This is a genomic window from Streptomyces sp. NPDC037421 (assembly GCF_055602105.1).
Genome location: NZ_JBVJWV010000022.1, coordinates 59,087 through 116,757, shown reverse-complemented (window position 1 = coordinate 116,757; position 57,671 = coordinate 59,087). Strand labels below are relative to the sequence as shown.

Below are 57,671 nucleotides of genomic sequence, written 5' to 3'. Positions count from 1 at the left end.
GTACGACATGAACATCAGCCTCCCCACCGCGCGAGCCGTCACCCAGCGATGCCACGCCCTGATGACGGAGTTCCCGGACCGCGACCGTTCCGACCTGCTCGCCGAGGAGGTCCAGCAGGCGGTGGCACGTCGCGAACCCTGGGCCGTCGAGTACATGATGGCCGGGGTCCAGCGGCACATCATCGGCCTGGAAGAAACCGCGACCCTCGCCATGCAGGTCGGCGGCGATCCCTACCTCGCCGTGAACTCCACCCCCGAATACGCCGGTGACCCCCTCGCCGCCCCGGTCGTGGACGCCCTCGTACGCGATCGTGGGGACAGTCGCTGACGCCCGGATCCCTCCCGGCGGACGAGTCCGTACCCTGACGACGTGACCACCGCCCTCGACGCCATCACCGCGTTCCTCGACCACCTCGAAGAGCGCCGCTTCGCGTACTCCACCCGCCGCCTGCGCGGCGGATTCCTCACCGAGTACCTGGAGCACGCGGTCAACACCCCTGGAGCCCCGGCCAACCTGACCGCCGCCGAGCTGATGGAACTCCCCCGGGCCGAGGCGTGGCTCGAAGACGCCGCCGCCGGCCTCACCCGCCAGCGCAACACCCTGCGCGGCCCGGACGCACCCGGCGCCAACAACTCCAGCCGCGTCCGGATCATCACCTACAACATGTTCGCCGAGTACCTGCGCTCCCCCTGGCGCCTGGAGGTCCCGCCCAACACCACCGGCGAACACCTCGACCCCGACGAGGCGCAGAAGGTCATCCACACCCTCGCCGTGAAGCGCCCCACCGGCGCGAACGCCGCCACCAGCATCCGCACCGCGGCGTTGGCCGCCCTCGTGGCCGCGACCAGCTGCACCGTCAGCGAGCTGTGGCGCCTGGACGTGGCCGACCTCCAGCTCGACCGCACGGCCCCGCGGGTCCTTCTCGAAGCCGGGCCCGTCGAGCTCGACGCCGACACGGTACGCATCGTCCGCCGGTGGCTGCGCCAGCGCGCCGGCATCACCGCGGCCCTCGAAGGCAGCGACCCCGGCTACCTGTGGGTGCCGACCAAGTCCGGCCGACCCCGCAGCGGCCAGGACACTCCTCCGCCCGGTGCCCGCCGCGCCGCGATGCGCACCCTCCACGCGGCCCACCGCCGACTCGTCCTCGACATCCTCGGCACCCCCCTACGCCCCGGCGCCCTGCGCACGGCCGGGTAGCCGCCCCGTTCCCCTGCGAACGCGCTGCCGCCTCCGCCATACTGGTCACGTCTCACCCTGCCCGCGTGCGCGGGAATGCCTGGCCGCCCTCCGCGGCCCCCTAGCCGCGCCCACCCGCGGCGCGCTTCCCGCATGCAGAGGAGACCCCGTGACGAGCGAAGACGCCTACACGCCCGAACACCCCGAGTGGGACACCGTCCCTCCCCAGCGCACCGGTACAGCCGTCAAGGCGCGATACCCGGCGCTGAAGCAAACGTCCCCCTCGACCGAGCCCAACATGCCCTTTGGGGTCCGGCGCAAGATCCAACGCGTACTGCTCTACGACCTCCGGGAAGCCGAGTTCCGGTGGGGCAAGCTCCTCATCCGCGTACGCGTCGACCCGCCCGACTATCTGGAGGGCACGGAGGACGACGACACCCTTCGCCGGCGGGTGTCCGCCTTCGGAGAGTGGGACGTCTCCGGCTACTCCCCGGAACCCCCTGAAGTACCCGGCGGCTGGGCCTTGCTGGCGGTGCCGGCCAAGGTTCGATTCGGCCCCCACCAGGTCGTCACCGTCCAGGACACCAAGTCACCCGACTTCTCCGACGCCGTGTGGACCGTCGTAGGCGCCGTCGTGGACACCGTGCAGCACGCCATCCCGGGGATCGTGAGCGAGCTGAGCGACGGCGAGTCCACGAAGCAGTAAGCGGCCACGAGCGCGGCCGCCGCCGCGCCTCGGTGTCCTGCCGGGGCCCGGCTGACATCGTGGACACCGGAGCCCGCCCGGCCGCCCTTCGCACGTCGCGCCGGGCGGGCCGCCCGTACGCCGTCAGCCCGGTATCGACGGGGGATGCGATACCGGGCCTACACACACCGTAGTCGTGGAAGACTGGGCGCACCTCAAGTTCCGGGTGAAGGGCGCCAGATGAACAACCGACTCTCCGATTTTCTCGGCGCCGACGGAGCGCGAGTTGCTAAGGCTCGCGAGGCGCTGGAGGAGGCAGTTGCCGGGGTCGTTGAGATGGCGGAGGGCGTCGAGGACTTCGCCCCGCTCGGCACTGATGAGCTGGGCGCCGCCGTCGCCGCTCTGGCCTCATCCGAGTACGTGGATGAGGACGAGGCCGGGGCCCGCTGGGTGGCGCGTTCGTTCACTGCCGGCCCGATGGACCTGCTTCCGCTCGGGGAAGCCGCGCTGGCATTCGGCGGGGCCGTGCTGATGATGCGGGGCGCCCTGCACGAACTCGACCAGGCGCTGAACGCGATGAACCGACCCGGGCCGACCGCGCCCGGGGGGACGTTCTCTCGCTGATCAACCTCGTAGCTTCCGACGGCCAGCAGGCAAGGCTGCACGGGCTGGCCTTGGCCGCGCAGCGTCATCACGTTCCAGGGTCGTCTCGTGGTCCACCGGCCGACTGCGTTGTTCGAGCAGCAGTACCTCCAGGTAGACGCGGGCGCCGGCTCCCCGCCGATTCGGCACCGGCTCGGACATGTTCGTCGCCACGACTTCCCCGGACGCCTCCAGGGCCCGCATGAGGGCTTCCGCTGTCCTCCGGGCCCGGTCCGGGTCGGAGTCCATGAGCCGGATCTGCGACATCAGTTCCTCCCTCCCGCCAGCACCGCGCGGCCCCGGGCCGGCTCCGGCTCTCCGACCCCGTAACCGTCCAGCGTCCATGCCGCCCGCTCCCACACCGGCTCGGTGCCGTCCGCGATCCGGTGCAGAAGGCCAGCCATCGACTGGCCGTCGGCCGCCACGTTCAGCGACCGCGACCAGGGCACCGTCTCGCCGTGTCCGGGCAGACAGGGAACGGTGCTGTACGGGTAGTCGGTGTGCGCGTACCAAGGCGCCCAGATCCGCGCGACGGACGAGTTGTGCGCGGCCCACGGGTGCAGCGGGTCACGGCCGGAGAGCCCCGGGCCGCGAGAGCCGGGCGGGCGCAGCAGGAACTGCGGGCAGCGGCGGATCGGTCCCATATGGTCGGGCTCCTCGACCACCCGCCGGTCGGCGAGCAGCGCGTCGAGCTGGTCGAGGACCGCGCCGCGCTCGGGGCTGCTGTGCTCCCCGGCGGGGGCGGTGTAGAGGACCTGGCCGTCGTGTACGGCGACCACGGCGACGCCCTGCGTCTCCGGCAGCGAGTCCGGCTCGACGTCCACGACCAACAGCACGGCGGCCGGGTCCGCGACGAGCTCGCGCGCCAGGGCCTGCGCCTGCTTGTGCTGCTCCCACATCGTCATCGCGTACCGGCACGGGTCGCAGAACCGGCCCTTTCCGAGCGGGTGCCGCTCGCGGGCGCCGCAACGCCGGCACTCGTACTGGAGCTCGCGGGCCCGGTTGAGAGCGGCGCGCTGTGCCGGGGTTGCCCGCCGCTTCGGCACGGCCTCGCCGAGCGGGTACAGCGGGGCGTAGCTGTTGCCGTGGTAGAGCACTTGGCCGACAGGCTGGCCGCCGGGCTTGAGCGGCGGGTCCTGCTGCGCAAGCTGCGTCTTGGTGAACAGCCCGTCGGGCACGGCGCCCCACCACGTGTAGCGCGGGAGCCCATCAATAGCTGGCACGGAACCAGGCACAGCGTCCTCCTTCTGTAGCGACCTTCTTTCTCCTAATTCATAGCGCACAGCCAGACGGAAATTCAAAGCGCCTGAAAAATTCACCGAAACGGTCTATCGGGGATGATTTCCCTGCCGATTATTTCTATCAAGGTTGATAGAAATGCCGTCGTGTGGCTGCGGAGCGGACGGCGGAATCTCCTCCCTCGGCCAGGGCCCGTAGCGCTCCAGCCCCTGCCGGATGATGCGCGGCACGGAGTACACGTGCGCGAGCAGTTCGTCACGCTTCTGGTGTTCCTCCGGTGTGTAATCGGGGCTGTGATAGGTCAGCCCCAGCTCCTCCAGCTTGGCCAGAGGATCCGTACTCACGCGAACCGCTGCCGTTCTCAACGCCGTGACCAGGGAAGATCGGAGCTCGTAGGTGCGCGTGATGAGCGTTCCCGGATAGTGCCGACCGACACCTCGCCCGGAGAGAGTCGCCAACTCCTCCTCGTCCTGGTCGAGAGGAGCCCAGGGGCCGGCAAGGTCGTCTTCCGCGAGCCGCCGTTCGATCGCGCTCTGGATGATCAAGTTCAGCGTCGGCCAAAGCTCGGCGCTGCGCATCCTTCGAACGGTGAGGCGTGCAGCGTTAGCAGTGAGGCCTTCCTCCTGAAGCTCGATTGCCCGATCCACCATCTCAAGACGGTGCTTTCTGCGGATGGCCTTCAAGCGTCCAGCGTGAATTACATCAATAGCAGCCGTGATTTTCACGAGCTGGTCTTCGGATTCCATCCATTTTCCTTTCTCTTCTATCAAGGTTGATAGAAATAGGCGGGCGGCTCGCGGTGTCCAACGAGCGGCCTCGGCCGGAGCTACTGGGTGGGGTGTTGCGACAGCCAGTCGTTCAGCTCATGGGCCGGGCCCAGGATCAGCGCCCGGTTCCACCGGGCGTCTCCCTGTACCTTGGCGCGGCCTTCCTCGATCCGGTCGATCAACCGGTACGCCGGAGACCAGAACGTGGCTCCGGCCGGGTCGGCGTTCATCGCCTTCCGCAGGGCCCGCGCGTTGGCGACGATCTCGTTCAGGTCTTTGTCGCAGTCGTCCGGGCACCCACCCCACGCCAGCGCGTTGAGGTCGTCCGTGTAGACCTTGCCCGCCGCGGTCACCGACGGCGGCTTGTCGCTGGGGCTCGCCGCCGGCGGCTTCGCCGCCGCGTTCGCTCCGCCGCATCCCGTCATGCCGAACACCGCTGCGCCGAGCACCAGGCTCGCGGCGGCCCCCCACCCCTTGTTCATGCCGAAGATCATGTCACGGGGATCCGGCCGGGCTCAGCCCTTCGGCCGGATCCCCGCGCAGCTCATACGGTCACCGCGGCGGTCGTCTCCACGTCTACCGGCGGTACCGAAGCGGGAAGACGGCGGGGGGCGATCCTGAAGGCCATCGCCCGGCCCTGCTTGCCGGCCTCCTCCACCCAGCCCTTCCGGCGCCACTGCCCCAGCGGCCCGTTCACGGAGGACCGGGCGGCGAACTGCGGCAGGTCCAGCGCCACCAGGTCGTCCACCGTGATGCCCTTGGCACCCGCCTTCTCGACCGCCTGCCACAGCGCCAGTTGCCGCTCGTCGGCGATTTCGGTCCCGTCAGGAAACGTGGGAACGGATCGCAGCATCGGACGGCCGCCGCCGGGGCCGGAAGGCGGCGTGGGGGGCACCGGCGGGGTCGGGTCGTCTTCCGGGTCAGGCGAGGGCTCCGGATGCCCCAGAGCCCCGCTTTCGTCCTCTGCGCGGGCGTAACGGTGGTTCGTGGCCGCGACGTTCTCGTCCGTCATCCAGTATCCGCGCGCTTCGACGGGGACCTGGTGCTCCCGGTCCCAGCGCAGCAGCTTGCCGGGGGCGTCCAGCTCATCCAGGCACCAGCCGTTCCCGTACGCGCCGGGCCCGAAGATGAGGTTGGAGGTAGTGGACTCCTTGGCTCCAAGGCCGATGCGTACCTGGTACTGCTGACGGCCGTCCGTGGAGCCGCCGAAAACCCTGTTCGAGGGGGACTGGGTGGCGCACACCAGGGTGACGCCCGTGAACCGGGCGACCTGGAGCAGGGACTCGATCAGCTTCGCCGCCTCGGGCACGCGGCGCATCAGCTCGCCCAGCTCATCGATGAAGACGAACCAGGCCGGGCCGTGCTTGCCCGGCACCCACTTCTTCTCGCCGAGCTCCGCGAGGATGGCGCCGCGGCGCTCGACCTCCTTCCACACCGTCCGCAGCAGCCCCATGGCGCGGGCGGGGGTGTCGGCGAGGCCGAGGGCGCAGCCGCGCCACGGGCCGAACTCGACGGCGCCCGGCTTCATGTCGATGAGGAGCAGCTCGGCGTCCTCGCAGGCCGCCGCGTACGCGATGAGGACGCTCTGGACACCGGACTTCCCGTTGTCGGTGGCCCCGCCGATCAGGACGTGGTTGTAGAGCAGGGGGATCAGCACCGGCTGTCCGAAGGCGTCGATTCCGAGGACGGCCGGCTCGGTGCAGGTGGTGGTCGACGGGCCCGGCCAGGGGATCGGCGTGGCGAGCGGGTCGGTCTCGTACAGGGAGACGACGAGCTCGTTGTCCCTCTCGCCCTTGGCCAGGCGCAGTTTCCCGGGCAGGCCGAGGTTCGAGGCGAGTTGTTCCTTGCGGGCGATGACTTTCTGGGGGGCAGTGTTGCGGCCCGGGGGCAGGACGACGACCGCCCGCCAGCCGAAGGGCGTGTAGTCGAGCGCGGTCACGTCCACCGCGGGGACGGACAGCATCGCGACCAGGGCGCGCAGCAGCGCGGTCTCCTCCGCCGTCGAGCCGGTGATGCCCGGCGCCAGCGTGTGGTCGCCAAGGCCGTGCGGGGTGAGCCCGGCCTTGGCCGCCTTCACCTGGAGGGCCATGCGCTCTTGACGCGACTTCACGAGCCAGGGCACGTACGCGGCGTAGGCCCCGCCGGTCGCCACGGCGCCGGCAATCAGCGACGGAACCGACGGGCCGAGCCCGGCGCCGATCCACGCGTCGGCCATCACGACCAGGCCGCCGGTGCCGGCCGCCGCGATCGTCTTGTTCTTGTGCTTGAGGCCACCAGCGGCGAGGGCTCCGGTGGCGGCCAGGGCGAGCCCGTACACGCCGTGCTCGGGCAGGCTGACGCCGTCCAGGTGGTGGAGCCAGGACAGTCCGGTCAGGCCGCCTGTCGCGGCGCCCGGGGCGAGTTCGTAGCGGCGGCGAGAACACCAACGGCAGGCCGCGCCGAACGCGCTCGCGGCACCCAGCGCCGCGCGGGCGAGTATCGAGTCGTGCGAGGGATGCGGGGGCACAGCAGTCTCCTGGGAAATGACGTGACGTGGTTGCGGGAAGAAACCCCAGGTCAGGGGTTCGTCACGTCACATCAGGACGGAGATGCTGGTACCGGAGAAGGCGAGGAGCCGAGGCATGGGTATGCCCTCCTGGTGGATTCGGAGCGTTGAAGCCGGGGCGCTTGCTCGTGCGCCACAGCTGGGTCCGGGCCGAAACCCGGTGTGCAGTTGTGAGGCCAGACTACCGGCGCTGATCAGCAGACGCCGGGAAATGATCTTCGGTGAGTGGTGTCTCGCGCTTCCCGTCCCACGTGAAGACCCGGACATCCGACTCCTGCACGGAGCCGAGACGCGACCGGAGATGGTGCATCACGTAGTCGACCTTCATGCGGCGGAGATCCGGAAAGGCCTCCCAGTGGATAGGGTCCATCCCCGCCTGGCTGCGCCACATCCGACCGTTGACCTCGACTTCGGCAACGACCAGCAGATCGGAGAACGAGTCGCGGCCGCTCATCCGCGAAGCTCCACCAGCAGGGTCGTGGCCTTGTCCCAGCAAGTTCCGCAGGGCTGGCCGGCGGATCCGCAGATGATGTCTGCGAGGCGCGGCGCCAGGTCGCTGCTTTGCTCGGCGCTGCGGGTGAGACGCACGGCCGCGTCGGCCTTCCGCAGGCACGAGTTGCAGGCCTTCGTCTTGCCTTCGCGGCGCCCACAGATAGTGAGGGATGCCTCGCGAAGCAGGTCGACGCGACTCGGAATGGTGGCTGTGCTCATGTCTCTCCCCCCAGGGCACGGCCCCCTGCCTGAAGATCGAGGCCGGCGGACGCCGACGCAGGGGGCCGTGCACGGGATAGACGGAGTGGTCCCCGGATTCGTTACACCGCGGCGTACGCGTCCGGCAGCGGGACCGCTCGCACCCAGCCGTCCGGACCCTCGTACTCCATCCCGGAGGTGGCGTGGACCGTCACCGGTACGGTCTCGTCGTCCAGGCGCACGACGAGGTACTGGCCCGCGGTGTCGATGACGGTGCCGGGCCGCCCGTGATGCCTCACGCGGAAGCCCAGCGCGACGGTGATACCGATGCGCGCGGCCAGCCCGTAGTAGGTCCGGATGTGGTCCAGGTCGGAGTTCTGCCGATCCGCCACGGCGTACAGGCTTCGGCAGGCCGGGCGCCGGCACCGGGCGCCCGGGGCGATCTCGTGCGCTCCGACTGCTGCGCTGACGTCCATCAGGATGTGGACGGGGTCGCACGCGGCGCCGACCCCGTGCATGCCGCCACCCACGAGGTACCGCTCGGTGAACACCGCGACGTGACTCGACTTGTCGCCGTGCACGTTCGGAGACGACAGATACGTCGCATCCCGCGAGCTCGCGGCGAGCTGCCCCCTGAAAAGCGCGGGGGCTCCGTGCTCGACGGGCTCCCCATCCGCGCTGATGCTCTGCGGCGCCGGCCGCCGTTCCATCGCCTTCACAAGCCTTCCCCTCTCCACTGGTCCACGATGACCAGCGACATCCTGATGCGGGCGCCGTTCTGGCGCTCGCCTGCTCTCGGGTCGACGCCGGTGACGATGCTCGCGTTGTCGTCCTCGAACACCCCCGCGTCGGCCAAACCGTCCACGGCAGCCTTCGCCGACAGCGCCCAGTTCGAAGGGTCGAAGACGCGAGTGCGCACCTTCGGGCGCACGACGTACAGCACGCGGGCCCGGGTCAGCCGCGGGATCGCGGCAGTACGCGCGAGCACCGCAGTGGCCTCCCGGATCGCGGCCGCGGTCTTCCGCTCCCTCGACCAGTGCCAGCGACGTACCTCGTTGGCGTTGATCAAGTCCATGTCCGGCAGCTCCAGAACCCAGTGGGGCGCCCCGCCGACCTCGGCGTCCATGTCCCACTCGACGTAGGCTGCCGGGTTGCGCGCGGCCAACGCCGAGCGACCCCCGGCCGCGGTGCTGCGCCCGGCGTCGAGCCGCGCGCGGAGGCCGGGATAGCGGGCGGAACCCGACGTCACGCGGGCCATCCCTCCGGGTTGGAGCGCGTCTCGACGCAGTAGCGGGTCTTCATGTCCCACTCACGTCCCGTGACGTGCAGGTACGCCTGGCTGGCCACGTAGAGCAGGCTCTCACCCTCCATCGCCGTCGCCGTGTAGGGAGCGAACCCTGCGGACGTGTTGAGGACGCCCTCGTACACCTCACGTCCGGCCGCGACCACAGCACAGCGGGCATAGAGGAAGTGGTCATCCGTCTGAAAACGCAGTCTGTCGGGGTCGGTGACCGGTATGGCCTTGAACTGCTCCTGATCCAGTCGGTACAGGGCTTCGGCGAGGCGCTCCCCGAACTCGGTGATCTCGCCTGCCGGCCTCTGCGCGAGGATCGCGGTCAGCTGCACGCACTGGAGCTCGTCGGCGCGCCCGTCGAGGTAGCCGATCAGCTTCCAGAACTCATCCCAGGTCATCACATGGGCAGCCTCGCACAGGCCGCTGACAGCCGACGGGCTTGAAGCCGCCTCGTGTACCTCCTGCTGGACGGCCTGCATGTGCAGGTCAAAGCCCTCGAAGTGGCCGTCGCGGGCGTACCGGCTCGGATCAATCCAGTCCCCGGCTGCGCATGCCGCAGCAAACAGGGGCGCCTCAGCACCGAACAAGGACCTCGTCGCGCCAACCGGCTCCAGCAAGAGACGGTGTTCGCGGCGAGGGCCGTTCATCAAGGGGTCCTCGGTGTAGTGCTGCAAGGTGGTGCAGTCCTTTCGGAGCGTTGAAGGCCCGGGTCTTGCTCGTGACGCCGGGGCTGTTGCTACTCGTGCGGAGGTCTCGGTTCCGATGCTCAGACCTCGAAGGCTGAGGGTGTGCTCAGCCCCTCTCACCTCGGCAACCACCGTCGGGCACAAGCTCTCGGTTCCCCGGAGCGTCAGCGCCGACCAGCGCCGCGGCCCATTCGCGGACCTTCTCCTCACCGACAAGCTGGTGCAGACTCCGTGTGTCCTCGGGCCATTCAGCCGGGTCATCGTTGAGGCAGTCCCGGGCCTCACCCAAGATTCTTGTCAGCGCCCTGTACAGGAGAAGCGAGGAGCGGGTGACTCCGGTCACGGCGGCCTCGTTCGTCTCGCCCCAGATCGCGTCCTTCTCGGTCTGGTCACACCTGTGGTGAACCGTGATGGTGCGGAGATTCTGGGACTCCATCCGGCGGCGCAGCTGCACATTGAAGCCGTAGGTACAGGCAGATGTCCCGTCCGCCAGCGTCTCGTATGTCTGGCAGCAGATCGCAGCCTCGACCCAAATGCCCGCATTGTGGGCCTGCTCCAGGATGGTCGTCACGCTGTGCCCCTCTTCCCAATCGACGTGGAATCGCTTGCTGGTGGTGTGGGGAGCCTAGGGTTCGAGGCTCTGACCGGGCAGGTTGAGTGTGCGAGTGGCTGGCGGATAGTCCCCCGTGGCGCTCGTGTCCAGTCCGAGGGACCAGACCGTGACGGTGTGCTCGAAGTCCTGCCGGACCCGGTGGTAGGTCTCGCTCTCGGCCTTCAGGAAGCGCGCGGCCGCCGTGCTGTACGTAGTGGATTCGGTGGTGCAGGTCAGCAGGTCGCCGAGCGCGGCGTCCAGCGCCAGGTACCAGCTCCCCAGCGTCGTGGCGAGGGAACGGATCATCGGGTACGTCTGGGTGGGTCCGAACTCGCTGACGTGCCAGTGCACATGTGCCAGGTCGAAGCCGTCGAACGTGTCCGGGATTCCGGCGGTGGCCTCGCGGTACCGCGCGATGGCTTCCAGCTCGGCCGGGGTGAACGGCGTGGTCTTGTACTCGTGGATCGTCAGGTCGTCGTCCGTCGGGATCATGCTGGGTCCTCGTCCTTGAGCAGCTCGGGGTGGCGGCGCACGGGGGCAACTTCGGGGGCTATTCGAACTCGATGTCGTCGAGCAGGGTCGCGGCCGCGGGGTGGCCGTGGGTGCGCAGCAGGTCGGCGAGTTCGATGGTGTGCGCGCGGAGCAGGCTGGTGGCGTGGTCGATGGCGGTGTCCTCGTCGTGGCCGAGTCGGGTGTAGAGCGCGGTGAGCCGGCCGAGGGCGGCGGTGGCGGGCTCGGGCGCGCCGACGGGGCGGCCGCCGAGGGCTTCGCGGAAGGGGCCGAGGGCCCGGGGGGCGAGCGTGTAGGCGTGGGTCTTGCTCCAGCCCTCGGAGCCGGCCGAGGTGGGGGTGAGGAGCTTGGGAAGGTCGGCGGGCCAAATGCCTTGTTGGATAAGGGATTTCACGGTGCGGGTGACGCTTGTGGTGGCTCCGTTGAGGCGGTCGCCGCGGCGGGCGCGGAAGTCGGCGCCCAGCACCCGGCCGCCGGCGGCCACGGCGAGTTCGACCAGGGCCTGGGCGTCGGGGGTCGCCCGGATGAGGAACTCGCGGGCGGCCTCGACGGTCGGTCCCGGGTCGGGGGTGACGGTAGCCGGGGGCAGGCCGTTGACGAACTCGTGCAGTCGCTCGATGGACTCGGGTGGCAGATTGGTGATGTGCAGGTGGACGTCGCTGCTCACAGAACGCCTCTCAGAGAACTGACCCAGAGTGGGCCTGAGTGGGCTTGTACTGGAGAAGTCTAGGCCCCGCGCCTCCAGTTCGGGGCCAGTTCGGCTCAGTTCATCGTCACTTGATTGGGAACGGCTGATTCCTCTTCAGTTAGCTTGTCCTTACCGGGTATTCTATTTTGAATAACCGGTACCTACTGGGGCGGGGAACGCGTGAGCGAGAACGAGCAGAGTCAGCGTGAGCATGGCCGCGGGGAGCAGTCGGGGGGTGCGGGCATGAACACCGACCGGGCGAGCGAGTGGGAGCACCCGCCGGCGACCTGGCGACCGGCCGAGCCCGAGCAGCGCGACGGACGCATCGCCCGGCAGCAGCGACCCGTACCCCCGGGAGACCGACTGAGCCACCTCGGCCACGTTGAGCACCCCGTGCAGACGTACGCGGTCATGAAGCCGGTGCCGAACAGCCTGCCGGAACCGGCCGACACCGAGGAGTGGCTGGCGTCCTTCGCGCCCGACACGCTGCATGTGCCGCCGACGATCGACCTCGACCCGCAGCCGTCGATCTTTGCGCCTGGGTCTTTCACCCGCGGCGGTATCGGCAAGACATCCAGCGTCGACTTGTCGGTCGACGGCGTGGTCGAGCCGGGGGACCGCTCGTGAAGAACGGTCGCGGATACAGCCCCCGGGGAGACCGTCCGGAGCCGACGGCAGCCCCCTTCGCTCCCCCGCCGGTCTCGCCGCCTACGGGCACGAGTGTCGACGCCTGCGCGGAGATGATCGCCCAACTTGGCCTCTGGCACGGCTTCTTGAGAGCGCGGGCGGCAGAGACACCGGTCGTGAATCCGTTCTTCCACGAGTCCCTGGGCTACGCGATGGGGTCTGCCGAGGCGTTCCTGGAGCACGAGGACATCGTCGGCGCCGTGCGCAAGCTGGAGTGGATGCGCAACGAGGCGAAGCGCTGGGAGCACCACCCAGACTTCCCCGCCAGCGCCCCGGCTGATGCGCCGGAAGGTGGCCGCTGACATGTCCGGCCTCACGCCTGACTACGACGAGGCGCGCGCCGAGCTGGAGCAGGTGCTCTCGAAGGCTTACGACCTGGTCCTCCTTACCCTCACCAGGCTCACCGGCGACGGCGAGAAGGCAGCGGACCTCACCGAGAAGGTGTTCGTGGCAGCCGCGCACGAATACGCTCCCCGCACCCCCGGGCGGTGGGCCACCTGGCTCCGGGAGACCGCAGGCCGGGTGTACGACGAAGACTTCCTGGAGAGCTGCGGCATCCGCCCATGACGGCCAGACAGTGACCGAAGTGACCGAAGTTCAGAAGATGGAGAGCGAAACCGTGACGTCGCCCGTGGGCTGGATCGCGTTCCTGCGTGCCCGAGTTGACGAGGAGAAGCGTCTGGCCCACGCAGCTGCCGCCGACGGCTGGTGGGATCCAACCGAGCCTAACGCCCGCCGCTTCGGCATCGAGGCGGACGGCCGGCTCCTGGTCTCCGTCCTCACCGGCCGCGGCGTCCAGGCGGACGACGAGGTCGCCCGGCACATCCTCAGCCACCAGCCCTCCCGAACCCTCGAAGACCTGGACGCGAAGGAACAGCTCCTCGACCACTGCGAGCGCCTTGGCGACTCGATCCCGCCGCAGCTCTTGGCCATCGTTAGGCAGTTCGCCGAGCCGTTCCACGACCACCCCGACCACCCCGTCCGCACCCCGGAGGCGCCATGAGCACGGAGGTAGACGTCGTCTTCGACGCTGAGCTGGTCGAAGGCGACATCGTCGTACGGCCCGCAGCCCCTGAGCAGGGCCCGCGGTACCTGGTCACTCAGCACACGATGCTCGGCCCTGGGGAGCTCCCGCCGCTGGCCGACGAGCTGCCGGCATGGAAGGACGAGGACTTCCGGCTGTCCGACGAGGACAAGGCCGATCTGGCCGAGCCTGACCTGGCCGAGAACACGATCATCAACCGCAACTCCGCGACCGCGGCCTTCGAGGCGTGGTGCGCGGCCCAGGAACCTCCCCGCCTCCCGTGGCCCTGCACGACGGCGACCTACACCGCCTACGGCCTGCACCTGATCCGGCGGGGCAAGGAAGGAGAGTTCAAGCCGTCCAGCGTCGGCCAGTACATGTCCCGGATCTGGAACTGGCAGCCGCTCGACTGGCGGCCGGACCCGAGCCGGTTCAAGGGCCGCCTGCGTGTCTGGCAGAAGGAGTGGACGAAGGCCGGCGGGGAGGTCAGGCGGGCCCCGGCCGTTACGATCGAGTACAACCTGCGGATCATCGCCGCGATCGACGAGTCCACCAACATCGGCAAGCGCGACGCCTTCCTGGCCGCCCTCGCCTACAGCAACCTGCACCGCGAGTCCGAGCTCACCGACCAGCTCAACGGCCGTATCAAAATCCACGACACTGGCCTCTACGTCACCACGGCCACCTCCAAGACGGACCAGACCGGCAAGGGGAGCGGCCGCTTCATCCAGGACCGGGAAGACCTCCAGCTCGTCCGCCGGGCACGCGCGTGGTACGCGGTCCTGCGCGACCTCGGCGCCGACGCACCGAACCTCCCGGTCTTCCGCGCTCTGACCGTCAAGGGCGAGCTGCGCAAGTACCCGGCGGGCCGCAAGCGGGGCGTCCATATGCGGCCCGGGTCCCTGGACGAACGGCTCCAGGAGCTCGCGGAGCGCGCCGGCGTCCCGTACATCGACGGCAAGAAGGTCACCTCGCACGGATGGCGGGCCGGCGCCAACACCGACATGATCGAGGCCGGCGTTCCCCTCCTCGACCGCAACATCGCAGGCCGGTGGGACCCGAAGTCACACACCGCGGACACGCAGTACGACCGCCGGCACGGCCGCGGCACCCGTGACCCGCTCGCGAAGGTGCCGTTGTACGGCGGTCCGGCACACGCCGCGGTCGCGCAGGCACGCCGGTGACGAGCGCGTTGGGTAGGTCAGGGTTATGCGGCGGTCACCGCGACGAGCTCGCGAACGCCACTGACGTGGGGGTGCTTGGCGTAGAGGTCATCAACAATCTGCCGAATTGCGGGCCGGTCACGGACCTCTCCGGGGGCGAGTCGGGCCGCGGAGAGTAGTTCGCCGACTGTCTGATCCGGCTTGGCTCGTTGCCACCAGGCGCGTGCGAGGTCGGTGTGCATACGGCCCTTGCGCTCGATGGTGGGGAACTGGTCGGCGTGCAGGTTCCGGCCGGCTTCGAGAGCGGTGCCCGCGTCGCCGAGTGCCCAGTGGACGCCGACCGCGTAGAGATCGACGGCCGCCGGGGTGATCGGGAAGAGACGTCCGGCCGGAGCGGTGTCGGGAAGGTCGCGTGCCGCGCGGGCGGCTTCGCGGATCATGGCGAGCGCCTGGTCGCGGTCTCCGGCGATGGCGGCCGTGTAGGCGGTGCTGCACAGCATCTGCGCGAAGGCAGCGGCTTGTGCCTCCGTGGCGAGGCCGGTGGCCTCCACGCGGGCTACAGCGGCTTCGATGTGCGCCTGGGCCGCGGCTTCCTGGCCCTGATGGCGGAGCACGGCGGCGAGTTCGCGGGTGGCGGCGGCTGCGGCGAGCGGGGAGCCGGACACGTCGGCGTACAGGGTGGCCCGGTCTGCGGTCAGCCGTGATTGCTTGTACTGGCCGAGCTTGTTCAGGAGCTGGGAGGCGATGGTGTACGCCGAGGACAGGCGTGCGTAGTCGAGGTCTCGGCGCGTCTCGGAGGCGCCCTGGTGGGCGTCGGCGAGCAGGCTCGGCAGGGAGCGCAGGAGCCCGGCATGGGCGGCGGCGTCGAACTGCCCGCGCGCGGCCGCCAGGCGGGCGTCGAGCGTCCGGGCGGGGGCGCCGCTGGGCTCAGGTGTCGCGGCGAGCGCGGATTCCAGCCGAGTCATCAGGCTCAGTGGGACGGCGAACGCCGCTGCGGTGATGAGGGGGCGGCGGCGCATGGGATCCTCCTCGGCCGGGGTCCTGTCAACGACAACTGTAGGCGCTGGTGAGGAACTTAGGCCTAAGGACGTGTTGAGGAGCGGAAGGGGAACGCCGACCAGGTCCGCGGCCTGCTTGAGCAGGGGCAGATCGAGGGACCGGCCTTGTTCCAGTCGCGAGACGGTGGACTGTGAGCAGGCCAGGCGGACGCCGAGGTCGCTCTGACGCCACCCGCGGGCTTCGCGGCCGACGCGGATGAGTGAACCTGCGTGCCGGCGCTCGGCAAACTCCATCACGTGGTGGGAGCTCCAGAGCGGGTCCGTGCTCACGGGCGCCCTCCGTCGATAGGCGCTGGGCCTGCCGCCCCCACACTAGAGCCTGTAACCGGGCGCGCACAGTGCGTATGCAAAATCTGCATGCGCCATGCAGGGCATGGGCATCGTGGCCCGCAAGGCCTGCCGTTGTGGTGTCGTGGTCACCGGCACCACAACGCGGACCGCCTCCCGGGCGACCGCCTGGTACCGAGTCCAGCACCATCGACCGAGGTGAGGGGAGCACGTCATGGCAGACAAGAAGCCCGGCGACAACGGGGGCGGCGGGGGCGGCAGTCACTCCAAGCCGGACGCCCCCCTGTCGGGTGGCAAGCCGCCGCCCGGGAACTCCGACGGCCAGGTCTCCAACCCGGGGTCCGGCTCGGGCAAGCGCAGGAAGTAGTGCAACGACATGCACCTCGATGACCGCCAGCGTGAGCTGGCGGAGGCCATGGAAACCCAGGGCCTGTGGCCGGCGGACTCCCCGTGGGTCCGCCGCGCCATCCTGGACAACGTGCCCCGCCACCAGTTCGCCCCCGACCGCCTGTGGAAGTGGAACGGGCACGACGAGTACGTGCCCGTCGATCGCGGCCGCGACCCGAACGCGTGGGCCGACCTCGTGTACGCGGGCCCCGAGGCCTCGGCCATCATCCAGATCCTCGACGGCCTGCCCAGCTCAAGCCTGTCCTGCGTCGCCGTCGTCGCGGACATGCTCGACTCCCTCATCCTGGAGCCCGGACAGCGGATCCTGGAGGTCGGCACCGGCGCAGGCTGGAACGCCGGACTCCTTGCGGACCGCGTCGGCGCCGGACTGGTCACGAGCGTCGAGGTCGACGCCGACCTCGCGGCGGCCGCCAGCCGGCGCCTGGCCGCGGCCGGACTCGACGTCGCCGTGCACGCTGGGGACGGCAATGCCGGCTGGCCCGCAGGGGCGCCGTACGACGGGGTGATCGCCACGTACGCCGTTGACGAGATCCCATGGACCTGGATCGAGCAGACCAGACCTGGCGGCCGCCTCGTCATCCCCTGGGGCCGTCTCGGGCATGTGGCGCTCACCGTCGCCGACGACGGCAAATCGGCGACGGGCTGGGTACAGGGGCTCGGGATGTTCATGCCGAGCCGCGGAATCGACCAGGGCCTCGAACATCACGCCATCCGTGGCGACGGCCCGCCCGACCGCACAGTCCACGTCGACCGCGGTCTGCGCGCGCTCGCCGACGTGAACCTGCTCTTCGCGCTCAGGGTGTCCCACCCGGACATCCGGGTTGCAACCGAGGAAACGAAGGAAGGCCTCACCGTCCGGCTGCACGACGGCGTCAGCTCCTGGGCCACCGCCGTCATCGATCAGACCGGCACGACGGCGGCGTACGAAGGCGGCCCCCGCCAGCTCCTGGCAGAGGCCGACGCCGGGCGGCGGCACTGGGAGGAGCGTGGCTCTCCGGGGCTGTGGGACTTCGGAATGACCGTCACACCCGAAGGGCAGTGTGTCTGGTCCGGCGCCGCGGATGCCGGACCGTACATGCCCTGACGGCTGTCGGTGCTCTAGGGCAAGCTGGCCGGTGGGGTGTCCTCCTCGATGCGAGCGAGGAGGACACCCAAAGGACCTAGCTGCGGCCGCCGACCTGGCCGGCAAACGCAGCCCAGGCCGCGCCCGAGAAGGTGAGGACAGGTGCCTTGAGGTCATCGCGGCGCTTGGAGTCCCGGACGTGAACGGCGTCCGGCTGCGGGGACGCCTCCAGGCAATTACCGCTGGCGTCGCCGCTGTAGGAGGACTTGAACCACTGTCCGTACGGACGGTTGGTGTCGATGCTGGTCATGCTGCTGTTACCTCTCGTTCTAGTTGTTCCAGGAAGGCGGGGGTCTCGTGGGCGGGAAGGGCGCCCTGGGCGAGGATGTCGAACCGACGTACGAACTGCTTGACCGGCCGCGGCTTCGACAGGCACTTCATGCCCTGGTCCACCGTGCTGCTCGTGACGACAACCGGGTCGGGGAGTTCCTTCCGGTCGAAGTCGAGAACGTGGAACTCTCCGAAGACCCGGTAGGTGGGCGCGGAGAACGGGATGATCCTCACGGTGACGTTGGGCAGTGAGGCGAGACGCCGGATCTCCTCGTACTGCTCCAGCATGATCTCCGGACCGCCGACCATGTTCCGCAGGGCGGACTCGTCCATGATGCAGACGAGTTCCATGCCCTCTTCGGTGATCCGCTTCTTTCGGGTCATCCGGACCTCAACCGAGTTCTCCACGAACTCGATCGTGCGATCATCCGCAATCCGCGCGGATTCGTGGAGCGCGCGGGCGTAGGCCTCGCTCTGCAAGAGTCCGTTTACCACCTGCGTAGTGACCACCTTGGTGATCTTGGATCCGGACTCGAACGCGAGGAAGAGGTTCATGCCGGACGGCATGGTGGCGGACTTCGGCGTCCACCAGTCTCCGCCCTTGGCGTTGCGGTACCAGTCGGCGAGCATCTCCTGGCCCTCGAACGGCACCTTGTACTCATCGAGGAGCTTCATGAACTGGTCTATGCGATCGAATCCGCTGTTCCCGGACTCGACCTTGCTGATCATCGACGCCGACTTGAGCCCGATCGCCTCCGCTGCTTGATCGCCCGTCAACCCGGCTTGGTTACGTAGTCGGGTGAGTTCCGCTCCGAGCATGATCCGTAGGAACGTCGGCCCTACGTGTGCCGCCATGGTGATCCTCCCTCCGATTCGGGCTGCCTGTTCCGATGGTGACAGCCTCTGCCCGCCTCATCGAGGCCCCTGCCTGTCCGCTCGTCACGCCTGCTCGCGCTCGATGGGCCCCTGTCCGTTTCCCGTCATATACCAATTCACATTCCTAGGCAATTGAGTAGGCACAGTCGGTTGCATGTGAACTCCCTTAGGTAGGACCGTAGTCGAGCCGCCCCCGGGCGCCGGCCAACTGCCGCGCATCCGGCTCCGGGCGGCCTCCCCCCGCCGTGCGGGGCCCGGGACTGAGAACACCTGGGTCCCGCACGGACCGCGATGGATGGAGGTAAGTCGTGCACAGCGCTGTTCAGAGGTGGATGGACCGCGACAACGCGGCGTACGCCTGGAACTCCTGGTACTCGGGGGGTGAGGGGCTGAGGGTGGGCGCCGACCCTCACCAGCGGTTGATGTACCTGCGCCAGAAGATGCTGAACGAGGCGACGCACGCGCTGCGCCGCAACGGAAGGACACCCCAGGTCGCGCTGTACGTCTGGTCCTCGGCCCCGGACGCGGAAGAGCACTTCGCCGTTCTGCGAGCCGTGGCCGTTCGGCGGGCGATGCGGGTCGGGGCGGAGTTCACCGACGGCCACGGGCCGAGCGCGGTTGAGCAGCGCACGGGTCTGCTGAAGGCCCTCGACCAGGTGAGGCAGGGGTTCGTGGACGGGATCCTGTGCCCGGACTTCGCGCACATCAGCCCCCACCTGGACGAGTACGAGCAGGTGCTGCGCACGACAGCGCAGCGCCGATGGTTCGTGGCACTGGGGTGCCCCGAGACGACGGCCGGACTGTGAACGGCTTAGCGGACTGGATCTTGAAGGAACGACCGATTGACCGGCATGGCTTCGGGTGGCGCCAGTGGGTGCTCCAGGCACTGATCGTGCTGTGCGTGCTGGCGTTGATGGCCGCCTACGTGGTGGCCGTATGGAGCAACGGAGGGGATCACGATGTTCGAGGCGTACGGCGACAGCCGGCCGCCGAGGCCCGTGGAGGACCGCGGGCCGGAGCAGCAGCACGAGAAGACGCCGGACCTGTGTGCCGGTGCGGGCACCGTGCCGGCAGCCCCGGGGAAGGTCGTTCGGGACCGACTCGTGCACTTCCCTGAGAGCGCCCGATGATGAGCCGCGCCGCCGTGAGCGTCGAGGACTGGGACCGCTACCACCAGGACGGCCGCTCGGCACGCATCATCGGGGACGCCGAGATGCGGAAGTTCTTCGACCACGCCGGCCCCCAGCAGGGCATGCAGGCTCTCGACCTGGGGTGCGGGCGTGGCGCGTGGACGCGCCAGATGGGCCGGTACGGCATCCGGACGGTGGGCTACGACTACAGCCCGGTCGCGCTCGCCTCGGCACGCGCCGGCGGCCCCTACCGCGGGCAGGTCTACTTCCAGCAGTGCGACCTGAACGCCGAGGGCATTCCGGTATCGGTCGAGCCGGGCACGGTGGACATCGTGACGATGCGCATGAGCCTGGAGCATCTGGACCGGCACCGCTTGATGGGCGACGTGAAACGGGTGCTGCGGCCCGGCGGGCTGGTCTACGTCATGACCAAGGTCATGGAGGAAGAGCCCCCGGATCTTCTGGAGCGCGGGCTGAGCCCGGCTCAGTTCGACGAGCTCGCCGACGGCTGGCGCTCGGCCGTCCCGTACCGGGTCGGTGTGCACTCGGTGATGGTGCTGCGCGAACCCGTCGGCTACTGAAGGTCTCCCCCGGTCCGGCCGGACAAGCGGGGGTGAGTGCGCGGGTGGTCAGCCAACCCAGGGCGGGGACGGCCGCCACGCGCACGGTCCCCGCCGGTACTTCCCCCCACCGGCGGGGACCGCCACGGAACGCCGCCCTCTGCCGGTGGGATCAGCATCGGAAGGCCCGGCAGAGGGCGGCCCACAACGCGACGGCCACAAGTCGATATCCCGGCCCTGCCGGGTGATCGAAGGAGGCACAGATGAGCGAGACCCCGGACTACTTCAAGAACCCTCCTCCCCGGCGGTTCGGCGCGCTGGCCTTCCTGGAGGCGCCCGAGGATCGGTTCGCGGTGATCGAGCGCTCCTACTGGACAGAGGTGTCCCGGTGGGGACTGCCCGGCGGCTCCGCAGCCCCGAACGAGCTTCCCCGCCGCGCCCTGGCCAGGCACCTGGCGGAGAAGCTGCACGTGCGTCTGACCGCCGACCGCTTTCTCCTTGTCGACCACGCCCCGGCCGTGCCCGACAAGCACAACGAGGGCGCCAACTTCGTGTACTACAAACGCCTCGCCGAGCTTCCCGAGGACGTGCGGCCGGCCCGCGGATACACGGGCCTGCGCTGGGTCACACCCGAACAGGCCGAGGGTCTGCTCCTGGACCACGAACTGCTGCGCTTCCGCGCCTGCGTACAGGCCGTGCGGTCGAGCGCGTTCGGCGTGGAGCTGCTGCTCGGCAACCCCATGATCTGACGCCGGTCGGCCCGCGAGCAGCCGGGCTGCCGCGCGTACCCCGCTCCCGGTCTGGGCGCGGGACTGCTTCGAATCAGAAATCGAGGACACGGCATGCAGTTCCCCCTCACGGTCATTGACCAGCTCGACGAAGACCAGCTCAGCAAGTGGCACGACTTCTACGGGGTGACCGCGGACCGCCCCCGGTACCAGGAGGAAGGGATCTGGCGGCGTACCCAGCAGGAGGAGACCGCCGACAACTCCGGATGGACGGGAGCTGGTGACGCACGGCGCCGCATCATCCACTACCGGCACCAGTTCGGCCTGGTGGACACCACGGGGGCGCCGGCGCTCGCGATGACGGAGCTGTACGTCTATCACTCGGTGGCGGCGCCGCACGACGAGATCCACGAGGCGTGGGAGCAGAACCACCTGATGCTGGCCGAGGGCGGCTGGAAGGAGATGGGACCGGGCCGCTGGGAGCTGGGAGACCTGCGCGTCCACATGATCCGCATGGAGGAACACCCGGAGGATGTGAGGGCGGGCCGCAAGCTCCCGGCGGGCTACGAGGTCATCGACACGACGTTCACCTCCGTCAACTCGTTCCCGCCGAAGGCGATCCGGCGCCGGCCGTGGGAGGTTCTGACGCACGGTGTCCGCGTCAAGGACACCCCTGGGAAGCCGATTTACGCCGACAACCTGGCGCAGCTCACGGACTTCCTCCCGTTCCAGGTCGAGGTCGGCTGTGGCGTCTCCTACGAGGCAGGGATCCCCCCGCTGCACCGCCTGCACGAGATCTACCGCGTCAACGAGATCGAGGACGAGGAGCTCGGCAAGGGCTTCACGTTCGTTCTCTCCCCCGGCCGGGACCCGTTCCTTGAGGAGCTGCTCCTCAACACGGAGGACAAGGTGCTGGAGCTGTCGGAGATGTACCGGGCCTGCTTCAACGCCGAGGTCACCCCGGCCCTGCACGCCCTCAAGCGCCTGGAGACGGCGGGCCACATGGTCGGCCCGTTCATCACGAACAACTTCGACGCCCTGGGAGCCCGAGCAGGCTTCCGCGAGCAGTTCATGCGGCGCTACGACCAGCGGATTCCTCCGGTCACCCTCCACCCCGAGGCGAAGGCCCTGGTCGTGATCGGGCTGCACGCCGACCGGCGGCAGGTCGCCAGGCGAGCCCGCGAGGCCGGGCTCCAGGTGTTCATCGTCGACCCCGAGGGCTTCCCCCGGCCGGACGGCACCTGGTTCGACTACCCGCTGGAGGGGCCGCAGGACGGTGACGTCGTCGTACGCCAGACGGCCGCCACCGCCATCGGCGAACTGGAGCGTCTGCTGGAGCACGGCACCGACAGCGAGTGAACGGCGGGGCCGGAGAACGGCAGTAGCCTCTGGGCTTGTTCTCCGGCCCCCCGACGGCGGGCCCCCTTCCAGAACGAAAGTCAGGCGTATGCGCATCTCAGTGATCGGCTGCGGGCACCTCGGTATCCCGCACGCCGCGGCGATGGCCGAGCTCGGGCACGAAGTGATCGGTGTCGACACCGACGCCGACAAGATCGCCCGGCTGAACCGCGGCGAATGCCCCATCTACGAGACGGGGCTGCCCGAGCTGCTGGCCCGTCACACGGCCACGGGCCGGCTGCGGTTCACCACCGACATCGCGGAGGCCGCCGAGTTCGCCGAGCTGCACTTCCTGGGAGTGGGAACGCCCATCGACTCCGACGGCCGCAGCTACGACACCGGGCAGGTCTTCGGGGCGGTGCGCCAGCTCGCCCCGCACCTGAAGCAGCCGTGCACCATCGTCGGGAAGTCCACGGTCACGGTGGGCACCACCCGACAGCTGACCGCGCTCGTCCACCGCCTGGCACCCGCCGGCGAAAAGGCCGACGTGGTGTGGAACCCGGAGTTCCTGAGGGAGGGCCACGCCGTTGAGGACAGCCTGCGCCCCGACCGGATCGTTGCCGGCCTGACCACCGCCGAGGCGGAGAAGGCCATCCGTACGGTGTTCGCACCGATCCTCGAAACCGGCGTGCCGCTGTTCATCACCACCCCGGAGACCGCCGAGCTCGCGAAGGGCGCGGCGAACAGCTTCCTCGGCGTCAAGATCAGCTTCATGAACGCCGTGTCGAACATGTGTGACGCCGCGGGCGGCGACGTGTCGCAGATCGTCGAGATCCTCGGCGTCGACGTACGCATCGGAAAGGGCAGCATGTCGCCGGGCCTCGGCTACGGCGGCGGCTGCCTGCCCAAGGACATCCGGGCCTTCACCGCCTCCGCGCAGAAGCTCGGCGCGGCCGACGCCGCCACCTTCCTGCGGGCAGCGGAGGAGATCAACGAGCACCGCACCGACGTGGGCCTGGGCCTGGTGGTGAAGGCTCTCGGCCGCCCGCTGGCCGGGGCCCGCATCACCGTGTGGGGGGCCGCGTTCAAGCCCGGCACCAACGACGTGCGGGAGTCCCCCGCCCTGTCACTGGCGCAGGCCCTCCAGACAGCCGGGGCAGTCGTCACCGTGCACGACCCGCAGGCCGTATCCACGGCGATGCACCGCAACCCGGAGCTGGAGTACACCGACGACCTGGCCGCATCCGTGGACGGCGCCGACGCGGTGGTGCTGGGCACGGAGTGGCCGGAGTACCGGCAGGCCGACCCCGGCCCGCTCGCCGGCCGAACCTCCACACCGCTGATGGTCGACTGCCGCACCACCCTGGACGCCGCCCGCTGGCGGACCGCGGGCTGGACCCTCCACCAGATCGGAAGGCCCGCCCACTAGACCTCCGGGTCACGCACCGCGCGCGGCCCGGCACGATCGAAGGAGACCGACGTGGAAGACCTGCTTACGACCGGCCGGATGTTCCCCATCGTGGACGCCCTTGCCGGGGTCTGCTCCTCGGCGAACATGAAACTGCCGCGCGAGGAGCTGCTGGCCTTGCAGATCGCCAAGCCGGCGGAGGAGGCCGGAGAGGCGTGGCATGCCCTGCAAGGGCTGCTCGGGCTGATGCCGGCCTGCGCGGATGACTGCGCGACGCGCGACGAGCACTCGTGGAACGGCGTCAGCAACGACCTCGTCGGTGCCTCCTTCGCATCGCTGATCGCGCTCAACTACATCGACGCCGAGGGCTGGCAGGCGGCCGTCATCGACGGGTTCCGCCAGCGGCTTGAGGAGATCGGTAGCCCTCTTGCGGAAGACTTCGAAGGGCAGAACCGGATCCTGGACGCTGTCGAGGAGCTGGGCAAGCACTACGCGGCCACCGCCGACGGACCGGGCTACGTGGTCCCGATTCTGGCCCTGGGCAACCTCACCCGGGAGGCTGGCGAGGCGATCCACTCCCTGCACGGCATCAAGGGCCTCCTCACCTGTGACGAGGAGTGCGGGCCCCGCATCCACTCGTGGGAGGGCGTCAAGGACCGGCTTGTCGGCTCCTTCGTGACATCTCTGGTCGGCCTGTATTGCGTGGACCCGGCCGGGTGGCGGAGCACCTTCGAGACGATCGCGTTTCGGCGGAGCCGGCGCGGCCGGGAGGTGCTGGGCGCATAGCTGAGCTGGTGGCCTGGCCAGACACCTCTGCAACGTGGTGCGGGAGGCCACATCAGTTCCAAGGCGGGGCAGCACCAGCTGCCCCGCCTTGGCTCCTGGAAGCTGCGCGGGAACTGACAACGAGACGTTGATGCCATGCGGGGTGTAACGCCTGGCGCTCCCACTCCGTCCATAGGGGCGACCAGGCGTTGACGCTCGGTCAAGCGCTGTTGTACCGCCGCCGGGAGGATTCATCACGTGCCGACCTCTGTTGTCAGCGACCAGCTCAGCTTCGAGACCTTCGCTGACCTCTTCGCCGAACCTCTGGACACCACCCCGCCCCCCACCGCTGAAGAAGAGTCGGAGCAGTCCCTCGCCCACGTCTGGCTCGTCGCCGCCGAGATCAAGGTGGAAGAGCGGGTCGCAAAGCTCGCCGACTTTCGAGGCTCCTTCACCACGGTGGAAGGCACACGGATCGACGCCCTTGAGGTCTACTGCCGCAACTGTCGGCGCCCGTACGAAGACGTGGCGGATATCGACTGCGAGGCGCGGATCGACAACACGCACCTGATCGGCGGCGACCAGACCGTGCGGGCGAAGCGCAAGATTCCGGAGATGCCGTCGAACGCCCGGGTCATCCCCGGAGGAAGGATCCAGCGCCGCGGAATCAGCGCCTACGTCTCCGGCGTATCCCGGCCGGCCCGATGAGCGAGACCCCCAGGCCGCACCCCGAGACGTAAGCCGCGCCGGACCCTACGGTCCGCCGCGTGAATCCTCCAACGCAGTCCCCGCCCCCCGGCCACCGGGCGCCCAAGCGTCGCATCCTCCGCGACCTGCTCGGCCTCTTCCTGGTCAGCACCGGTACGGTCGGCCTGCTCGTGGCCCTGTACAGCGCCGCGCCCCTGGCCGCTCTCGCCCTGGCCGGCCTCGTACTCACCGTCGGCGGCGGTGGCGTTCTCTACATCTCCCCGCCCCTGCACCCTGCGGTGCGCCTCATCGGCGGGTACTGCGCGCTGGCGCTCGGCCTGTGGGTCTTCGTGGGAATCGCCTTCTACCTCACGCCCTGGTCCCTGCTCTTCGCCCTGCTGCTCGCCGCTGGCGTGTTCCTGAGCAGCGAGGAGGCGTGACATGGCCAAGCGTCGCTGGCTTCCCTCCCTCCGCTCGCTGGTCACCTCCGCCCGCCGGGACACCGAGGCCAAGCAGATCACCTGGTCCGGTGGCTACACCTCCACCAGCTACGCGGGCACCTCGAACATCTGGAGCACCGAAGGCCGCGCGGACGGCTGGGACATCGGCCGCGTTGTCACCGAGGGGTACGAGCGGGTCGTCTGGGTTTACAAGGCCATCGACACCATGGGCAAGCACGCCTCCCGGCTGCCCCTGGAAGTCGGCCGCGGCCTGACCGAGGACGGCGAGTTCGAGGAGGTCGTAGAGGACAACCCCCTGCTCCGCGTCCTCAACGGCCGCGCCAACCCGGTCGAGACCGGCCCCCAGTTCCGCAAACGGCTCTCCGCGCAGATCCTGCTGTCCAAGCGGGGCGCCTTCGTGGAGGTCACCCGCTCCAACCGAGGCACCATCACCCGGCTCGACCTGCTCCCCCCGGACCGCGTCATCCCCGTGCCGGACCCGCGCGGTGAGTACATCGCCCACTTCGAGTTCACCACCCTCCACGGGGAGGTCCGCGAGCTCGACCCCGAACGTGTCCGGTGGATCCGCGACCCGCACCCGACCGATCCGTTCTCCGGCACCACCCCGCTGGAGGCCGCAGGCATCAGCATCGAGCTGGATCACCTCTCCCGCCTGTACAACGTGGCGTTCATCAAGAACGACGCCCGCCCCGGCGGCATCGTCGCCGTTGACACCTCCTCCCTCAGCGACAAGGAGATGGACCGGCTGGAGGCCCGGTTCCTGCCAGGGTCCGAGTTCGCCGGCCACGTATCCGTCGTCGGCTCCGGGCCCGGCGGCATGAACTACGTCGACCTGGCCGCCCGCCCGCGCGAGATGGCCTACGAAGCCGCCGCGCAGAACGCCAAGATCGAGATCCTGGGCGCGTTCGGCGTCCCCGAATCCGTCACCGGCAACGCGTCCGGCCGGACCTTCGACAACGCCGAACAGGAGGAGTACGGCTTCTGGATTCACACCGAGTTGCCACACCTCAAGCTGATCTCCGATGCGTTCGCCAGCGACCTCGGGGGCCTCGACCTGTCCATCCGCTTCGACACCAGCACGGTCGAGGCGCTGGAACTGCCCCGCCGCAAGCGCCGCGCCGAAGCCCGCGAAGAGTGGAACGCCGGCCTGATCACCGTCGACGAGTACCGCAGACGAGCCGGTCTGCCGGTCTTCGACAACGCCCACACCCGCGCGCTGTGGATTTCCCCGCAGAAGGCACCCGTCCCCGCCCGGCCCGAGGACGCCGCTGCCCTGGGGATCGCGGGCCCCGGCGCCCCGGGCGGTCCCGGCCAGCTGCCGCCCGGCCAGGCACCCGCCGACCCGAACGCCGCGCTGCCGCCGGCGGCCGACACCTCCGGCGATGCCGCGGCCGCCGTCGCACAGGCCCGAGCCGACGCCGACCGGACGGCCGGACCGGGCGTCGCCGCCGCAGCGGTGGATACCGCTCGCGCCAGCAGCACCCTCAACGAGGGTCCCGCGGCGGCCACCGCAGCTGTCGCCGCTGCCCGCCAGGCCGAAGTGCAACCGCCGGGAGAAGCCGCGGCCGCCGTCGCGCAGGCTCTCGGCATCCAGGCAAAGGCCCTGCCGGGGGAGGCCGCCGAAGCCCCGTCCTTCGAAGTCACCGATACCGACTTCGACCGAGGCAACGCGGCCGTGGCCGCCGCACTGGCACCGCTCTTCGACCGCCAGGAGGGCGTCATCATCGCGCGCCTGCGCTCCCCCAAGGCCCGCAAGGGCACGCCGTTCTGGAAGGACGACGGCCCCAGCGACACCCGCGGTGGCACGGCAGCGCTCGACATCGACCGTATTGTCGGCACGGATCGGTGGCTGGAAGAGATCGACAGCACCCTGGCCCGGGTCCTGGCCGGAGTCGCACGTACGACCGCCGAGCGCACCGCTGTTGCGTTTGGCGCCGCCGAGCCACCGGCCCTGGCGTCTGGGGCCATCGTCGCTCTGGTGCTCGACGCCGTAGCAGCAGCAGAGCAGACGGCCCGCGGCTTCCTCGATGCTCTGAGCACCCTGCTCGCGCAGGGGCAGGCTGCCGCAGACGATGTGGACGATCTCGTCGCACTCGTCCGGACGACCTTCACCGACCTGGGGCCGCGGGCCGCCGCCACCATCGCCGAAACCGCGGCCGTCGCCACCGTCAACGGCGCAGCCGACTCCACCGCTGGGGCACTCGGCCCGGACATCGTCCGCACCTGGGTCACCCGGCGCGACGACCGGGTTCGTGCCGCACACGCCGCTGCGGACGGCATCACCCTGCCCGTCGGCACCCCATTCCACGTGGACGGCTACCCCATGAGGTTCCCCGCCGACCAGCTGGCCCCCCTCCACCTGACCATCAACTGCCGGTGCCGCCTGCGCTATCGCCTCGACGCCCGCCCATGATCCACCGCCCGCCAGCGCCACGACCAGCAAGGAGCCCCTCGTGAGAGGCGTAGCCCGTTTCCTCCGTTCCCACATGAGCGCGGTTCTCTGGACCGCGTGGGCGGCGTTCTTCGTCGTCTACGAGGCGATCACCCTGCTCAACCGGCGTGACGACGACACCCTCAGCGAGAACACCCGCCGGCTGTTCCGCATCCGTACCTCGAAGGCCGGAAGGGCCATCTTCACGGTGGCCCTGGCGGGCGGTTCCGTGTGGTTCCTCCTGCACATCCTCACCGAGACCATGTAGGAGTCGGCGTGTCACCGCACCGCGCCCCGTGGGCTGTGGCAGGGTGAGTTGTACGACCGAGGCACCACTGCGGACAAGGCGCCCGTACAGCGGTTCAACCTGAGCACCACCATCTCTGCGCTCCCGAGCGCAGCACCACTACGGAACCGCGTAGATCCGAATCGTCAGTCGCCGGACTGACCACCTCCTCGGTCGTGATCTCGGCCTGCCCTCCTGAGGGACAGGCCGAGCCCCGTTTCCGGGCCGTAAATTTGAGCCCGCGACGTTAACCCCCTGCGGTGTGCATGGTCCGCCCCATGCAGATCACGAACGCCGCTGACCGTATCGCCGCCCGCCTCGAAGCCAAGCGGGCCCGCCGTCCTTGGAACGCTGATCTGCATCCCCGCGACAGCAAGGGGCGCTTCATCGAGACGGGCGGCATCGCCCGTCTCTGGGGTGGCGGCATGGCGCGCGTGCTGCGCTCCCTGGGCGGCCGCCAGGTGCTCGTGGAGAACCTGAGCACCCACGAGCGGTCGAACATCCACGCTTCCCGGCTGACCATGGTTGCCCGGCCCGACGGCACCGCCCCGACCCGGAGCAAGAAGAAGGTCCGCGACGAGGACGAGCGCCGTCAGGCGGACGGCCGGCGCGGCACGGGCCGGGACGCCGAGGACGCCGGCGACCAGGGTGACACCCCCGACGATCCCCACGACCAGGACGACGAGGGCAACGGCATCGGGGACGACGTCGAAGGCGAGGACCACGGTGCCGGGCCTGAGCCCGAGGACGACGAACCGGAGGAGGAGAAGCCCGCGCCGAAGCGGGAGCGCCGGGACCCCAAGCGCCGATTCAAGACGCTGGAGGACGTCCGGGGCCACTGGGCCGGCGGCAGGGTCCGCGCCTTCACCGAGAACCAGAAGGCCCAGGAAGCGCACAACAAGCAGATGGCCGAGCTGATCGACAAGCTCGACAAGCCTCAGCTCTCTCGCAACGGCCACTTCGTCGTCGGCCACATGACCTACAAGAAGGACGGCGAAGACGTCTCCGGCTGGGCCGTCATCCACACCGACACCGGTCTGCGCCTCACCACTGCCGACCGGAAGGCGGAGGCCACCGACTTCGCCAACCGGATGGAGAGCGCGCAGCTCGACGGGAAGCCGATCGACTGGAACGACCCCGCCTCGTTTGACCAGCTCAACAGCCCTGAGGGCCGCGCCATGGGCGGCCGCATCGCGCACGATGCGAAGGAGGCGTTCTCGCAGCGGGCCGCGAAGAAGCGCGAAGGCGCCACCGCCCGTACGAAGCCTGCTCTCGCGGCGTCCCCCGAACAGCGGGCCGCGCAGGGCGCTGCCGCCCGCACCGGCGCGCCAGCGGGGAACGTTGCCGTTGGCCACGTCGGCCCGAAGCAGGCGACCAGCGACGAGCGCGGCCGCCCTCGCAACTCCGAGGAGCTCCGCGAGTTCTGGAAGCGCGGCGGCGCCGACACCCCCGCCGGGGAAGACACCAAGAAGACGCAGGCCGAGGCTCTGCGCCGCATGGCGAACGATCCGAACCTGCGGATCCACCTGGCCAGCCACCACGGCTTCGCCATCGTGGAGGACACCAGCCGCAACGACGACTGGCGCTTCACCGTGATGACGGCCGGGTCTGGGCGCCGCCTGTCGGGCCTGGGCCCCCACCGCCTCGGCCGCTACGGCAACTTCCCCGACCAGGAGACCGCTGACCGCTTTGCGCTCTACCTGGGCAGCAACCTGCGTGATGGAGACGGCCGAACCCTGGACTGGGGCAGCCCGGACGTGGAGAAGGCGCTGGCCGCCTTCCGCGACAAGGACGGGCAGCCCTCCAACGTTGCGGTCTGGCTGCTTGCCGGCCAGTTCGACCGCGAGCGCGGCATGAACGACAGCCAGGCCGCGCGGTTCGGCAGGCGCACGCCTGCTGACGGTGAGGAAGAGCGGGACGGGGCCCGGGACAATGCGGGCGCCACCGCGCCGAGTGATGATGTGACCCCGCAGCAGGCCGCCGGCCAGCAGCGCGACAACCAGGAGGAGCAGGGTGAGCGGGTACAAGGCGCTGGTGAAGGCGTTCTGGGAGACGTACCGGCCGCAGGCGCTGGCCGAACTGGCGGAGACGACGCCGCCGGAGACGTTCTTCGCGCAGATCAGCGCGGAGATCGAGGAGCTGATCGCGGAGTACCGGGACGACTTCCGGGAGGAGACGACTCCGGGGATGGACTTCCGGGAGGCGATGGGCAGCGTGAACATGGCGACGCTGCGGGCCCGGGAGAAGGCCCTGCACGAGATGGTGTACAGCCTGGAGAAGGAGCCGGGCACCGAGGATCTGGAGATGCCGCGGGTGAGCCTGCCGAAGATCGCAGCCGGGTAGGTTTCGGCTCCCGCGAGCAGGAGCAGACCGCCCCGCAGTTCCAGCCGCCGGAGGACGGGCGCAGTCTCGTCCCCTCTGGCGTGGCCGCTCGTGTCAAGGCGAACATTGCCGCGATCGAAGTCCTGCGCCGGCTGGAGGCCGAGAACCGGCCCGCGACCGCCGCTGAGCAGGAGACCCTGGCCCGCTGGTCGGGCTGGGGCGCGACCCCGCAGGTCTTCGTCCCGAACCCGAAGCCTGAGTTCGAGCCGCTCCAGAAGAAGCTCCGCGCCCTCCTCACCGACGACGAGTGGGAGGCCGCCGAGGGCAACACGCTCAACGCCCACTACACCGACCCGTCCATGGTGCAGGCCGTGTGGAAGGCCGTGCGCGAGCTCGGCTTCGACGGCGGCAACGTGCTGGAGCCCGGCAGTGGCTCCGGCAACTTCATCGGGCACGCGCCCGACGGCGCGCATATGACCGGCGTTGAGCTGGACCCGATCACCGCGGGCATCGCGAAGGCCCTCTACCCGCAGGCCGACATCCGCAATGAGGGCTTCGAGAAGACCCGGGCCGCCGACGGAACCTTCGACCTCGCCATCGGAAACGTGCCCTTCGGCGACTACCAGGTCGTGGACCTCCGCCACAACAAGGGCGGCCACAACATCCACAACCACTTCATCCTGAAGTCCCTGGATCTGACCCGCCCCGGCGGCCTGGTCGCCGTCGTCACCTCCCGCTACACCATGGACGGCTCGACGCCCCGCGCCGAGGACGCCCGCATGGAGATGGCGCGCAAGGCCGACCTGGTCGGCGCGATCCGCTTGCCCACCGGCGCGCACCGCCGCACGGCCGGCACCGACGTGGTCACCGACCTGCTCATCTTCCGGCGCCGGGAGAAGGACAAGGAGTACACCTCAGGCCGCCTTCGGAACGGCGAGGTGAAGCCGCCCGAGCAGCGCAAGAAGGACGACCCCCCGGTCTGGGTCCACTCGGTGAAGGTCGAAGACCTCCCCGGCCAGCCGGACGACGAGGCCGACAAGCTCCTCGCCCCGGACGTCCACGTCAACCCGTACTTCCTGGACAACCCGCAGAACGTCCTGGGAGAGATGGAAGTCGGCCACGGCATGTACGGGCCGGGCGAGCTGCGCGTCGTCGGCGACGGCGACCTGGACGCCTCGCTCGACAAGGCCCTCAAGAAGGCCGTCGCCCGTGCGAAGGGCGCCGGGTTGTCGTACACGCCCGAGAGTGGCGAGCGCCGCAAGGTGGAGCTGCTGCCCGAAGGCTCCGACCGCATCGACGGCCACGTTGAGGTCGCTCCCGATGGCACGTTCACCCAGGTTCGCGACGGCATGATCCGCCCGTACGACGTGCCGAGCACCCAGGCGGAGGAAGCCCGCCAGCTCCTGGGCCTGCGCGACTCGTTCAAAGCCCTGGTTGCCGAGGAAGGCCGCGCGGACGCCGACGAGCAGCTCATCGAGACGCTCCGTGGGGACCTCAAGGCCCGCTACGACAAGTACCACGCCAAGTTCGGGTCGCTGAACCGGTTCGAATGGGCCAAGCGGAAGTCCACGGACCCGGAGACCGGCGCGGCCGTCGAGAAGGCGTACCGCAAGCGCCCTCCGATGGGCGGTCTGCTCACCAAGGACCCGACGATGGCGATCCTGCTGTCGCTGGACTCCTTCGACGCGAATACGGGCACGAGTACTCCGGCCGCGATCTTCACGAAGCGGCAGGCCAAGCACCGCTCCATCGCGGAGCGAGCGAGCTCGCCCGAGGACGCCATGGCGATCGTCATGGAGCAGCACCCCACCCTCAACGGCGAGGCCCTGGGCAAGGTCATGGGGCTGAGCCCGGCAGCGGCCCGGGAGAAGCTCCTGGCGGCGCGCTCCGTCGACCCGGACACCGGCGATGAGTACCCCCTCGTCTTCGAGCCGCACAACGGCGGCGACCTCATTCCGGCCGCCGACTACCTGTCGGGCAACGTCCGCAAGAAGCTGGAGGAGGCGCAGGCCCTCGCTGGCGAGGATGCCCGCTTTGAGATCAACGTCAAGCAGCTCGAAGCCGTCCTGCCGCCGGACATCTCCCCCGGCGAGATCGACGCGCCCATGGGCGCGTCCTGGCTCGGCGCCGGCCCGGTGCAGCAGTTCCTGCGCGAGCGGCTCAACACCCCCCTGGTCACGGTCAGCTATCAGGGCGGCTCGCTGTGGAAGGTGGACGCCCCGGACAGCGTCAAGAAGGGCCGGGCTGCACAGCAGGTCTGGGGTGTGCCCGGCTTCAACGCGGTCAAGCTCGCCGAGACGATTCTGACCAACGGCCGCATCCGCGTCACCTACCAGGACGAGAGCGGCAAGACCTACCTGGACGAGGAAGCCACCGCCGCCGCGCAGACCAAGGCCGACGAGCTGCGGGAGGAGTTCCAGGACTGGCTGTGGGCGACCCCTGAGCGCTCCGACGCCATCAAGCGGGCCTACAACTACACCCACAACAACCTGGCGCTCCGTTCGTACGACGGGCAGCGCCGGACGATGCCGGGCCTGGCCGAATGGTTCAATCCGCACCCCCATCAGCACGCCGCGGTCGCGCGGATGGTCAACGAGCCGGCAGTCCTCCTGGCCCACGAGGTCGGCGCCGGCAAGACCGCCGAGATGACCATGGGCGTGATGGAGCTCCGGCGCCTGGGCCTGATCAACAAGGCCGCGATGGTCGTCCCGAACCACATGCTCCAGCAGTTCACCGACGAGTTCGCGGAGCTGTACCCGGAGTCCGCCGCCAACGGCCGCATCCTGTCCGCGTCCAGCGAAGACCTCCAGGGCCGCAAGAGGCGCGAGTTCATCGCCCGCGTCGCCACCGGCGACTACGACGCGGTCATCCTCACGCAGAACGCCTTCGAATCCATCCCGATGCGGCCCGAGGTCCAGCTCGAATACATCAAGCGCGAGGCGAAGGCCCTCAAGCGGGCCCTGGAGCGGCAGAAGGAGCAGGACGAGGCCGACAAGCCGGGCGTCCGTACGGACTCCCGGATGGTCAAGGAGATCCAGAAGCGGCTCCGCAACCTCGAAGCGAAGATCACCGCGAAGATCGAGGCCTCGAAGGACACGGCCGGCCTGTACTTCGAGGACACCGGCATCGACTACGTGGTCGTGGACGAGGCGCACCACTACAAGAACCTCTCCACGAACTCCGGGATCCCCGGCGCGGGCATCGAGGGCTCCAACCGGGCTTCCGACCTCGACATGAAGCTGGAGTACCTGCGGAAGAACACCAAGTCCGGCCGGGTCGTCACCTTCGCCACCGCCACGCCGATCTCCAACAGCGTGACCGAAGCGCACACCATGCTGCGCTACCTGCGGCCCGACCTGCTGGAGGCCGCCCGGGTCCGCGACTTCGACGAGTTCGCCTCCACCTACGGAAAGATCGTCTCGGGCGTCGAGCTCGCCGCGGACGGCTCCGGATTCAAGGAGGTCTCCCGGTTCGCGGCCTTCCGCAACATGCCCGAGCTGCTGCGGATCTGGAAGACGGTCGCGGACGTCAAGAACAGCGACGACCTCGCCGAGTACCTCGACACCCCCGACGTAGCCAGCGGCAAGGCCATCACGATCTCCGTCGAGCCGACGGAGCAGATGCTCGCCTACCAGGACCAGCTCGCCGCGCGGGCCCGCGCCGTCAAGGGCGGCGACATCGACCCGCGCGTCGACAACATGCTCAAGATCAGCTCGGACGGCAGAAAGGTTTCTCTCGACCCGCGGATGGTCGGCCTGGACGAGAAGGGCCTCAAGCTCTCCACGGCCGCCGACAACATCCGGCGGATCTACGAGGACACCAAGGACGCGGTCTACCCGACGTCGAAGAACAACCCGACCCCCCACGCCACGCCCGGCGGCCTTCAGATCGTGTTCCTGGACATGGGCACGCCCAAGGACCCGGGCAAGACCAAGAAGAAGGGCAAGAAGGGCGACAGCCCGGCCAGCATGGACGAGCTGGCCGAGTCCCCGTTCCCCGCCTACCAAGAGCTCAAGGAGCTGCTGGTCGAGCGCGGGGTCCCGGCCGACAAGATCCGCTTCATCCACGAGGCGAAGAACGACGCGGAGAAGGCGCGCCTGTTCCACGACGCCCGGACCGGCAAGATCGCCGTGCTCGTCGGCAGCACCGCGAAGATGGGCACCGGCACCAACGTCCAGCTCCGCGCGACGGCACTTCACCACCTCGACTGCCCGTGGCGGCCCGCCGACCTCGAACAGCGCAATGGCCGCATCATCCGCCAAGGCAACATGAACCCCGAGGTGGCGATCTTCCAGTACGTCACCGAGCAGTCCTTCGACGGCTTCTCCTGGCAGACCGTCGCCCGCAAGGCGAAGTTCATCCGCCAGCTCATGAAGGGCAACCTGACCGATCGCACCGTCGAGGACATCCCCGACGGCGTGTTCAACGCCGAGCAGGTCACCGCGATCAGCACGGGCAACCCGCACCTGCTGGAACAGGCGAACGTCAAGGCATCTCTCGCAATCCTCAAGCGCAAGCTCAAGGGCCACGAGCGGACGATCGAGGGCTACAAGTCCACGATCCAAGCCACCGAGCGGCTGAGCAAGGCGACCGACCAGCTCGTCGCCCAGCTCCAGGACGTCGTGAAGCGGAAGAAGAACACCCGCGGCGACGACTTCAACGCCACCATCGGGAACACCGACTTCACCAAGCGCGACGAAGCCTCCAAGGCCTTGGCCACCGCCGCCCTCGCCGTTCTCCGCCAGGGACAGAACGACCCGCGCGACAGCCGGCCGCCGACCGTCATCGGCCGTGTCGGCGACATCGAGGTCACCGCCAAGTACCGCATGGCCTGGGACAACAACGGGCGTGTGCACCTGGTAGACATCAGCATCCCGGACGTCCCGCAGAGCCGGCACAGCTACACCGAAACCGACCTGCGGACGGAGTCGAACCTGCGCATCACGCGCCTGGAGGACTCCCTCGCCGATGTCGAAAAGAAGATCGTCCGCGCCCAGAGCCACCTTCGTCAGGAGGAGCGCGCCGCGGCGACCGCCCGCGAGCGCGTGGACAGGCCCTTCGAGCAGGCAGCCGAGCTCGAAGCGGCCGAGCGCCGCTCCAAGCTGGTTGGCGCCATCATCCGCGAGCAGAGCCGCCAGGTCGGCAGCACGGAGGCCGGGAAGGAGAAGGCGGCCCGACTGGAGCAGCTGGAGCACCAGCTCCGAGAGGCCCGCATCGCCGCTGGCGAGGAGTCCGGCGACATTGACGACCCCGCAGCCGCGCAGGACACCGACCTCCTGCCCCGCACGCCGGCGCCGCCGTCCATCAGCACGGACGACAAGGGCCGCCCGCGGATCCTGTGGCCGGACGCCGAGGCGAAGAAGGCCGCCAAGGAGCGGGAGAAGCGGGAGAAGCTCCAGCGCGCCCGCGAGGAGCGCGGGGAGACCGTCCTCGACCCGGAGCAGGTACGCAGCGATCTGGCCGGCCTGAGGGGTAAGGAGGAGGCGCCCGCTGCTGAGGAACAGCCGGAGCCGAGTTCTGCGGCGCCGAAGCCCGAGAAGCCGTTCACGCCCGCCGACGTGAAGCCGGACGACGTCGTCCGGCACAGCGACCGCGACGACGCCACTGATGACGACGAGGGCGACGACGGCCAGGCAGAGGAGGAAGTCACCCTCGACCCCGAGCGGGTTCGCTCCGAGCTGGACGGTCTCAGCCCTGCTTCCGAGGAGCAGCCGGACGCCGCGTTCGCCGCCCGTCTAGAGCTGGACACGGCACTGCACGAGGTCGACTCGGCGGAGAGTCGGCTGCACAGGGCTGCGATCAGCACCTGGGGGACCGAGGAACGCGTACCGGCCGGAGTGAAGCTGATCCGCCGTTCGGTTCTGGCCGCCGTCGCTGCCCTGACCGATGGCGAGTACGACGGTGCCGAGCAGCACGTCCTGGACGCCCGGGAGAGCGCGGCCCTGCTGCTGGGCACGCTGGACGACGACGAGCAGGGGGTCAGCGAGCCCCTGCGCGACCTGATCGCCTCGATTGATGGCTATCTGCCGATCCACCGGGAGAAGAGCGGGGAACTGGCCGGGGCGGTTCGCAGCGCCGAGCGCGAGGGCGACGTGCAGAACCGGCCGGACGCCAACCACCCGGCAGACGCACGCCCCGAGGAGACCTCGGCGGGCGACGCGGTGTCGCCGTCCGCCGAGCAGGCGCCGGAGGCCCCTGACGCTGCGAGCGCAGACGTCGTGGAGGGGGATCCGGACTCCAAGGTTCGGCCGGACAGCGATACCGCGGAATTTGGGGGGCCGCAGGACGGCCCCCACTTCGGCGGCGACATGGCGACGGCGGCAGAGCTCTCTGATGGCGCCTGGATCTCCGTCGTGGTCCCCCGCGATCGACTCCTCAGCATTCCTCCCCGACTCGGCGAAAGGGCTCGTCTCGTCGGCCGTGTGGAGCACGTAGACCACAGCCGCAGCGGCCTCGTCCGTTTCACGGTCGTTTCCCGTCACCCGGAAGACCCGAGCCTCGAATTCACGGAGCAGGTCACCCTCGACGACAACAGTCCGGTCGAGCTCCTGCCTGAGGGGAACCCGGGACGCACCGATGTCTCCGACCTGACGCACCGCATGCAGCTCCAGGCGGAGCAGCGGGCTTCCGCACGCGTCGTAGCCCCTGAGGGCTGGGAGGCCGTGGGCGACGGCGCCCGGATCATGCCGAAGGTGGGCGACCGCTTCCGCATCCGCCACCACATGGACCGCAACACGTACACGGACGTGGAGGTCGCGGGTCCGTCCGACTGGCGTGGTGACGGCTACTGGCATGCACTGGGCACGAGCCGAAGGTTCCACCCGCGGGACATCGTCGCGGTCCCGGAGGGGGCGGACGTCCAGTACGACGACCGCCCTGAATCCGACACCGATCGGTCCGCGGCCCCCGAGCCCACTCCCCGGGCGCCGTGGGAGCCGGACATCAGCGACGAGCCGGACGCTGAGATCGTCGCCCCGGAGGAACTGGGCGTCGGCGACCGCATTCGCGTGGATACGCAGAACCCCGCCGGCAACCGGGTGACCCGCGAGGGCTTCCTGCTGGCCGCCCCGAAGCAGGTGACCGCCACACGCGACGGGAAGCGGATCAAGGCATGGCGCCTGCACATCTCCGAGACCAGAGACGCGAGCCCGAGCACGTCGAACGGTGTCGCAATCCTGAGGGACGACATGGCGGCACGCCTGCCCTCAGCGGATCTGGAGCACCGGCGCACGGACGAGCCTGACTCGACCCCCGAGCCGAAGCGCAGAGAGCGCGACGAGTCGTCGGATACCGGTGAGAAGCCGCCGTCCCCCATCGGCTGGCAGGGCCCCGAGGAGGCCCGCGAGACGGTCGGCGAACACGACGGAAAGCCGGTGGAGATCGGCGAGGAGCACCTCGTCCCCAGGAAATTCAAGTTCCACGCAGACGAGTCCCGCCGTGCCATCTACCTCGACGGCGAGCGGATTGGTTCGATCTTGCGCGACGGGTCGGGAGCGGCAGGTGAGGAAGCCTGGCGCGCCGATCACGACGTACACGGCCGTCTCGGATGGTCCCGTAGCCCGGAGGACGACAATTCCGCGCAGGCCGCCGCGATGGCTGTGGCCCGCGACCACGACGCGCCGATGCTGAGCTTCCCCTCGGACCCCGACAGCGGGGCCCGCGCGGAGGCGATCCGGCAGTGGGCGGGCGTTTGGGCACAGCCGCAGCCGGCCGGGATGAACAACGTGTTCCTCGACCGAGCACGTGACCAGAACCGGGAGAGGTGGGCTGGCGGCGTCAGCGACCCGTGGGATGTCCGCCTCTGGATCTCCACGATGGCCAACACCGACCCTTCTGCTCAGTACGACGAGAACACCCGGCGCAGCCTGGAGAACGTGCCGCAGGAGGCCCGGCAGTTCCTGACCGGCCTGTCCGATGACCTGCGGTCCACCGTGCTGAACATGGGCACGGACCTCCGCGCAGACCTGCGGCCTGTCCTGATGGACGGCCTTGCCACCCGCGACGGCCGAAAGACGGCCAGGGCTCGGATGGACGAGATGGCCGAGGAGCGGGTCGAGAAGATTCGGCAGGCGGTGCGCGAGCAGATCGCGCGGGCCCGCGCCGAGGCTTCCCGGCATGGCCTCACGGAGCAGCAAGCCGAGGACTTCATCGTCAGCGTGGCTGGGGGCGACAACCCCGACCAGGTGTCGTACGGCATCCGCGGCGCATTCCCCGAAGCGCTCCGGCCTCTCACGGCTGCCATCGCAGACGCGCGCGCCTATTGGGCCGCCTTCGCGGGCTGGGCCGGGCAGGACGACAGCAGCAACTGGGCCGGGATGCACTGGGAGAACGGCCGCCGCGAGGAGATCGGCGCGCCGCTGCTCCCCTTCGCCGATCCTCGTACGGGTACCGGAACTCCGGTCATCGGCGAGATGGAGCTGCCCAAGGGAATGCGCTGGGCACGCGGTTCTGATCTGCGCGTGGGCGACATCTTCCACGCGGTGAGGCATCCGCGATCCGGCACCGCCGACGTCTTCGACGGCATGTCAACACCCCAGTACGTCATCAACAACCACCGAGACGGAGTCGAGGGCCGTATCCGCTCGGTGACGCTTGACTCTGACAGCGGGGGCCACGACCCGCAGCCCGACGACCACGTGATCATCGTGGACAACCCGGACGCGTCGATGAAGAAGCGCGCCAGGCACCGCGCGCGCACAGACATCAACATCAACTGGTACGTCCCCGAGGACGACCAGACATTCGAACTCGGCGGCCCGGAGCGCGTAGCCGAGTTGGTTGCCCGCGCCGAGGTCACGCAGATCACGAAGGACGACACCAAGGAGGAGTGGAGCGTCAGCGTCGATGGCGTTGCGATCGGCCAGATCACCAACAACCGCAAGGATCGAGTCCTGGAGTACGACGCCGTCAGCTCAGACGGCGAGCGTCGTACCTGGAACGGGAAGAACCTCGCCACGGCCGGACTCGTTGCCGCGCACGAAGGCGTGGAAGGACGCGAGGAGCAGGACAGCGACCGCGACACCGCCCGCGAGCAGGACGACGAGCAGAGCCAGCGGAGCCCCGACGCCGACCGTCGCGACAGCCATGAGGGCGATGAGCCGCCGACGGGTCTCCCCGTGCCCTCCGCTGGCAATGACGAGCACGACCCCGACCAAGACGACCCCGAGGCCGGCAACGCAGATCAGCCTGCCACGGGTGACCGTGAGGACGACCGCAGAAAGCGGCGCCGGCGCCGTGACCGTGACCGTGGGAAGCCGGAAGGCCCCGGCGTGCCGGGAGGTGGCGGGCTGTCCGTTCCGCACCTTCCGAATGAGCGCGACCGGAACAGCTCCGACGACGACGGCTCCTCCGCCGACCCGGACGACGCCGGTCGGCTGAAGGCCCTCCTGGCCCGGTACCGCTCCGGTGACGTTCCCGCCCCGCAGGGCGCGGACCCCGAGCGGCACGCCGAGTACCTGCGCGGGCTCGCCCGCAACGACAGCCTGACCCTGTCCCCCGACGGCGGTCTGGTCACCTGGACCAACACCAGCGACAGCGGCACCTGGAGGTTCGCGCACGCCGCCAGCGGCCTGCACCTTGAAGGCTGGGAGGCCGACGGAGAAGCCATCGGCGGCCGCGAAGGCGCCCGCCGTCTTGCGGGCGCCTACGAGCAGATGCGGGACGAGAACGGCCAGCCCATCGACTGGGCGGCGGCGCAGCTCAACAGCCAGTCGCTCCGTGAATGGCGCGACGAGCACGGCAACGCGCTCGGTACGGCGATCGAGCGGGCACGGCAGGACGCGGCCATCTCCAACCCGCGCCGAGGCGAGCGCACGAAGGAGGCCACCGACAGCACGCCGGCGGACAATGCAGAGGACCGGCGGGGCCTTGCTGACGCGCTGGCCGACGATGCAGCCACCCCCAACGAGGAATCGACCGCCGGTTCCCTGACGGGCGGCGAACGCGATCCCGGCGACGTTGAGCAGGAAGCCGCTGGTTCCACGGAGGACTCCCGCCAGTTGGACGAGGCGGCCTCGCGCTACGCGATCAACGCCTACCACGGAGCTGGCCCGCAGCGCAGCGGCGTCGTAGACGGCCGCCGCGTGCCCACCGCTGATGAGCTCAAGCAGTACGAGACCGGCGAAAGCCGGGTGATCAACGAGGAGGGCGAACTGGCCCTGTTCGGCTCGCCTGAGCGGATGCGGCAGCTGGCGACCGAGGGCTCCGTGCCTACTCCGGTCATGCGCTCCGACCACGACGGACAGGTATGGCGGAATGGTCGCCTGATCGGCACCCTGTTCGGTACCCACCTTCACTCGACCTCCGAGAACCCGGAAGAAGTCTGGTGGAGCGAGCCCCCCCTGAGCAGTATCAACGGCACGCACTTCCGCTCCCGGGAAGCCGCTGTTGCTCACCTCGTGCTCCGCGACATGGAACGCGGCGAACCCGACTTGGGCGTAGTGCACCCCGACCTCGCATGGAGCCTGAGGGGCACGGGTACAAACCTCGGCTTCCCCGCCGACAAGAATCCGCTGCGGGGCCTGGAAACCCTCCGTAACGACCCGGAAGACATGGAGCGCTACGAAGCGCTGCGTGGGCTGCTGGCTGATCTCGGCCGGGGCGTGACGCCCAGTGGCAATGTCGCCGACGATCTGGACCGCCTCCACGACGAACTTCGCTGGCTGGACTCGACGCACTACCGCCATCAGCAGCCCAACCTCAAGGACCGCTACATCCTCGGGCCCGGCTGGCTGGCAGACGAGATCAGCGAGGCTCTGGATGTGCTGCGTCCAGAGGATCCGCGAGCCCACCACCACGAAGCCAGCAAGAACCGTGCCGCCCGGCAGTTCATTGAGGAGCTGCTTGCCAACGGGGGTATGCGAAACGCCGAACGCGTCTCGGTTGCTGACCTTGACGAGGGTGACCTCGTCCGCTTGGACGGTCGCATCACCGGCCTCTACGCCGGAGCCACAGGTCGGCGGACCGGGTACGTCATTGCGGGGCCGAAGAGGGCGACCTTCACTTCGGGCGGCGTGAAGCACAAGGCGTGGCGGATCACGGTCTCTCCGGACCCGTATTCGGGCGCCCGTGACCGCCTGGACGGCATGACGTTCCTCATCCCTGTAGAGGACGGCCCGGTGCCCCGGCTCGCCCGTGCCGAGGACATCAGCCTGCCGTTCGACGCACACCGCTACGGCCGCGCGGTCGGCGAAACCCCTCGCGCGAGCCAGACACCGGACAACGATGGTGAAGCCGACGCTCCTGACTCCGACACTGATGCACCGGCCACGCCCGACGTTCCGGAATCTGTTGCGTCGACCAGGCCGGCCGCCACAGCACATCCCGCGCAGCCGACAGACCGCGCGCAGCCGACGGACCGCAGGTCTCCCTCCGGCGACAACCGCGGTACGGCCTCAGGGCCGGATACGGACACGGAGACCGGGCGGCCCGCCTCCGACGAGGCGGGGAGCACCGACCGCCAGGGTGAGCCTGCTACGGGCAAGCCTGACACCGAGCTGGAGACCGCGGCCGAGCCCGAGCCGGTGGGCGGCCGGCCCGCGGAATGGGTCAAGGTCAGCGACCTCGGCATCAGCGACCTGGTGCGCATCGAGGGCATCACGAAGAACGGCACACCGCGCACCCTCGCCGGATACGTGGTGGACGGGCCCAAGGAAATAGCGACCGTCCGGGCCCGCCGAGTGCAGGGCATGTACCGGGTGCTGATCGCCGAGACCCCCGATGGCCGCGGCAAGCGGGAATCGGTGTGGGTGACGCCCGACGCCACCGCAGCGCGCGCCACCCGCGACGACAACGACCGCGTCCAGAACGCGCCGGAGACCGGTGCGGAGGCTGATATTCGTGCTGGCCGGCTCTCCGAACGCGTGCCCACCGACCGCAGCGGTCAGGGTCTGTTCCCAGGCTCGGTCGTCACCGACGCCGACGGCCGCGAGGGTGTCGTCACCGGCGCCAACGCGAACAGCGCCCGCGTCCAGTTCGGCGACGACCGCACTGACGACGCCCATTCCCCCACCTCCCTGAACGTCACCGATGGAGGAGCGGCCCGGCCGAGCGGCTGGACCGCCGACGGTCACCTCGTACGCCCCGGCAACGTCGTCGGCGACCGCGACGGCAACATGCTCGGCACCGTCGAGGACGTGGACGGGGACACCGCGACCGTCGCCACACCGCAGGGGATGGAGGACCGGCCCGCTACCGACCTCCGTGTCCTCGGCGGCGTCAAGGACGTCGACAGCGGCCAGCCCGCCAAGATCGGGCGGCTGGAGAGGGTTCCGGTCACCGACATCAACGAGGGCGACGCGATCATCGTGGACGGCCCCGACGGCATGACCACGGTCGAGGTGACCGGCAAGGAAGAGGTCTCCCCCACCCACACCCGCATCACCGCGGTGGACACCACCAGCGGCGAGCTGCACAGCCTCGACGGTGGCGCGGATGCCGCCTACATGCGGGCTCTGGACAACGAGGGTCGCCCGGTTCGCCTCGGGCCCGAGGACGCCCCCGACAGCCAGGGCGAAATCACGAACCGCGAGCCGGCCCCGGCCGTGGACCCCGTCGACGGGCCGACGGTGGAGCCTCAGCTCTCCCCCGAGGAACGCGACGCCATCGCCGACCGCGGTGAGGCCCCCACCGACTCCCCCGACGCCCAGCAGGCGGCAGCCCGCATCGCCAACGACCTGCCGGTCACTGTGGAACAGGCCACTGCCTTGGCCGAGGAGCTGCGAGACGGCGCCGACACTGCGACCCCGGAAGGGCGGGCAGCGCAGCGCGCGGCGGACCACCTTGATGCTGCGGCCGGCAACGAAGTGGAGGAGCCCGAGATGCCCGAGCCGGGCACCGTGGGCACCGTCGGTGTCGGCGACACCATCGCCCTGCCGGGCGAATTCGACAGCAACACCATGGCCGCGTACCGCGTCGTGCAGATCCAGGACGTCCCCGGAGGCGTACGGGTCCTCACGATCGAAGATGAGGACGGGATGCGCTTCACGCGGCCCCTGCCTTCCGGCGATCCGCTCTACCAGCTCCCGGAGCCGGGGGCCCCGACGGACGACCCGGACGCGGAACTGCGCGACCCCAACCCGGGGCCGGACGCCGACCAGCTGCGCGCCGACTACGCGGACGCCGTAGCGCGCGCCGTCATTGACAACGCGATCGAGGGCACCAACACCCCGGGAAGCATCCACCAGCTTCGTGAGCAGATCGCCCAGCAGCTCACCCCCGAGAGTCTGCGCACGGCCATGCGCCAGGCACGCAACGGTGCGCTCGCCGCGATCACCGATACCGGAGTCGAAGGAGACCAACACGACGAACTGGTGCGCTCGCTGCGCCCTGAGGCCGCCCGCGCCCGCACCGACGCGATCCGTGCGGCACTCCGTACGGTGAACGACCTCGAACCGCTCCACGGGGAATCGGAAGCGGACACCGCCCGGCGCGCTGCGGACCTGCTCCGCCTCATTCCCGAGGCACTGCGTAACCGGCCGGAGAGCGACCCGGGCGATGAGCAGAGCAGCGTGGACGAAGCCGTGACTCAGCACGCCGACGAAGCCGTGGGCGAAGCGCTCCAGGCGGCAGCGAGCGGCGGCCCGCTCACCGACGAGCGCAGGGCGGCCATCGTGGCGCAGCTCGCCGAACGCATGGCCGCGACCCGGAACGCCACGGCAGAGCGGATCGCGGCGAACGTGCCCGCCAGCCGCCGCCCGGGAGTCCTGGCGCGCATCGTGGCGGGGCTAGTCCTGCTCGCGCAGAAGCTCATTGCGCTGATCGCCGCCTTCCTGAATGCTCTGGCCAAGCTGTGGCGAAGCGGCAAGGCCGGTCTGCGCCGTGTCCGTGAGCGGATCTCCCGCTTCCGTCGCGGCCTGATGCAGCGGGTCCGCTCGTGGCCCGAGACGCGCCGTCTGCGCCGCCTGGCCGCGGCCGCCGACCTTCCGGAGCACGCTGACGGCCTGCCGCTCGGCGACCGTGTGGCTCACTGGGCGCGGCTCCTTCCGGCGCCGGGCCGTTTCGGGCAGGTGTCCCGACGGGCCCGCTGGTACCGGCCGGCCGCCCGCTCATCGCTGGCGGCCGGACAGCTTCCGCCGGTGCAGGACGGCGTGCGGTGGACCGCAGACCGCGCGGTCGACGGCGGACCCGGCCCGCAGGCCCTGCGCCACCTGGCCGCCCTGAGGGCTGCCGGACAGGACGTGGACGCGGACGTGGTGGCCCGGCTCTCGGCCGCCGCGCCCGAGCTCGGGGACGACCCACACGGCACCGTCCGGCACGCCTCGGATTACGCCGAGTCGGCCGAACGCCGCCTTCGTGATCTGGAAGCGGCGGCAGCCGGCGGGGCCCCGGATACCGACCTGGAGATCGCCGCCGCCCGCGTCGAGGCCCAGTCTGCTCGGCAGGAAGCGGCCCGGCTCCAGCAGTCGTACGCGGCCGCGCTCCCAGGCGCCGTCCGCGACAGCATCGCCGAGGTCCGCGAGGTGGGACCCGGGACCACCGCAACACTGGTCACCACCCCCGACAGCGACCCGGATGCCGCCCGCGTCCTGACGGACGTCGCCCAGTTCATCCCTCGGGACTGGCTGTCGCCGACGGAGGCCCGGTTCATCGGAGCCCGCAGCGGGAACGCGGGCGGCTACGACCCGGACAGCCGGGTCGCGACCGTCGCTGACCTCGGGGACGGCGGCCGCCGGACGGCGGCCCACGCGCTGCTCGTCCACCTTCAGCAGCACTACCCCGACCTGCTGGCGGCCCAGGAGGCGTTCCACTTCACCCGGACCCACAGCGGCCGGACCGGGGCGCGGCGGCGAACCAGCCTGGACGCGCTTCTGGCCCGACTGTTCCACGGGCGCACGCAGCGAGGACGAACGAGCGATGTGGTGCCGCTGGGGCTGGGGACGCTGTTCTCCGGCACCTGGTACGAGGACGACGACCTGCGAGCTTTCCTCCTCGGACTGCTCGCCACCCGGTAGAAGGAGAACGCCATGATGGTGACAGGGACGCTGGAGGACGGCGCCGCCTACGAAGTCCAGATCACCGGCCGCGAAGACCGGCCGGTGATCGGATCCCGCCGCGTGCGGGCGCTGGTCGAGCAGTACATCGGACAGCCGGTCCTGCTCAGCCCGCTCGGGCCCCGGCGCACACTGGAACCGACGGACAAAGAAGCCGTGATCGCAGTGCTTCGGCAGCACACATGGGTTGTGGAGGTGTCCTAGGCTGCTCCTGACACCCAGGCGACGCGGAGGAGCAGCAGTGGCTAGGACACGGCACGTCGTGCGCGAATCAGTCGTGCCGCCCTGTGCTTCGCTGCTCGTCTTCGCCGCCGTGGTGCTGCCCGGAAGCGGGCTCAGCGCACCGCGCTTTGCGGCGGGGGCCGCGGCCTACCTGCTCACGTCCGTAGGGCTGCACGTCCTCGTCCGGCAGGTCCAGAGCGCGAGGCAATAGCACCTCAGACCGTAATGGCGAAGACCCAAAGGTGCGGGTCCGGGCCCGGCAGGATCACGTAGTGGACGATGGTGGTGCGCGTCGTGATGACGCGCACCGACTCGTCCATCTCGTACTTGTCGGCCTGTGGCCAGGCCCACGGGTCGGCGCACGCACGCAGTACAGCCTCGTGCAGTTCCTCGCGCTCGGGTACGGGAAGCTGGCGGATCGTCTGACCGACGTTGGCGGCGAACCGTGCGGGGACGGAGGTCACCGGCCGAAGACCTCCGCCATGCTCATCGCTCCGTCCTCAGTCCGTCCCGCAGCGTTCCACTGCGCGAACGCCCCGCGAGCGAGTTCCTGAGCACGGACTTCCCGGCCGCCGCCAGGGGTCTGGGCCGCGCGCAGCACTGCGGCAACGTACTCGTCGACTGGAAGGCCGCAGCGGTCGGCTTCCGCTTCCACCTCGGCCACCAGGACGTCGTCCATGGACACGGTCAGCGTAGTCATGCGTCGAGGGTAGCGAGCGAGCCGCAGCCGTGGCAGGGGATCAGCCCGAGACGTTAGGCGGCTCCGGCCCGGATCTTCCGCCCGTGGACTACGCATACGCCGTGAAGACGCTGCCCCAGCCCAACGCCCCGGCCCAAAAGGAGCCGACCGAGCCCCCGCCGCCGGAGCCCGAACCCCCTCAGGGAGACGACGCGCGCCCTTGGGCTGGCGACCTGTACGACGAGGGTGACGAGACGGACCCCGCGCAGGCATTCGCTGCGTTCTCCGGGCAGGCCGGAGAGCAGGCGTGGCTGGACAAGGCCGAGGACGGGACCCTCACCGGATGGGTGCGCGATGAGACCGGCCAGGTGTGGCGGTATGCGGACCCGGACGCCTGGGCGATCGACGTGGACGACTCGGGCATGGCGCAGACCGGCGGGACGGGCGCGAACCCGGCAGGAGGAGCGCCGGCCCCGGCACCCGGCGCGGGCACGCCTCCGCCGTCCGAAGAGGCCCCACCGCTGGACTTCGGTACCGCCGACGAAGTCGTACCGGCTGCGGAAGGCCCCGTCGCCGATCCGGAGGAACCGGCCGACCCTGCGGCCGAGGACGAGCTCGCGGCGGAGACGGACGAGGAAGAACCGGAGGAGGACGAGGAAACCGAGGACGAGAACCCGTTCGGCAAGGGTAAGAAGGCGAAGCCGTGATCGGGCTCGGGGAAGCCCACGGCGTGGGGACCACAGGACACTAGCCGTCCCGTGGGGGCACGGTGCGGACCGCTGAGACGTCCGCCAGGAGGAACCCACCGTGCCCCGAACCCCGCCGTCGCCCAACACCCCAACCCGCCGTCCGCCTCTGAACAAGGGCGTCGTCCGCGCCATCTACGCCGTCACCGGCGTCGTGGACGAGGTGCAAGACCTGATCGTCCCTGGTGCGTTCTCCCGGACGCTCTCCGCGCGCAGGGTCAAGGCCGCCTGGCACCACGAGTGGAAAGACCCCGTGGGCACCGTCTTGGACGTCGAGGAGTGGCTGCCGGGTGATCCCCGCTTCGCCTCGATACCCGGCGGCCTGGTCTGGCCGCGCGAGGCCGGCGCGTTGGTCGCCACGGTCCAGTACAACCTGCGCACCACCCGAGGGCGGGACACGTACGAGCAGGTCAAGCAGTGGCACGACAACGGGGAAGCCCAGTTCTCTATCGGCTACAAGGTCGTCACTGGCGGGGCGTCCAAGCGTCACGACGGGGTCCGCATCATCCATGACCTGGACCTCTACGAGATCAGCCCGGTCCTGCACGGCGCCCACCCCATGACGCGTTCCTTGGAGGTCAAGGCCACGGCCACGGCCAGTGAGGGCATGGAGCACAAGGCCACCTGGTCGGCGGTCGAACTCAAGGCAGCCGAGACGGAGACCGGCCGCGGAGCGATGGTCGCGCTACGCCTCCCCGCGGATGTGGCGGCGCAGCTCGCTCACTCGGAAGGAACCCCCGCCGAGCACCTGCACATCACGCTCGCCTACCTCGGAGATGCGGCAGCCCTCGGCGGCGCCCCGGACGACCTCCGTAACACCGTGGCCTCGGCAGTGTCCGGACGGGGCCCGCTCAACGGCACTGTCGGCGGTATCGGCCGGTTCCCCGACACCGGAGATGGTGAGCCCACGTGGGTACCGGTGGACGTCCCTGGCCTGGCCGAGCTGCGACAGCGGATCGTGGACGCGCTCGCCACCTCCGCGTACGCGGACAAGGTGCGTACCGAGCACGGCTTCACGCCGCACATCACGCTGGGGTACGACCTTCCCGATGTCCCGCCGGTCGCAGCCACCCCTGTGACCTTCGACCAGGTCGCCATCGTCCGCGGCTCGGACACCGCGCTGATCCCCCTGGGCGAAGCGGAGGCGACGGCTGTTCTGCCGCCGGCCACCGGCGCCGCCCCGGCCGTCCCCCAGCAGGCGCCTCCCGAACCCGTCGAAGCGAAGTCCGCCGCGCAGGTCGTGATCGAGGCGAAGTCGGCCCGCCTTCCCGCCTTCACCGGCCGCATGGCGCGGCACAAGTCGGCGGCTCAGGTCGTCCTTGAAGCCAAGTCCGCCCACCCGCTTCCGGAGAATTCCATGCACGCACCACTGCCCGTCTCCTACGAACAGCTTCGATCCCGGCTCGGGGAAGCCGCCCGCGCCCTCCTGGCGCCCGACGACGACGAGCTCTTCGTGGCCGTCGAGGCGACGTACCCCGACCGTGTGATCGTCTCCATCAACGCCCGGGACCAGACCACGACCTACGGCATTCCCTACACCGTGACCGGTCGCGACATCGACCTCGGCACCCCTACTCCGGTCGAGCTCACCACGGTGGCGCTGCCCATCACCGGCGACTCCCACGCCGTCGAGGGCGACGAGGTCATCGACGCCCGGTTCGTTCAGCCGACCGCCGCCGCCCTCCAGGACGCCACGGCGCTCATCGAGGTCTCGGGCGCGCGGTCGCAGCACCTTCAGCACCTCAAGCCCACGATCAGCAACCTCCTTACCTCTCTGGCGAAGAAGGGCCTCCCCATGACCGAGCGCGAGAACGACGTCCCGTACGGCTCGTCCCTGAACCTGTGGGACAGCGACTACGAGATCACGGACGGCTGGGATGACGATGATGACGAGCAGTCCGCGGAGGAGACCGGAGAACCGGCCACCGCTGTTCCCAGTGGGAACACGAGCGCCGAGGCTGCGGTACCTGGTCCCGAGGCCGTACCCGACGACGAGGACCAGGAGGACGACCTGGAAGCCGACAAGGTCCGTCTCAACACCGACGAGGTGAAGGCGATGCTGGCCGCACTAACCCTCTGACCTGCATAAACATCTCCCTCCCGGACGCAGATGCTTTCGTGCCCGGGAGGCCGAGACGTTAGCCCCCCTACTCCCCTTGCATACGTCTCGCGTTGAGGCGTCCCGGTGCTGGCCGGGCGAGCGACGCACGTCATCGCCCGTCCAGCACAGGAGAGTGCATTCCCACCATGGCTACCGCCACCGACAAGAGCCTCATCCGGTCCCTGAAGTCGCAGCTCGCCGAGAAGTCAGCAGAAGCCGAGCGCATCGCCGGCACCTTCAAGGAGGAGGGCGGCGCCTTCGTGGTCAGCACGGAGCAGCGCAACGCCTACGTCAAGGCCGTCAAGGACGCCCAGGAGATCAAGGGCCTGCTCGACGCGACCAACGGCGCCGAGTCCTTGAACGGCTACCTCGACGCTCCCGAAGGCGCGTCCTCGGCCGGCCAGTTCTACGGCACGCCGAGCGGCCCCGAGTACAAGAGCCTCGGCGACATGTTCGTGGAGTCCGAGGCATACAAGGCTGCGGCCCGCGCCGACTTCAAGGACCGCCCGTTCATCCGCGCGGAGATGGAGGGCAAGTCCATCTTCAGCCTCTCCGCCGGCACCCACACCACCCAGGCGCTCGGCGGCGTCCAGGATCTCGGCATCACCGAGGCCCAGCGCCGGAAGTGGCACATCCGCGACCTCTTCCCGTCCGCCAAGACCAAGAACGCGGTCCTCGTGGGCATCCGCGAGACCGGGTGGGTCAACAACGCCGCGCAGGTCGCCGAGCGCCGGGCAGCCGACGGCATCTCCGCGCCGACCGGGCTCGACAGCGACGTGTTCGGCCGGGCGCCCCGCTCGAAGCTGAAGCTGGAACCGGTCTCCTTCCCGATCGCCGAGATCGCGCACATGCTCGACGGCCACAAGAACATCCTCAACGACGAACCCCGGTTGAAGCAGTTCATCAACTCGCGGCTCATCGAAGGCATCAAGTTCGCCGAGGACTACGACCTGCTGCACTCGGCGGGCGGTGACGGTACATCCATCACGGGCCTGTTCAACACGCCGGGGGTCCAGCAGTACACGGGACGGAGCAGCGACAAGTACAGCATCCAGATGCGCCGCGCCATGACCAAGGCGCTCCTGGCCGAGTACGAGCCGACCGGTGTGGTCCTCTCCCCCAGCATGTGGGAAGAGGTCGAAGTAGAGACCGACGACACCGGCGCGTTCCGGGTCGCGCTCCAGGTCGCCGTCGGCGCGCAGAAGAAGGTCTGGCGGATCAACGTGGTCGAGACCACGGCCATGCCGGACGGCCAGTACCTCCTCGGCGCCTTCGGGATGGGCGCTCAGCTCTACGACCGGGAGAACGTCTCCGTCACCGTGTCGAGCGAGAACTCGGACAACTTCGAGCGTGGCGTCCTCACGTTCCGCGCCGACGAGCGCCTGGCCCTGGAGGTCAGCCGACCCGAGTCGTTCGTGATCGGTACCTGGACCACGCCCACTCCCTGAGTCTGCCCTACCCATATGCCCGCCCCGGTCAGCCGGCTTCTCCACCCGCGTGGCGCAGAAGCCGGCTGACCGCCGCACATCTGGAAGCGAGGACTGCCGTGGCAGACACCAGCGGGCTGCTCGCGGCCCTCTCCCAACTCACCGATGCCCCTCCGGCCCCGCGCGGCCCCCGGTGCACCGTCGGCACGATTCTCGACACCCTCGACACAGACACGGCGCTCAAGGTCCGGGACGTGCTCGACAACCCGACCGTCTCCTCCACGCAGATAGCCGACGCCCTGACGGGTGGCGGCCACCCCGTGCAGGCCCCGGCCGTTGCCCGACACAGGCGCCGCGGCGGCTCGAACGGATGCCGGTGCCCGCGATGAGCCTCTCCGACCACCTTGACGCGCTGCTCGCCCCCGCGTCCGCCGCGCAGACCGTTCCACCGGAGACGACTCGCCCCGCCCTCACGGCCCCCAAGGGCTGGGAGCCCGGCGTCCGGTACGAACCCGGCGGCATCATGCTCGTCACGGCCCCCGCCGCCGACACCCCCCCGCAGGACGAAGGCGGCTGGCGCGCCCGCGTGGAAGCGCTCGGCCTGGCAGTACCCGACGGCTACCGCGTCCGCCTCGTAGAGGCCCGGCACGACCCCGCCGCCTGGCACCGCGACGCCCAGGGCGAGGACGCCGTCACCCGCCCCGTGTGGCGCTGCCGCTACCTCATCGAGCCCGCCACGCCCGGCTGGGCCTCCGCCGAAGACCTCAACACCCTGATCCGCGACGTGATGCGGCGCCGCCGGAAGCCGCGCACGGCCCCCGAACAGACCGCACGAGCCCTCGCCGTGGTGTACGCCGACCCGCAGGCCGGAAAGGTCGGACGAGACGGCGGAACCAAGGAGCTGATCGGCCGGGTCGCCGAGCGCTTCGACCGCCTGGAGGACCACCTCCGCGACCTCAGAAAGATCGGGCGCGCCCCGGACTCGGCGTACTGGCTCGACGCCGGCGACTGCATCGAAGGCTTCGAGAACGTCGCCTCCCAGGCATTCACCAACGACCTCACCCTCACGCAGATGGTGCGCGTCCACCGGCGCCTGACCCTCGCGGGCCTGGACCGGCTCGCCACCGCATTCCCCCGCGTCGTCGCAGCCACCTGCGGCAGCAATCACGCTCGTGTCCGCCGCGGCAAGGACCCCGTCGGCCCGCCCGAAGACGACTGGGGCATCGAGGTCATGTCCCAGATCGCCGACGCCTACGCACGGAACACGGACGCGTACGGGCACGTCAGCTTTGTCACTCCCGAGCCGTGGCGGGACTCTCTCTCGCTCGACATGGCCGGAACCATCGTCGGCCTCAACCACGGCCACCAATACGCCCGGCCGGAGAAGGCCGCGGACTGGTGGAAGGGCCAGACCTTCGGCCGCCAGCCCATCGCCGACGCCAAGATCCTGGTCTCCGGCCACTTCCACCACTTCCGCGCGCAGCAGCTCGGCGCCGGCCGTCTGTGGGTCCAGGCGCCCACCCTCGACAACGGGTCCGACTGGTACGCCATGCGGTCCGGCGAGGTGTCCCAGCCCGGCCTGCTCGTCTTCTCCGTCACCGCAGACGGCTGGGACGACCTCCGCATCCTCTGACCGCGACCCAAGCAAGCCGAGTCCGGCACTCTGCGCACCCGAACACCGAGAAGGAGAAACCCCATGGGCCTGTACAACGCCGCCGGCACCCGCATCACCAAGGCCGGCTTTCCCGCCACCCCCGTCAGCGACCCCTACCTGAAGGTCACCTCGGACGTCTACGCGACCCGCACCCACGACGAGGGCAGCCGCCCCAGCGACAGCCGAGACGCCGTCCCTGAGGGATCCATCAAGACGCTCAAGTACAAGGCGGGGGCCGTCCTGCGGCAGTCCCAGGTCGACGCCCTATTCCCCCCGGCGACCATCGCGACCATCAGCCCGACCACCGGGCCCGCCGCCGGCGGCACCGTCGTCACCATCACCGGCACGAACCTGGACGGCGTCGCAGACGTCAAGTTCGGCAGCACGGCCGGGACCGCCCTGAAGGTGCTCTCCTCCGGCCGCCTCCAGGTCACAACCCCGGCCGGTTCGACTGGGGCCGTGAACGTGGTCGTCGGCGACGAGGCCGGAGCTGTCACCAAGACCACCGGCTTCACCTACGCCTGATTCGGCGCCGCGCGCCGTTGCTGCCCGGTCGGGCGGCAACGGCGCGACGCAAGCCTCCTCGGCGGGCCACAGTCACCGCCCACGCCCCCATACGGCAGGAGGAACTGTGCCGCCCCGCACCCGCAAGACCACCTCGGAGGACGTCGAGCAGACGCCCGAGGACGCTCAGACGGCCGAGACCGCGCCCACGGCTGAGGAGCCCGAGGCACCCGAGGCACCCGAGAACAAGGCCGTCCCCGCCGACGTGGAGACGAAGACACCGATCGTCGCACCGCTCGAACCGCCCACGCAGCCGGAACCGGTTCCCGAGCGGGATCCGCTGACCACGGCACAGCAGCTGCTGCCCGCCGAGCTCGGCGACCTCATCGTGGACGACTCCACCGGCCAGCCGCCCACAGACCCCGACAGCGTCTTCGTGCCCGTGATGCCGTACGGCAGCACGCTCCGCTGCACCGTGCGCCTGGTCGAGCACGTCGGCCTCGGGACCTACCGAACCCCCACCACGCGCCTGCTCGTGCCCGTGGGCGCCGAGCTGAAGCGCGACCAGGCCGCCCGCGTTGTCGCTCGACTCCGTGAGCAGCTCAACCCGGCACCGTCCGCCGAGTAAGGAGCATCTGGTGGCGGTGAACACCCCCATGACCTTCCGACCGCCAGGCGGTCCGTTCGAGGGGAAGCCCATATGACGATCCCCGCGGGCATCAAGGCGGTAAGGGTCACCGGCCGGTTCCGGCGCCCGGACGGCTCTCCGTACAAGGGGTCCGTCGTGTTCCAGGCGCCGGTCATGATCGAGCTGGAGCAGGCCCTCACGATCATCTCGGGCCGAGCCACCGTCGACTTGGACGAGAACGGAGAGTTCTCGCTCCTGCTGGTCGCGACGGACAACCCGGGCATGGACCCGAGCGGCTGGGTGTACACCGTCACCGTCGTCCTGGACGACGGCACCACTCGTACGGGCTCCGTTGCGCTGTCCTCCACGGACACCGAGATCGACATCACCAAGTTGATGCCCGCCGACCCGGCCCAGCTCAACTACGTCCCGGTCAAGGGCGACCGCGGGGCCAGCATTCTGTCCGGCGCGACCCGGCCGACCGCCGCGAACGGCACCCTCGGTGACTTCTGGATCGACACCACCAAGACCGACGCCTGGCTCCTCTACGGCCCCAAAACCACCGATGGCTGGCCCCCGGCCGGCCTGCCCCTCGGCCCCGTAACCACCTGGCGTCTCCGAGACCTGCCCGATCCGACGGTCGCCGACGCTGTCTACGCCGGCCCGGCGCCCACCATCAGCACCGCCCAGACATCCACTCCTGCCGCTGGGCACATCAAGTACGCCCCGGATCCGGTCGCCCTGTCCGGCACTGACCGCCGCGGCATGTTCACGTGGGCTGGCGCGGGGAACATGGCGATCGGTGTCGGCACCCCCGACAACACGTACGTCCTGCCGCTCTCCCGCTACCCCAACACGTACACCTCAGGACAAAGCGGTTGGTCCGTCGAGTTCGGCACCGACACCTCGTCCTTGCAGCTCCGTTTCAAGCACATCTCGCCGAGCACGATGTTCCGCCTGTCCATCGACGGCCGGAAGGTCAGCGACCTCATGCAGCCCTCCGGCGGGGTTACAGCTGGCCAGGGGCTCTCTCACCTGCTCACGATCGACTTCGGCAGCAGTGCACCGAGGCGTATCCGCCTCGACTTCTCCACCATGCCCTTCGGTGGGATCTACCTACCTCCCACCGCGCACATGTGGCAGGTCCCTCTCCAGGGCGGTCGCTGCATGGTCCTGGGGGACTCCATCTCCGACGGATCCGCCCTCAACACCGGCGGGGCATGCGGAACCTGGGTCGACCGCGTCGGCCGCATGCTGGGATGCACGGATCTCTGGCGGGAAAGCCGCGGCTCCACCGGCTACGTGGCCACTGGCACCACCGCCACCTTCGGCACTCGCGCTGAGGTTGACGTGATCCCGTGGGAGCCGGACCGCCTCATCATCTGGGGCGGCTACAACGATGCCTCGTCCAGCCAGGCGCAGATCGCTGCCGCAGCCGCCACTCTCTTCGACCGGATCAAGACCGCCCTACCCCGCTGCCAGGTCTACGTCATCGGCTGTTGGTCGCCCACCGGCTCGCCGGCCGCCGCTCACACCAACACCACCGCCACCCTGCGCACCGCGGCCGCCAACGCCCGGTTCCCGTTCGTCTCCCCCCAGACCGGCCAAATCTACGACGCTACTGGCACCCTCGTGGCCACACACGGCCCGTGGATCACTGGTACCGGCAACGCCGGATCCCTCAAGGCGGACGGCAACGCAGACCTCTACGTCGGCTCCGACACCGTCCACCCGACCGACGCCGGCCATGCCTACCTCGCCCGCCGCATCTTGGCCTTCCTGCGCACCGTCATGCCCGCCTGAACCGAAAGGGAGGCCCATGGCCACCTACACCTACCAGCCGGTCCACGCTGGCCTCGTATGCGACCCGGTCTCCGACGGCGGCCAGGTCAACAGCCTGGTGCTGTACTCCGGCCCAGAACGCGAGGGAGCACCGATCGTTGCCTCGACCGGCGTCTCCCGGCTCGCCGACGGGCGCTACTCCTTCACTCTGCCGGACGGGATCCCCGACGGCCGGTACTGGGCCGTGGCCTCGTTCATCCCTTCCCAGGGACAACCGTCCGTCACCGACCGGACCGTCCGGCTGGACCTGCCATCCGGAAGCGGCCTGATCGTCTCCCCGGAGCAGGTCGCTGATGAGCTGGGCCTTCCCCTGCCTCTGACCGCGGCGCAGCGCGAGGCGCTCCGCATCGACATCGGCAAGGCGCAGGCCGACGTCTCCGGATACCTGGGGCGCCCGATCATCCCGCGCCCGCACGTCCTGCGGGCCGTGTCCCCACTCTTCGGCTACGACCTCTCCGACGCCCGCGCCTGGCCCGCCTCGTCATACGACGACATCACCACCGTCCTCAGCTACACCCCCACCGCCGACGGGCACTACGACGTGCGGCTCCTGGTCGGCCTCCACGCGGCCGAGGAGGAGCCCATCGTCCGGTACGTCCTGGCGCACGCCGCCGAGATGATCCGCAACAAGCCAGGCGGCGGGGACGGCGAGCGGCGGGTCACCTCGGTATCCGCCGAAGGCCAGTCGGTCAGCTACGACTCGGCCCCCGTCGCGGGGCAGGCCGGCGCTCTGCCCGCCCTGGACTCCCTGTCGGGGTACCGCAAGCGGCTCTACCGTCCGATCGTCGGCGCACCTGCTGTGGCCTGGCCGTACGGCCGCGGCCGCCGTTACGGCCGGTGGTGAGCGACCATGGCCGTGCTGTTGCCCGACCGGGCCCTGACCGCGTACGTCCTGACCCACCCGTGGGGTAGGGACGCTCACGGCGTGCCCGTGCCGCCCCCGCCGGATGCCCGGCCGGCGGCCCGGGGAACGTGGCCGGGAGCCGCGAACGAGCAGGCCGACGGCTCGTGGACGCTGCGCGTCGCCCCGGCGGCCTGGCCGCTCGAACCCGGCGACGTCCTCGGCGACGGCACCCGTACCTGGACCATCGTCACCGCGCTCCTCAAGCAAGTCCCTGGCTACGGTGCGGCCGACTACATCGCCGTGGTCGCCACCCTCAATCCCCCGGAGGTTCCCTGATGGCGAAGTTCCACCCCGAGCCCGGTCTGGAGGCGAAGCTCGCCCACCTGATCGCCCCGAAAGTCCACGAGATCGCGCGAGAGGTGGAACGGCAGGCCAAGGTCTTCGCCCCACCCACGAAGAAGTGGATCACGGTAGCGGACGACAAGGTCCGGCCCACGCACGTCTCAGCGCACGGCCAGGAAGTGCCCGCCAACCTCCGCTTCAAGATCAACTCGATGCAGTGGGACCGCGATCACCGCGGTGTCGGCCCACTCACCTACATGAAGGCGCCCCGCGACGAGACCTCCAGGGCCGTGGCCAACCTGAAGAACTGCCGGTGCCACGCCCGCACCATCCCGGACGGCATCTCGCGGAACATCAGCACCCGGCCCCCCGTGATCGCGGGCAGCACCGTAACCGTCAAAGTCGTCGCCACGGGTGAATGGGTGGTCCCCGCTGAAATCGGAACCGTCTACCCCGGTGGCCTGGAGGCGAAGGGGGCCTACTACATGGCCCGCGCGGCAACCGCCGTGGCTGCCCGGCGCTGACCTGTTCCCACTGGGAACAGCGCGCAGAGCCAGCACGCGACACAAGCCGCCTGGTGCTGCACTGTTCCGCCCCATGACGACCACCAGGAAGACCAGCACCCTGACCGCCGAGCCGGACAGCAACGACATGACCACCACCCCCGAGCCGCTTCCGGTCATCGGCCCGCCTCTCCGTGACGGCCAGACCCCGGAGAAGGTCCGCTTCGCCCACCACCTGCGGATCGCCGGCCGTGACTACCAGCCCGGCGACACTGCTCTCATCTCGCCGGACTACGCACGCCAGCTCCGCGGCAACGGCTACCTCGCCCGCGAGCGCGGCTGACGATGAGCGACGCCTACGCCATCGCGGACGTAGACCCGGTGGCCGTCGTCCTCGCCTGGCTCGCCGAGCACCCCAAGGTGACCGAAGTGCTCGGCGGGCCGGGTCGCGTTTCCGGAGCCCGGGAAGCTCCCTGGCCCCACCTGAGGGTCGCCCTCGGGCCTGGCGGCAACATGGGCGACCTCACGTGGGTCACCGAGCCTGAAGTATCGCTGGAGGTGTACGGCGACCCCGGTGGCTGGCCGGGGCCCGCTGCGCTCAACCGCATCCTCAAGGTCTGCGCCGTGGCCGCTGCCGAACTCCCCGCCGCCACGCCCGCCA

The 57,671-nt window shown here is 69.8% G+C and carries 54 protein-coding genes (2 of these 54 running past the window's edge); 37 read left to right on the top strand and 17 right to left on the bottom strand.

What is annotated here, in order from left to right:
• The 4 genes from ACZ7IF_RS27120 to ACZ7IF_RS27105 all read left to right on the top strand — a co-directional run.
• On the top strand, positions 1-328 hold the 3' portion of the coding sequence (locus ACZ7IF_RS27120; RefSeq protein ID WP_470976273.1) for a hypothetical protein. 47 nt of this gene lie to the left of the window's left edge; the window shows 328 of its 375 coding nt (coding positions 48-375); the start codon falls outside the window, past its left edge; the stop codon is at positions 326-328.
• A 42-nt stretch (positions 329-370) separates the two neighbouring features.
• Complete coding sequence (locus ACZ7IF_RS27115) at positions 371-1,198, top strand: hypothetical protein (protein WP_470976270.1); 828 nt, start codon at positions 371-373, stop codon at positions 1,196-1,198.
• A 148-nt stretch (positions 1,199-1,346) separates the two neighbouring features.
• The gene (locus ACZ7IF_RS27110; protein WP_470976267.1) at positions 1,347-1,883 is read left to right on the top strand and encodes a hypothetical protein; all 537 of its coding nucleotides are present in this window, start codon (positions 1,347-1,349) and stop codon (positions 1,881-1,883) included.
• Positions 1,884-2,102: 219 nt separating this feature from the next.
• A complete protein-coding gene (locus tag ACZ7IF_RS27105; protein ID WP_470976264.1) occupies positions 2,103-2,486 on the top strand; it encodes a hypothetical protein in 384 nt (127 codons plus the stop codon).
• A gap of 284 nt (positions 2,487-2,770) precedes the next feature.
• Here ACZ7IF_RS27105 and ACZ7IF_RS27100 read toward each other — a convergent pair whose 3' ends face one another.
• From ACZ7IF_RS27100 to ACZ7IF_RS27045, 12 genes are all read right to left on the bottom strand, one after another.
• The gene (locus ACZ7IF_RS27100; RefSeq protein WP_470976262.1) at positions 2,771-3,727 is read right to left on the bottom strand and encodes a hypothetical protein; all 957 of its coding nucleotides are present in this window, start codon (positions 3,725-3,727) and stop codon (positions 2,771-2,773) included.
• A 105-nt stretch (positions 3,728-3,832) separates the two neighbouring features.
• Positions 3,833-4,489, bottom strand: coding sequence for a hypothetical protein (locus tag ACZ7IF_RS27095; protein ID WP_470976259.1), 657 nt, complete (start codon positions 4,487-4,489; stop codon positions 3,833-3,835).
• Positions 4,490-4,569: 80 nt separating this feature from the next.
• Positions 4,570-4,992, bottom strand: a complete 423-nt coding sequence (locus ACZ7IF_RS27090; RefSeq protein WP_470976256.1) for a hypothetical protein — start codon at positions 4,990-4,992, stop codon at positions 4,570-4,572.
• A gap of 62 nt (positions 4,993-5,054) precedes the next feature.
• Positions 5,055-7,016, bottom strand: coding sequence for an FtsK/SpoIIIE domain-containing protein (locus tag ACZ7IF_RS27085; RefSeq protein WP_470976254.1), 1,962 nt, complete (start codon positions 7,014-7,016; stop codon positions 5,055-5,057).
• Positions 7,017-7,236: 220 nt separating this feature from the next.
• Positions 7,237-7,509, bottom strand: a complete 273-nt coding sequence (locus tag ACZ7IF_RS27080; protein ID WP_470976251.1) for a hypothetical protein — start codon at positions 7,507-7,509, stop codon at positions 7,237-7,239.
• The gene (locus ACZ7IF_RS27075; protein WP_470976248.1) at positions 7,506-7,766 is read right to left on the bottom strand and encodes a hypothetical protein; all 261 of its coding nucleotides are present in this window, start codon (positions 7,764-7,766) and stop codon (positions 7,506-7,508) included. The genes ACZ7IF_RS27080 and ACZ7IF_RS27075 overlap by 4 nt, the downstream gene beginning before the upstream one ends.
• A gap of 101 nt (positions 7,767-7,867) precedes the next feature.
• Entirely contained in the window at positions 7,868-8,326 is a 459-nt protein-coding gene (locus ACZ7IF_RS27070; protein WP_470976245.1) for a hypothetical protein, read from the bottom strand.
• Between the two features lie 134 nt (positions 8,327-8,460).
• Positions 8,461-8,994: a hypothetical protein gene (locus ACZ7IF_RS27065; protein ID WP_470976242.1), complete on the bottom strand. Its 534-nt coding sequence runs from the start codon at positions 8,992-8,994 to the stop codon at positions 8,461-8,463.
• Positions 8,991-9,713 (bottom strand): DUF4240 domain-containing protein, encoded by a 723-nt coding sequence (locus ACZ7IF_RS27060; RefSeq protein WP_470976239.1) that lies wholly within the window; start codon positions 9,711-9,713, stop codon positions 8,991-8,993. The genes ACZ7IF_RS27065 and ACZ7IF_RS27060 overlap by 4 nt, the downstream gene beginning before the upstream one ends.
• 118 nt (positions 9,714-9,831) lie before the next feature.
• Complete coding sequence (locus ACZ7IF_RS27055) at positions 9,832-10,296, bottom strand: hypothetical protein (protein ID WP_470976236.1); 465 nt, start codon at positions 10,294-10,296, stop codon at positions 9,832-9,834.
• 54 nt (positions 10,297-10,350) lie between these two features.
• Positions 10,351-10,809, bottom strand: coding sequence for a hypothetical protein (locus ACZ7IF_RS27050; protein WP_470976233.1), 459 nt, complete (start codon positions 10,807-10,809; stop codon positions 10,351-10,353).
• 58 nt (positions 10,810-10,867) lie between these two features.
• Entirely contained in the window at positions 10,868-11,494 is a 627-nt protein-coding gene (locus tag ACZ7IF_RS27045; RefSeq protein ID WP_470976231.1) for a hypothetical protein, read from the bottom strand.
• Between the two features lie 201 nt (positions 11,495-11,695).
• Here ACZ7IF_RS27045 and ACZ7IF_RS27040 point away from each other — a divergent pair, with 201 nt between their 5' ends.
• From ACZ7IF_RS27040 to ACZ7IF_RS27020, 5 genes are all read left to right on the top strand, one after another.
• Positions 11,696-12,142: a hypothetical protein gene (locus ACZ7IF_RS27040; protein WP_470976228.1), complete on the top strand. Its 447-nt coding sequence runs from the start codon at positions 11,696-11,698 to the stop codon at positions 12,140-12,142.
• 176 nt (positions 12,143-12,318) lie between these two features.
• On the top strand, positions 12,319-12,504 hold the full coding sequence (locus ACZ7IF_RS27035; protein WP_470976225.1) for a hypothetical protein: 186 nt from the start codon (positions 12,319-12,321) through the stop codon (positions 12,502-12,504).
• A gap of 1 nt (position 12,505) precedes the next feature.
• On the top strand, positions 12,506-12,769 hold the full coding sequence (locus tag ACZ7IF_RS27030) for a hypothetical protein (protein ID WP_470976223.1): 264 nt from the start codon (positions 12,506-12,508) through the stop codon (positions 12,767-12,769).
• Positions 12,770-12,788: 19 nt separating this feature from the next.
• Positions 12,789-13,205, top strand: coding sequence for a DUF6221 family protein (locus tag ACZ7IF_RS27025; RefSeq protein ID WP_470976220.1), 417 nt, complete (start codon positions 12,789-12,791; stop codon positions 13,203-13,205).
• Complete coding sequence (locus ACZ7IF_RS27020) at positions 13,202-14,410, top strand: site-specific integrase (protein ID WP_470976218.1); 1,209 nt, start codon at positions 13,202-13,204, stop codon at positions 14,408-14,410. Before ACZ7IF_RS27025 ends, ACZ7IF_RS27020 begins: the two co-directional genes overlap by 4 nt.
• A 23-nt stretch (positions 14,411-14,433) precedes the next feature.
• On the opposite strand, the gene ACZ7IF_RS27015 is transcribed toward ACZ7IF_RS27020, so the two are convergent.
• The gene (locus tag ACZ7IF_RS27015; protein WP_470976312.1) at positions 14,434-15,681 is read right to left on the bottom strand and encodes a helix-turn-helix domain-containing protein; all 1,248 of its coding nucleotides are present in this window, start codon (positions 15,679-15,681) and stop codon (positions 14,434-14,436) included.
• Positions 15,682-15,949: 268 nt separating this feature from the next.
• Between ACZ7IF_RS27015 and ACZ7IF_RS27010 the strand changes: the two genes are divergently transcribed.
• Together ACZ7IF_RS27010 and ACZ7IF_RS27005 are read left to right on the top strand one after the other, a co-directional pair.
• Positions 15,950-16,102: a hypothetical protein gene (locus ACZ7IF_RS27010; RefSeq protein WP_399922449.1), complete on the top strand. Its 153-nt coding sequence runs from the start codon at positions 15,950-15,952 to the stop codon at positions 16,100-16,102.
• A gap of 9 nt (positions 16,103-16,111) precedes the next feature.
• Complete coding sequence (locus ACZ7IF_RS27005; protein ID WP_470976215.1) at positions 16,112-17,227, top strand: methyltransferase domain-containing protein; 1,116 nt, start codon at positions 16,112-16,114, stop codon at positions 17,225-17,227.
• Positions 17,228-17,303: 76 nt separating this feature from the next.
• Here the strand turns inward: ACZ7IF_RS27005 and ACZ7IF_RS27000 are convergent, their stop codons facing one another.
• Positions 17,304-17,516 (bottom strand): DUF397 domain-containing protein, encoded by a 213-nt coding sequence (locus tag ACZ7IF_RS27000; RefSeq protein WP_470976212.1) that lies wholly within the window; start codon positions 17,514-17,516, stop codon positions 17,304-17,306.
• Complete coding sequence (locus ACZ7IF_RS26995) at positions 17,513-18,355, bottom strand: helix-turn-helix domain-containing protein (protein ID WP_470976309.1); 843 nt, start codon at positions 18,353-18,355, stop codon at positions 17,513-17,515. Before ACZ7IF_RS26995 ends, ACZ7IF_RS27000 begins: the two co-directional genes overlap by 4 nt.
• 365 nt (positions 18,356-18,720) lie before the next feature.
• On the opposite strand from ACZ7IF_RS26995, the gene ACZ7IF_RS26990 reads away from it, so the two are divergent.
• From ACZ7IF_RS26990 to ACZ7IF_RS26930, 13 genes are all read left to right on the top strand, one after another.
• On the top strand, positions 18,721-19,218 hold the full coding sequence (locus ACZ7IF_RS26990) for a hypothetical protein (protein ID WP_470976210.1): 498 nt from the start codon (positions 18,721-18,723) through the stop codon (positions 19,216-19,218).
• A 338-nt stretch (positions 19,219-19,556) separates the two neighbouring features.
• A complete protein-coding gene (locus ACZ7IF_RS26985) occupies positions 19,557-20,123 on the top strand; it encodes a class I SAM-dependent methyltransferase (RefSeq protein WP_470976208.1) in 567 nt (188 codons plus the stop codon).
• A gap of 242 nt (positions 20,124-20,365) precedes the next feature.
• The gene (locus ACZ7IF_RS26980) at positions 20,366-20,851 is read left to right on the top strand and encodes an NUDIX domain-containing protein (protein ID WP_470976205.1); all 486 of its coding nucleotides are present in this window, start codon (positions 20,366-20,368) and stop codon (positions 20,849-20,851) included.
• A gap of 93 nt (positions 20,852-20,944) precedes the next feature.
• Positions 20,945-22,189, top strand: a complete 1,245-nt coding sequence (locus ACZ7IF_RS26975; protein WP_470976202.1) for a hypothetical protein — start codon at positions 20,945-20,947, stop codon at positions 22,187-22,189.
• An 88-nt stretch (positions 22,190-22,277) separates the two neighbouring features.
• Positions 22,278-23,597 carry a UDP-glucose dehydrogenase family protein gene (locus tag ACZ7IF_RS26970; protein ID WP_470976199.1) on the top strand — a complete coding sequence of 440 codons (1,320 nt, stop codon included), beginning with the start codon at positions 22,278-22,280 and terminating at the stop codon, positions 23,595-23,597.
• A gap of 51 nt (positions 23,598-23,648) precedes the next feature.
• The gene (locus ACZ7IF_RS26965; RefSeq protein ID WP_470976196.1) at positions 23,649-24,362 is read left to right on the top strand and encodes a nucleoside triphosphate pyrophosphohydrolase family protein; all 714 of its coding nucleotides are present in this window, start codon (positions 23,649-23,651) and stop codon (positions 24,360-24,362) included.
• Positions 24,363-24,599: 237 nt separating this feature from the next.
• On the top strand, positions 24,600-25,049 hold the full coding sequence (locus ACZ7IF_RS26960; RefSeq protein WP_470976193.1) for a hypothetical protein: 450 nt from the start codon (positions 24,600-24,602) through the stop codon (positions 25,047-25,049).
• Positions 25,050-25,108: 59 nt separating this feature from the next.
• Positions 25,109-25,468: a hypothetical protein gene (locus ACZ7IF_RS26955; protein WP_470976190.1), complete on the top strand. Its 360-nt coding sequence runs from the start codon at positions 25,109-25,111 to the stop codon at positions 25,466-25,468.
• Position 25,469: 1 nt separating this feature from the next.
• Positions 25,470-27,902 (top strand): phage portal protein, encoded by a 2,433-nt coding sequence (locus ACZ7IF_RS26950; RefSeq protein ID WP_470976187.1) that lies wholly within the window; start codon positions 25,470-25,472, stop codon positions 27,900-27,902.
• 73 nt (positions 27,903-27,975) lie between these two features.
• Positions 27,976-28,188, top strand: coding sequence for a hypothetical protein (locus tag ACZ7IF_RS26945; protein ID WP_470976184.1), 213 nt, complete (start codon positions 27,976-27,978; stop codon positions 28,186-28,188).
• A gap of 296 nt (positions 28,189-28,484) precedes the next feature.
• Positions 28,485-45,479, top strand: a complete 16,995-nt coding sequence (locus ACZ7IF_RS26940; protein WP_470976181.1) for a DEAD/DEAH box helicase family protein — start codon at positions 28,485-28,487, stop codon at positions 45,477-45,479.
• A gap of 12 nt (positions 45,480-45,491) precedes the next feature.
• Positions 45,492-45,722 (top strand): hypothetical protein, encoded by a 231-nt coding sequence (locus ACZ7IF_RS26935; protein ID WP_470976178.1) that lies wholly within the window; start codon positions 45,492-45,494, stop codon positions 45,720-45,722.
• A 58-nt stretch (positions 45,723-45,780) separates the two neighbouring features.
• Positions 45,781-45,951 (top strand): hypothetical protein, encoded by a 171-nt coding sequence (locus tag ACZ7IF_RS26930; protein WP_470976175.1) that lies wholly within the window; start codon positions 45,781-45,783, stop codon positions 45,949-45,951.
• Positions 45,952-45,955: 4 nt separating this feature from the next.
• Here ACZ7IF_RS26930 and ACZ7IF_RS26925 read toward each other — a convergent pair whose 3' ends face one another.
• Both ACZ7IF_RS26925 and ACZ7IF_RS26920 read right to left on the bottom strand, forming a co-directional pair.
• Positions 45,956-46,204 (bottom strand): hypothetical protein, encoded by a 249-nt coding sequence (locus tag ACZ7IF_RS26925; protein WP_470151549.1) that lies wholly within the window; start codon positions 46,202-46,204, stop codon positions 45,956-45,958.
• Positions 46,201-46,440: a hypothetical protein gene (locus ACZ7IF_RS26920; protein ID WP_470151548.1), complete on the bottom strand. Its 240-nt coding sequence runs from the start codon at positions 46,438-46,440 to the stop codon at positions 46,201-46,203. The genes ACZ7IF_RS26925 and ACZ7IF_RS26920 overlap by 4 nt, the downstream gene beginning before the upstream one ends.
• Before the next feature lie 83 nt (positions 46,441-46,523).
• Here ACZ7IF_RS26920 and ACZ7IF_RS26915 point away from each other — a divergent pair, with 83 nt between their 5' ends.
• From ACZ7IF_RS26915 to ACZ7IF_RS26855, 13 genes are all read left to right on the top strand, one after another.
• Positions 46,524-47,126: a hypothetical protein gene (locus ACZ7IF_RS26915; RefSeq protein ID WP_470976171.1), complete on the top strand. Its 603-nt coding sequence runs from the start codon at positions 46,524-46,526 to the stop codon at positions 47,124-47,126.
• A 100-nt stretch (positions 47,127-47,226) separates the two neighbouring features.
• Positions 47,227-49,245, top strand: a complete 2,019-nt coding sequence (locus ACZ7IF_RS26910; protein WP_470976168.1) for an HK97 family phage prohead protease — start codon at positions 47,227-47,229, stop codon at positions 49,243-49,245.
• Between the two features lie 167 nt (positions 49,246-49,412).
• A complete protein-coding gene (locus ACZ7IF_RS26905; RefSeq protein ID WP_470976165.1) occupies positions 49,413-50,714 on the top strand; it encodes a phage major capsid protein in 1,302 nt (433 codons plus the stop codon).
• A 98-nt stretch (positions 50,715-50,812) separates the two neighbouring features.
• Entirely contained in the window at positions 50,813-51,082 is a 270-nt protein-coding gene (locus tag ACZ7IF_RS26900; RefSeq protein WP_470976162.1) for a hypothetical protein, read from the top strand.
• Positions 51,079-52,326, top strand: coding sequence for a hypothetical protein (locus ACZ7IF_RS26895; RefSeq protein WP_470976159.1), 1,248 nt, complete (start codon positions 51,079-51,081; stop codon positions 52,324-52,326). Before ACZ7IF_RS26900 ends, ACZ7IF_RS26895 begins: the two co-directional genes overlap by 4 nt.
• 63 nt (positions 52,327-52,389) lie before the next feature.
• Complete coding sequence (locus tag ACZ7IF_RS26890; protein WP_470976156.1) at positions 52,390-52,872, top strand: IPT/TIG domain-containing protein; 483 nt, start codon at positions 52,390-52,392, stop codon at positions 52,870-52,872.
• A 106-nt stretch (positions 52,873-52,978) separates the two neighbouring features.
• Positions 52,979-53,479 (top strand): hypothetical protein, encoded by a 501-nt coding sequence (locus tag ACZ7IF_RS26885; protein WP_470976150.1) that lies wholly within the window; start codon positions 52,979-52,981, stop codon positions 53,477-53,479.
• A gap of 72 nt (positions 53,480-53,551) precedes the next feature.
• Positions 53,552-55,282 (top strand): SGNH/GDSL hydrolase family protein, encoded by a 1,731-nt coding sequence (locus tag ACZ7IF_RS26880; RefSeq protein ID WP_470976143.1) that lies wholly within the window; start codon positions 53,552-53,554, stop codon positions 55,280-55,282.
• A gap of 16 nt (positions 55,283-55,298) precedes the next feature.
• Positions 55,299-56,165 carry a hypothetical protein gene (locus ACZ7IF_RS26875; RefSeq protein ID WP_470976140.1) on the top strand — a complete coding sequence of 289 codons (867 nt, stop codon included), beginning with the start codon at positions 55,299-55,301 and terminating at the stop codon, positions 56,163-56,165.
• Between the two features lie 6 nt (positions 56,166-56,171).
• On the top strand, positions 56,172-56,501 hold the full coding sequence (locus ACZ7IF_RS26870; protein ID WP_470151529.1) for a hypothetical protein: 330 nt from the start codon (positions 56,172-56,174) through the stop codon (positions 56,499-56,501).
• On the top strand, positions 56,501-57,031 hold the full coding sequence (locus tag ACZ7IF_RS26865) for a hypothetical protein (RefSeq protein ID WP_470976137.1): 531 nt from the start codon (positions 56,501-56,503) through the stop codon (positions 57,029-57,031). Before ACZ7IF_RS26870 ends, ACZ7IF_RS26865 begins: the two co-directional genes overlap by 1 nt.
• 73 nt (positions 57,032-57,104) lie before the next feature.
• Positions 57,105-57,353, top strand: a complete 249-nt coding sequence (locus tag ACZ7IF_RS26860; RefSeq protein ID WP_470976134.1) for a hypothetical protein — start codon at positions 57,105-57,107, stop codon at positions 57,351-57,353.
• 2 nt (positions 57,354-57,355) lie between these two features.
• On the top strand, positions 57,356-57,671 hold the 5' portion of the coding sequence (locus ACZ7IF_RS26855) for a hypothetical protein (protein WP_470976131.1). It continues 128 nt past the right edge of the window; only the first 316 of its 444 coding nucleotides appear in the window; the start codon lies at positions 57,356-57,358; its stop codon lies off the right edge, out of view.

Excerpts from the sequence above, each read along its gene's own strand:
- ACZ7IF_RS26920 (WP_470151548.1), bottom strand. The coding sequence starts at position 46,440 with ATGACTACGCTGACCGTGTCCATGGACGACGTCCTGGTGGCCGAGGTG.
- ACZ7IF_RS26860 (WP_470976134.1), top strand. The coding sequence starts at position 57,105 with ATGACGACCACCAGGAAGACCAGCACCCTGACCGCCGAGCCGGACAGC.
- ACZ7IF_RS26975 (WP_470976202.1), top strand. The coding sequence starts at position 20,945 with ATGCAGTTCCCCCTCACGGTCATTGACCAGCTCGACGAAGACCAGCTC.
- ACZ7IF_RS27105 (WP_470976264.1), top strand. The coding sequence starts at position 2,103 with ATGAACAACCGACTCTCCGATTTTCTCGGCGCCGACGGAGCGCGAGTT.
- ACZ7IF_RS27005 (WP_470976215.1), top strand. The coding sequence starts at position 16,112 with ATGCACCTCGATGACCGCCAGCGTGAGCTGGCGGAGGCCATGGAAACC.
- ACZ7IF_RS26940 (WP_470976181.1), top strand. The coding sequence starts at position 28,485 with ATGCAGATCACGAACGCCGCTGACCGTATCGCCGCCCGCCTCGAAGCC.
- ACZ7IF_RS26945 (WP_470976184.1), top strand. The coding sequence starts at position 27,976 with ATGAGCGCGGTTCTCTGGACCGCGTGGGCGGCGTTCTTCGTCGTCTAC.
- ACZ7IF_RS26875 (WP_470976140.1), top strand. The coding sequence starts at position 55,299 with ATGGCCACCTACACCTACCAGCCGGTCCACGCTGGCCTCGTATGCGAC.
- ACZ7IF_RS26890 (WP_470976156.1), top strand. The coding sequence starts at position 52,390 with ATGGGCCTGTACAACGCCGCCGGCACCCGCATCACCAAGGCCGGCTTT.
- ACZ7IF_RS27015 (WP_470976312.1), bottom strand. The coding sequence starts at position 15,681 with ATGGAGTTTGCCGAGCGCCGGCACGCAGGTTCACTCATCCGCGTCGGC.
- ACZ7IF_RS27075 (WP_470976248.1), bottom strand. The coding sequence starts at position 7,766 with ATGAGCACAGCCACCATTCCGAGTCGCGTCGACCTGCTTCGCGAGGCA.
- ACZ7IF_RS27020 (WP_470976218.1), top strand. The coding sequence starts at position 13,202 with ATGAGCACGGAGGTAGACGTCGTCTTCGACGCTGAGCTGGTCGAAGGC.
- ACZ7IF_RS27010 (WP_399922449.1), top strand. The coding sequence starts at position 15,950 with ATGGCAGACAAGAAGCCCGGCGACAACGGGGGCGGCGGGGGCGGCAGT.
- ACZ7IF_RS27090 (WP_470976256.1), bottom strand. The coding sequence starts at position 4,992 with ATGAACAAGGGGTGGGGGGCCGCCGCGAGCCTGGTGCTCGGCGCAGCG.
- ACZ7IF_RS27050 (WP_470976233.1), bottom strand. The coding sequence starts at position 10,809 with ATGATCCCGACGGACGACGACCTGACGATCCACGAGTACAAGACCACG.
- ACZ7IF_RS26870 (WP_470151529.1), top strand. The coding sequence starts at position 56,172 with ATGGCCGTGCTGTTGCCCGACCGGGCCCTGACCGCGTACGTCCTGACC.
- ACZ7IF_RS26865 (WP_470976137.1), top strand. The coding sequence starts at position 56,501 with ATGGCGAAGTTCCACCCCGAGCCCGGTCTGGAGGCGAAGCTCGCCCAC.
- ACZ7IF_RS27080 (WP_470976251.1), bottom strand. The coding sequence starts at position 7,509 with ATGAGCGGCCGCGACTCGTTCTCCGATCTGCTGGTCGTTGCCGAAGTC.
- ACZ7IF_RS26905 (WP_470976165.1), top strand. The coding sequence starts at position 49,413 with ATGGCTACCGCCACCGACAAGAGCCTCATCCGGTCCCTGAAGTCGCAG.
- ACZ7IF_RS26995 (WP_470976309.1), bottom strand. The coding sequence starts at position 18,355 with ATGCTCGGAGCGGAACTCACCCGACTACGTAACCAAGCCGGGTTGACG.
- ACZ7IF_RS26935 (WP_470976178.1), top strand. The coding sequence starts at position 45,492 with ATGATGGTGACAGGGACGCTGGAGGACGGCGCCGCCTACGAAGTCCAG.
- ACZ7IF_RS26950 (WP_470976187.1), top strand. The coding sequence starts at position 25,470 with ATGGCCAAGCGTCGCTGGCTTCCCTCCCTCCGCTCGCTGGTCACCTCC.
- ACZ7IF_RS26880 (WP_470976143.1), top strand. The coding sequence starts at position 53,552 with ATGACGATCCCCGCGGGCATCAAGGCGGTAAGGGTCACCGGCCGGTTC.
- ACZ7IF_RS26970 (WP_470976199.1), top strand. The coding sequence starts at position 22,278 with ATGCGCATCTCAGTGATCGGCTGCGGGCACCTCGGTATCCCGCACGCC.
- ACZ7IF_RS27000 (WP_470976212.1), bottom strand. The coding sequence starts at position 17,516 with ATGACCAGCATCGACACCAACCGTCCGTACGGACAGTGGTTCAAGTCC.
- ACZ7IF_RS26895 (WP_470976159.1), top strand. The coding sequence starts at position 51,079 with ATGAGCCTCTCCGACCACCTTGACGCGCTGCTCGCCCCCGCGTCCGCC.
- ACZ7IF_RS27095 (WP_470976259.1), bottom strand. The coding sequence starts at position 4,489 with ATGGAATCCGAAGACCAGCTCGTGAAAATCACGGCTGCTATTGATGTA.
- ACZ7IF_RS26980 (WP_470976205.1), top strand. The coding sequence starts at position 20,366 with ATGAGCGAGACCCCGGACTACTTCAAGAACCCTCCTCCCCGGCGGTTC.
- ACZ7IF_RS27030 (WP_470976223.1), top strand. The coding sequence starts at position 12,506 with ATGTCCGGCCTCACGCCTGACTACGACGAGGCGCGCGCCGAGCTGGAG.